Below are 40,646 nucleotides of genomic sequence, written 5' to 3'. Positions count from 1 at the left end.
CCCCTTGACCGGCGGGGCGGCCTGTGCTAGGGTAACGTCCAAAGAAAAAGCATAGGCGGTATGTGGGGCCACGGCGCCCTCCTGGCGGAGGGCGCCGTCTGTGTTTGTGGGTCCGTGGGCGGAGGAGGCGGCCGATGCGGCGGCTGGTGGCGGTGGCAGTGTGGGTGATGGTGGCGGCGGGTTCCGCGTGGGCCGGCGACCCGACAGGTCGGGCCACCCTGGCGTCCGACCCGGCGGCCGCGGTCAACTTCGCCTGGACGCTGGTGGCCGCCTTCCTGGTGTTCTTCATGCAGGCCGGGTTCGCGCTGCTGGGTGCGGGGCTGATCCGGTCCAAGAACACCGTCAACTACCTGACCAAGAGCTTCATGGACTTCTGCATGGCGTCCCTGGCCTTCTGGGCGTTCGGCTTTGCCTTCATGTTCGGCGGGAGCGCGATCGCCCCGGGCCTGGAGGCCGGCAACGCCCTGATCGGGTACTCGGGGTTCTTCCTCACCGGCCAGAGCTATGATGTGACCACCATCCTGTACTGGTTCTTCCAGATCGTCTTCGCCGCTACCGCGGCCACCATCGTGGCCGGCGCCGTGGCCGAGCGCACCAAGATCACCGCCTACCTGGCGTACAGTTTCCTGGTCTCCGCCCTCATCTACCCCATCTACGGCCACTGGGTATGGGGCGGCGGCTGGCTGGGCCGGCTGTCCGAGTACCTGCCGTTTCTGGGCGAGGGGGTGGGGGCGCGGGACTTCGCCGGCTCGGGGGTGGTGCACGCGGTAGGCGGGCTGGTGGCGCTGGCCGGGGCGGCCATGGTCGGGCCGCGCATCGGCAAGTACAACCCCGATGGCACCCCCAACGTGATCCCGGGCCACAACATGGCCTATGTGGTGACCGGGACGTTCATCCTGTTCTTCGGGTGGTTCGGGTTCAACCCCGGATCCACCCTGGCGGCCACCGACCTGCGGATCTCGGTGATTGCGGTCAACACCTTCCTGGCCGGAACCACGGGGGCCGTGGTGGCGCTGTACCTCTCCCTCCTGCGCACGGGCAAGGCGGACGTCACCCTGGCCTGCAACGGGTCGCTGGCCGGGCTGGTGGCCATCACCGCGCCGTGCGCCTACGTGGCCCCCTGGGCGGCGGTGATCATCGGGGCGGTGGGGGCGCTGGTGATGCTGTGGAGCCTGGGGTTTGTCGAGCGCACGCTGCGGGTGGACGACGCGGTGGGTGCGGTGTCGGTGCACGCGGCGGGCGGGCTATGGGGCCTGCTGGCCGTGGGAGTGTTCGCCGACGGCACCTACGGGGGCGTGCGGGGGCTGGTGGCCGGGTCGTGGGCGCAGCTCCTGGCTCAGGCCGTCAGCGTGGTGACGGTGACGGCGTGGTCCCTGGCCACCGGGTTCGCCCTGTTCGGGCTGCTGCGGGCCACCATGGGCCTGCGGGCATCCCGGGAGGAGGAGCTGGGAGGGCTGGACGTGCCCGAACACGGCGTGGAGTGCTACCCCGAGGTTCTGGTCCCCATCCTGGGAGCCGCCGGGGAGTCGGGAGGACAGCCATGACGCAGGTGCTGCTGGGGCTGGTGGCGTTCGGCGTGCTGCTGGCGCTGTGGGTGATCATCCCCCACCGGGTCGTCCATCGGCGGCGGGCCGGGGAGGGGGCGGCGTCGGGCGCAGCAGCTGCGGGCGCGACCCGCGCGATTGCAACTGCGCCCATGCGCCGGCGCCGCCGACCCGAGATCCCCCGGGTGGTGGACATGCGCCTGCAGAGATGTGCCCGGACCGGGGCGGCCGGTCCGGCGTACGAGCTCGTGGTGGACCTGGCCGGAGTAGGCGCTCCCACCACCGGCCGGATTCCGGTCTACCGGGACCTGGTGCGGTCCGAGCGCGTCCTGCTGAAGGAGCGCTACCGGACCGAGATCGCGGGCCTTCCCCTGGTGGCCGGCAACCTGGCAGCCCTGGAGCGGGCGGCGCGCGAGGTCCTGGTCTGGGTGCTGGAGGGCTACCGGCTGCCCCGCTTTGTGTTTCGGGTGCGCGGCGGGCCGGCGGTGCCGGTGACGGCCCGGGACGGGCGGCTGTGCGGCCGCGTCCCCGGCGGCCCGCTGCTGGAGGCGGCCACCCTGGCGACCCTGCGCGAGCGGCTGGCGGGCTACCTGGGGCGGGCAGACCTGGAGGTCCGCGCGCTCTCCTGGCGGGACCTCCGCTACCATCCGGCGTGCGCCGTGGTGGAGGGCGAGGGGCTGTGGGCGCCCCTGTTCTGGGAGGACGGCCATCTCGCCACCCCGGACCTGCCGGTGCGCGTGCCGGGGCTGGCGGCCGCCCTGCGGGCGCTGCGGGAGGTGCACCAGGGAGCCGGGCCGCTGGTCCTCACCTGCCCGGACCCCCGGGCGCGGGCCGAGCTGGCGGCGGCTGCCCGGCGATGCGGGTACGTCCTCTCGGTGCCCGACGGCCGGGCGCGGACGACCGTGGAGGTCTGGCAGGTGGACGGGGTTGTGGGGTGCGCGCCTCCCGACACGGCGTCCTCCGGGACCCGGATGCTGATGGCCGCGGACGTCTGGACGCTGGCGGACCTGGTGGGGCGGGAGCTGGAGCGCGCCGGCCGGGCGCGGGCGGAAGAGATCCGCGTGCACCGCGCCGGCGAGGCCGCGGGAGCGTAGGATCCCGGGTGAGGAGGGAGCAGGGATGATCGTTCTGTGGAGTGTCCTGGCGCTGGCGGTGGCGGGCGGGGTGGCCCTGTGGGCCGCGCGGTACACCAAGGTCGGTCCCAACGAGGTGCTGATCATCTCCGGCCGTCGGCGGCGGGTGCGGGGCCCCGACGGCTCCGTGCGGACCGTGGGGTACCGCCTGGTCCTGGGCGGCGGCACCTTCGTGTGGCCCGTCCGGGAGAAGGTGCAGCGGCTGTCCCTGGAGCTGATGACCCTGGAGGTGCGCGCCGCGGAGGTGTACACCGCCCACGCCATCCCCGTCACCGTGGACGGGGTGGCGCAGGTGCGGGTCCGCAGCGACGAGGCCGGCATCGCCACCGCCGCGCAGCAGTTCCTCTCCCGGTCCCGGGAGGATGTGATGCGGACGGTCCAGCAGACCCTGGAGGGCCACCTGCGGGCCGCCATCGGCACCATGACCGTGGAGGAGATCTACCGCGGCCGGGACGCGCTGGCGCGCACGGCCCGGGAGGCGGCCGCCGAGGACCTGGCCAAGATGGGGCTGGAGATCGTCTCCCTCACCATCCGCACCATCACCGACAGCCAGGGATACCTGGAGGCCCTGGCCCGGCCCCGGATCGCCCAGGTCAAGCGGGACGCGGTCAAGGCGGAGGCCGAGGCCGAACGGGAGGCCCAGCAGACCCGCCTGGCGGCCGAGGCGGAGGTGGAGCAGGCGCGCCGGGACCTGGCGGTGCGCAAGGCGGCCTACGAGGCCGAGGTGGCCGCCCAGCGGGCGCAGGCGGACCTGGCCTACGAACTGCACCGCCACCGCGTCAGCCAGCAGGTGAAGGCCGAGCAGATGCAGGTGAGCATCGTGGAGAAGGACAAGGCCATCGAGCTGGAGGCCCGGGAGATCCTGCGCCGGGAGAAGGAGCTGGTGGCCCAGGTCCTCAAGCCGGCCCAGGCTGAGCGGGAGCGCATCCAGATGCTGGCGGAAGCCGAGCGGCACCGCTTGGCCGCGGAGGCCGCCGGGCGCGCGGAGGGCATCCGGGCCACCGGGGCCGCCGAGGCCGAGGCGCTGCGGTTGAAGGGGATCGCCGAGGCCGAGGCGATGGAGCAGAAAGCCCGGTCCTGGTCCCAGTACACCGAGGCGGCCCTGACCGACCTGGTGATCCGCATCCTGCCCGATCTGGCGCGGGCCGTGGCCGAGCCGCTGGCCCGGACCGACAAGATCATCCTCATCGGCAACGGCGACGGCGCGGGCGCCTCCCGGGTGACCGGTGAGGTCACGCGGGTCCTGGCCCAGCTGCCGGCGGTGGTGGAGGCCCTGACGGGCATGAAGCTGGACGCGATCCTGCGGCGGCTGCCCGGCGCGGAGGCCCCGGCGGCGGACCGGCGTCCGGTGCCGGAGGCGGTGGAGCGGTGATGATGGCCGAGCGAGACACGTCTTCTTGGAGGATCCCATGACCGATCAGATACGCACGCACCTGTCGGACCACGCGCTGATTAACCCGTCCCGGGTGATTGACCTGTGCCGCCGCCAGGGCGTGCGGATGGTGGACTTCCGGTTCACCGACCTGGTGGGAGGGTGGCAACACTTCTCCATTCCCGCCGACGAGCTGGACGAGAGCATGTTCGTGGAGGGGGTGGGGTTTGACGGCAGCAGCATCCGGGGGTTTCAGGCCATCGACGAATCCGACATGCTGCTGCTCCCCGATTCCCGGACCGCGCGCGTGGACCCGCTGCTCCGGGTGCCCACCCTCATGCTCATCTGCGATGTCTACGATCCGGTGACCCGCGAGCGGTACACCCGCGACCCCCGCTACGTGGCCCAGAAGGCGGAGCACTACCTGGCGAGCACCGGCATCGCCACCGCCAGCTACTGGGGGCCCGAGGCGGAGTTCTTCGTGTTCGACGACGTGCGTTACGACCTGCAGGCCCACAGTGCCTCCTATCTGGTGGACTCGGCGGAAGGCCCCTGGAACACCGGGCGCGACGAAAGGCCCAACCTGGGCTACAAGCCCCGACACAAGGAGGGCTACTTCCCGGTCCCGCCGGCGGACAGCCTCCAGGACTTCCGCAGCGAGCTGGTCCTGAAGATGCGCGAGGCCGGGCTGGAGGTGGAGGTCCACCACCACGAGGTGGCGTCGGCGGGCCAGTGCGAGATCGACCTGCGCTTTGCCACCCTCACCGAGATGGCCGACCGGCTGATGCTGTACAAGTACCTGGTCAAGATGTTCGCCCGCGCCCACTTCAAGACCGCCACCTTCATGCCCAAGCCCATCTTCGGGGACAACGGGTCGGGGATGCACTGCCACCAGAGCCTGTGGAGGGAAGAGGTCAACCTGTTTTTCGACCCCGATGGCTACGCCCAGCTCAGCGAGCTGGCCATGTACTACATCGGCGGCCTGCTGCACCACTCGCCGGCCCTGCTGGCGTTCTGCGCCCCCACCACTAACTCGTACCGTCGGCTGGTCCCCGGGTACGAGGCGCCGGTGAACCTGGTGTACTCCCAGCGCAACCGCAGCGCCGCGGTGCGCATCCCCGTGTACTCCGCCAGCCCGCGGGCCAAGCGCATCGAGTACCGGCCCCCGGATCCCTCCGCCAACCCCTACCTGGCGTTTGCGGCCATGCTCCTGGCGGGCCTGGACGGGATCCGGCGCCGCCTCGACCCGGGCGACCCGATGGACGTGGACCTGTACGAGCTGCCGGCGGAGGAGGCCCGGAAGATCCGCCAGGTCCCCGGGTCGCTGGAAGGCGCGCTGGCCGCGCTGGAGGAGGACCACGCCTTCCTGCTGGAGGGAGGGGTGTTCACTCCCGACGTGATCGAGACCTGGCTGGATCTCAAACGCCGCCGGGAGGTGGACTTCGTGCGCCTGCGGCCGCACCCGGCGGAGTTTCACCTCTACTACGACGTGTGAGGCGGTCGTGAACCTGGTGGTGACGGGGTGGGTTCTGGGGCTGGCGTTCTGCGCGGCTCCGGGGGCGGTCACCGCCGAGGCGGTCCGCCGGGGGGCAGCCCGGGGCTGGACGGCAGCGCTGGCCCTGGGGGTGGGCTCGCTGCTGGGCGACGCCCTGTGGGCGGCGGCCGGCCTGGCGGGCGCGGCCACGCTGACGCGCACCGGCCTGGGGCGGACGCTGGGCGCGGCGGGCGTCGTCCTGCTGCTGTGGCTGGCTTGGCGGGCGCTGCGCGACGCGCGGAGCCCGACCCCGCGTCCCTCGCGGGTCCGTCCCGGGGCGGACTTCGCCGCCGGCGCCGCCCTGTCGCTGACCAACCCGCTGGCGATGGGATTCTGGCTGACCGCTGGCGCGGCCGTGGCCGCCCAGGCGCCCGCCGGCTCACCGGTCTTTGCCCCGGTCTTCGCCGGCGTGATGGCGGCGGCGATCGCCTGGTGCGCGGTCCTCGCGGCCGCCGTCGGCTGGGCGCGGCGGTGGATGACCGGTCCCGCCCTGCGGGTGCTGTCCGCCGTGTGCGGGCTGCTGCTGCTCGGGGCGGGCGTGCGCCTGGCCCTCGGGCTGCCGGGCTAGTCCGCCCGTCCCCGGCCGCCCGGGGCGTGTCCGTACACGATCCGGCAGCCGATCACCGGCGTCTCCGCCAGCGGCGGGGTCCGGCCGGCCAGCAGGGCGTCCAGCGCCTGCCGGAGGTACGGGTGGCGGACGGCGGCGGGATCTTCGCTGTTGTCGTCCACCCCCCCGTGGTAGCGCAGGATCCCGGCGGAGTCAAACAGGAACACCTCGGGGGTCCGCGTCGCCCCATACCGCCGCGCCACCTCCTGGGCGGGGTCGGCCAGGAAGGGGAACGGATACCCGCGCTCCTGCGCCCGGCGGCGCATGCTCTCCTCGCCGTCCTCGGGGTGCCGGCGGGGGTCTGTGGGGTTGACCAGCAGCAGCTGGACGCCCCGGCCGGCGTAGTCCCGCTGGATCCGGATCAGCCGGTCTTCCCACGCCAGGGCATACGGGCAGTGGAGGCACGTGAAGACCACGCCCAGGACCCTGGCGGAGCGGTAGTCGTCGGTCCCGACCCGGTGGCCGGCGGCGTCCCGCAGGGTGAAGGGGATGAGCGGCGAGCCCACCTCCAGCGCCAGGAGCGTGTGGCCCCCGCCCGCGTCGCCCCCGTCGGCGGGCTCCCCGGAGGCGGCCCGCGGGGGACGGTCCAGGGCGGAGCGCAGGGCATCTTCCAGCATCGCCACCGTGGGGATCGGTGTCACCCGCCCGTCGGGGGTCAGGAAGACCCGGCAGGTCAGCCGGTAGGCCTCGCCGGGAGCGGGGAACAGGTCCACGCCGTTGACGCGGATGGTGGGCGAGCCGGCAAAGCGCAGTGCCCGCGCCTGTTCGTCGGTGTCCACCCGGATGACGCGCACCGACGCGCGCACCCCGAGGGCCTCCACCACCTGCCGCAGACGCTTCAGGGCCGGCTCATGGGAGGGGCAGTCCTCCCAGTACAGGAACTCGATCTGGAACATTCCGGCCTCCGATGATGTCACACCTCACCCGCCGGGTCAACGTGTGCCGCGGGGCGGGGCATTCCCTCCCCGTTGAGGAGGCCGGCGCCGTGGGCTACAGTGGGGGTGTCGATGCGGCTGTCCCGGCGGCGGTTCCGGCGCCTGGTCCTGCAGGCGCTCCAGTCCCTTCCCGAGGAGATCCGCGCGCGGCTGGACAACGTGGCGGTGGTGGTGGAGGACTGGCCGTCGGCGGAACAGCTGGCCGCCGCCGGCGTGGGGCCCGAGGACACCCTGTTCGGCCTGTACGAAGGCGTCCCCCTGATTTCCCGGGGGATCACCGCCGACTCGTTGCTGCCCGACAAGATCACGATCTTCCAGGGCCCGCTGGAGGAGGCGTGCGCCAGCGAGGAGGAGATGGCGGAGGAGATCCGGCGGACCGTCGTCCACGAGATCGCCCACCACCTCGGCATCGACGACGAGCGCCTGGCCGAGCTGGGGTATGACTGAGCCGCGTCCCCGCCCGCGCTCCGGCGCGCCCGGCTCTGCGGTCCGCCCCGTGAGAGGAGGTTCGCCATGGGCCTGCTGACCGTTCTGCGGGACGCGCTGGGTGCGGCCGCGCGGGCGGTCCGCAACGGCCTGGTGCGCCTGCTACCCGCTCCCGAGGTCGTGCTCCTCACGGTGTCGGGTTCCCTGCCCGAGCGCCGCACCCCGCCGCCCGGAGTCCTCCGCCGCTGGCTGGCCCGGGGGTGGGGGGCGGAGCCGGACGTGAGCCTGGAGGAGTGGCGGGAGAGGCTGCGGATGCTGGCCACCGATTCCCGGGTGCGCGGGGTGGTGGTGAGGATAGGGGCGGTGCGGGCGGGGCTGCCCGCCCTGCGGGTCCTGCGCGATGGCCTGCGGGACCTGGGCCAGGCCGGCGTCCGCGTGGTGGCCTTCCTGCCCGCGGCAGACCTGGCGGGATACTACCTGGCCAGCGGGGCGCAGGAGGTGATCGTCCCCGACAGCGCCGAGCTCCTGCTGGCCGGTCTGCGGGTGGAGGCGACATTCCTGCGGGCGGCGCTGGACCGGCTGGGGATCCGCGCCCGGTACCACCACATCGCCGAATACAAGACCGCCGCCCACCGGTTCCTGTACCCGAGAATGACCGAACCCCACCGGGAGATGCTGGAGGCGATCCTGGAGACCTGGCAGGGGGAGATCACCTCCGCCATCGCGTCTTCCCGGGGCATCGCGCCCGCCGAGGTGGCCGCCGCCATCGACCGGGGCCTGCTCACCGCCGCCGACGCGCTGAGCCTGCGCCTGGTGGACCGGGTGGCCTACGAAGACGAGCTGCCGTCGGTGCTGGGCGCCGCCGGACGCCCGGCGCGGATCGTCCCCTGGCCTCAGGCGGTCCGCCGGCTGCGCGCGCCCCGGCGGCGGTGGCGGCGCCCGGTGGTGGCGGTGGTGCAGGTCCTGGGAACCATCGTCCCCGGAGAGAGCCGGCAGTTTCCCGTTCCCCTGCCCCTGGTGGGCAGCCGGCTGGCCGGGTCCGACACCGTGGCGCGGGCGTTGCGGGCGGCGGAGCGGACGCCCGGGGTGCGGGCCGTGATCCTCCACGTGGAGTCGGGTGGCGGATCGGCCGTGGCGTCGGACCTGATCTGGCGGGAGGTGGTCCGGGTGCAGCAGCGCGTGCCGGTGGTGGCCTTCCTGGGCGCGGTGGCCGGATCGGGCGGCTACTACGTGGCGTGCGGGGCGCGGCGGATCGTGTGCAGCCCGCTGACCCTCACCGGCTCCATCGGCGTGATCGCCGGAAAGATCTCCCTGCGGGGCCTTCTGGCCCGCACCGGGGTGGAGCGGGAGATTCTGACCCGGGGGGAGTCGGCCACCCTGCCATCCCCCTTCGCTGACTACACCGACGCCCAGGACGCCGCCGTCCGCCACTGGGCCGAGGACATCTACCGGCGGTTCATCGCCCGCGTGGCCTCGGGGCGGGGCCTGCGCACCGACCAGGTGGAGGCGGTGGCGCGCGGGCGGGTGTGGACCGGACAGGACGCCGTCTCCCGCGGGCTGGTGGACGAGCTGGGCGACTTTGAGGCGGCGGTCCAGGCGGCGCGGGAACTGGCCGGCCTGCCGCGCGACGCCGACGTGGCCGTGGTCACGGTCCGCCCGCCCCGGTACGTCCCCATCCCGGACTCGGCGGCTGCCTGGGGACACGCCCTGCGGCAGGTGGCCGACCTGCTGGCCGAGCCGGCGCTGCTGGTGATGCCCGGGCCGGAAGTGGTCGCATGACGCCGTGGGCGCGCGGGCTGATGGCCGGTGCCGTCCTGGGCCTGGCGGCGGGCGGCCTGTCGGGCTCGGCCCGGGTGGACGCCATCGTGTGGCCGGAGGCGGGCGGTCCGGTGGTGGACCTGCGGGTGGATGAGCCGTTCGTGGGGCGGCTCACCCGGCCGGCCGTGGGGACTCTGGGAGAGGTGCGCATCCGTCGCCGGTCCTGGGTGGTGGCGTCCGTGTACGACGTCTCCCTGCGCACCGCCCCGGCGGCCGCCGACGCCCTGGGCGGCGTCCGCCTGTCTGTCAGCCTGCCGGGTCGCGTCACGGCGCCGGGGGCCCGCGTGGCGGGCGGGACGGCGACGTGGGAGGGCCTGGAGGGACCCCTGCGGGCGCGGGCGCGGGCCGTCCACGGGGTGCGCCTGGCCGTCGTTGCCGCGGCGGGCGTGGCGCTGTGGGTGTGGGGCCGCCCGCCCCGGAGGAGTTAGAGGACGCGGGCGGAAAGGACCCTGGGCGCAGGCCCGGGGTGCGGAGGGACGATGTTGCGCGTGCGGGTGATCCGCAGCGGCAGCGGCGGCAACGCGGTCTACGTGCAGGGAGGGGCCACGCGCCTGCTCGTCGATGTGGGACTCCCGGCCGAACTGGTGGCGCAGGAACTGGTCGCCATGCCCGACGCCTGGCCGCCGGCGGCCATTCTGCTCACCCACGAGCACGAGGACCACGCCCGGGGGGCCTGGGCGCTCGCCCGCCAGGCCGGCGTGCCGGTCCTGGCCACCGAGGGAACCCTCCGCGCGGCGGCCGAATCTGCGCAGGGAGTGTCCGCCGAGCGCGTCGTCCCCGGCGTCCCCGTCCGGGTGGGGGAGGTGCAGGTGGAGGCGCTTGTGGTGTCCCACGACGCCGCGCAGCCGGTGGGCTACGTGATCTCCCGGGGCCCGCGCGCGGTGCTGGTGGCGACCGACCTGGGCGCGGTGGACGAGGCGCTGGTGGAACGGTCGCGGACCGTGGACGCGCTGGTGGTGGAGGCCAACTACGACCTGCGCCTGCTGGCGGTCAGCCCCTACCCGTGGTTTCTCAAGAACCGGATCCTCAGCCCCACCGGCCACCTCAGCAACGACGCCGCCGCCGGGCTGGTGGTGGCGGCGGCGGCCGGGGGGAGGCTGCGGATGGCCTGCCTGGTGCATCTGAGCGACATCAACAACCTGACGCCGCTGGCGAGGGACACCGCCCTGTGGGCGTTGGAGCGGGAGGGCATCACCGGCGTCCGGGTGGAGGCGGTGCGCCCCAACGGGAGCAGTTCCCTGTGGGACGTCGGCTGACGGCGGGACGCCGGATCTCCCCCGGACACCGGTCGGTGCCGGCGTCGGGATCTGGCGGTGTTTGACCCGGCCGCAGTCGCCGGGAAGCCCGCGGCCACGCTGCGGCGGGCGGCGGTGTCCATCCTGGGTGCGGCCATCCGGGCGGTCGACCCGGAGGTCGCGGTGTCCCGTACCGTGACCCGCCGCGGCCCGATTCTCCGGGTGGGCCGGCGCCGCTACGACCTGCGCCGGGTGCGGCACGTGTTCGTGGTGGGGGCGGGCAAGGCCTGCGCGCCCATGGCGGCCGCCTGCGAGCGGGTGCTGGGCGACCGGCTGACCGCCGGGCTCGTCGTGGTCAAGTACGGGTACGGGATGCCCCTGCGGCGCGTCGAGGTCATCGAGGCTGGCCACCCGCTGCCGGACCAGGCCGGCGCCCGCGGGGCCGGCCGCATCCTCGACCTGGTGTCGGGGGCGGAGGAGCCCGATCTGGTCCTGTGCCTGATCTCGGGGGGAGGCTCGGCGCTGCTGCCGGCGCCGGCGGACGGGATCACCCTGGAGGAGAAGATGGCGGTCACCGACCTGCTGCTGCGCAGCGGCGCGACCATCCGCGAGATCAACGCCGTCCGCAAGCACCTCTCCCGCATCAAGGGCGGGCGGCTGGCGCGGGCCGCCGCGCCCGCCCGGGTGGTGGGGGTGGTGCTGTCGGACGTGCCCGGAGATCCCCTGGACGCCATCGCGTCCGGTCCCATCACCCCCGACCCCACCACCTTCCATGACGCGCTGGCAGTTCTGCAACGCTACGGTCTGCTGGACCGGGTGCCGCCATCCGTCCGGCTGCACCTGGAGCGGGGCGCCGCCGGGCAGGAGCCGGACACGCCCAAGCCGGGGGACCCGCTGTTTGCACGGGTGCAGGTCGAGGTGGTGGGCAACATCGATCGGGCGGTGGATGCCGCGGCAGCCCGGGCGGCCCGCCTGGGATTCCGGCCGCTGGTCCTCACCACGCGCCTGGAGGGCGAGGCGCGGGAGGCCGCCCGGGTGGTCTGCAGCATCGTCCGCACCGTGCGGGAGCGCTCGCGCCCGATCCGCCCCCCGGCCTGCCTGCTGGCAGGGGGGGAGACGACGGTGACGGTCCGGGGAGCGGGGCGGGGCGGCCGCTGCCAGGAGTTCGCCCTGGCGGCCGCGCTGGCCATCGAGGGGTGGGATGGCGTGGTGGTGGCGGCCTGCGGCACCGACGGCACCGACGGCCCCACCGATGCCGCCGGCGCGGTAGCCGACGGCGCGACCGCGGCCCGGGCCCGGGCGGCGGGGCGCGACCCTGCGCGGGCGCTGGCCGACAACGATGCGTATCACGTCTTTCAGGCGCTGGGCGACCTGCTGGTCAGCGGTCCCACGCGGACCAACGTCACGGACCTGTACGTGGCGCTCGTTAGAGGGAAGAGGGAAGAGGGAAAAGGGAACAGGGGAAACCAAAGACGGTCTACCCTTTCGCACACCGGGTAAATCTGCGGGTCAGTGGTCGCACCCAAGGCCGGCGTCAGGGACCTGTTAGTGCCACGGGTAACAGGGAAGAGGGAAGAGAGGCGGACGACGGTCCGCGCGGCGGGACGGGAGGTCGGGGTGAAGGTCCTGTTCTGCATCTCGGAGGCGGTGCCGCTGGCCAAGACCGGAGGGCTGGCTGACGTGGGCGGCGCGCTGCCGGCGGCCCTGCGGGCGCTGGGGTGCGAGGTGCGCGTCGTCCTGCCCCGCTACCGCGGCATCGAGGTCGCGGGGTGGTGGCGGGCTGGATCGGTGCGGGTTCCCCTGGGGGAGCGGACGGTGGAGGCGGTGATCTGGGACGGCGCCATGCCCGACACCGGCGTGCCCGTGTGGCTGGTGGACCAGCCGCAGCTCTTCGACCGCCCTGGCCTGTACGGGGACGGAGGGTCCGACTACCCCGACAACCTGGCCCGCTTCGCCTGCCTGTGCCGGGCGGCCCTGGCCTGGCTCCCCCGCCAGCAGTGGCGGCCCGACCTGGTCCACTGCCACGACTGGCAGACCGCCCTCATCCCGCCCCTGGTGGCGAGCGGTCAGGCGCCACCGCTGCCGACCCTGCTGACCATCCACAACCTGGCCTACCAGGGGATCTTTCCGGCCGACCAGTTTCCCCTCACCGGACTACCTCCCCGGATGTTCTCGGTGCGGGGCCTGGAGTTCTGGGGGAAGGTGAACGTGCTCAAAGGCGGGTTGATCTACGCCGACATGCTGAGCACCGTCAGCCCCACCTACGCGCGGGAGATCCAGACACCCGAGTTCGGCGCCGGCCTGGACGGCGTGCTGCGCGAGCGCGGCGCCGACCTGGTGGGCATCCTCAACGGTGTGGACTACCGCATCTGGGACCCCGCCCACGACCCCCACCTGCCGGCGCCCTACACCCGGGAGGACCTGTCGGGCAAGCGGGTCTGCAAGGAGTACCTGCAGCGGGAGGTCGGCCTGGACGTGCGGCCCGACGCGCCGCTGGTGGGCATGGTGGGCCGGCTGGTGGAGCAGAAGGGGATCGATCTGGTGGTGGCCGCCGCCCCCGAGATTCTGGCCCGGGGCGCGCAGCTGGTCGTCCTCGGCACCGGCGAGCCCCGGTACGAGCAGATGCTGCAAGACCTCGCCCGGCGGGAGTCCGGCAGGGTGGCCGTCCGCATCGGCTTCGACGACGCCCTGGCGCACCGCATCGAGGCCGGCGCGGACCTGTTCGTCATGCCGTCCCGCTACGAGCCGTCCGGGCTGAACCAGCTGTACAGCCTCCGCTACGGGACCGTGCCCGTGGTCCGCCGCACCGGAGGGCTGGCCGACTCGATCGTGGACGCCACCCCGGACGCGCTGGAGGCCGGCACCGCCACCGGCTTTGTGTTTGATGCGTACAGTCCCGAGGCGCTGGCGACGGCGGTGGCGCGGGCCCTGGAGGTCTACCGCACGCCGGCGCTGTGGAAGAGGCTGCAGCGCGCGGGCATGTCCGCCGACTTCTCCTGGCAGGCCGCTGCCCGCCGGTACCTGGACCTGTACGAGCGGACCCTCGCCGCCGCCCGGCGGCGCCGATGACGGCCGTGGACACGCGGAGGTGACGCGGTGCCCGAGCTGCGCAAGGATCCCATCTCCCGGCGCTGGGTGATCATCGCCACCGAGCGCTCCGCCCGGCCCACCGACTTCCACCCCGAGCCGGTGGAGGCCGCCGACAGCGATGCCTGTCCGTTCTGCGAGGGGCGGGAGGACCACACCCCGCCCGAGATCTACGCCGTGCGCGCCCCGGGCACCGCGCCCAACACGCCGGGGTGGACGGTGCGGGTGGTGAGCAACAAGTTCCCCGCCCTGCGCATCGAGGGGAGCACCGAGCGCACCCGGCCGGGGATCTTCACCCGGATGGACGGGGTGGGCGCCCACGAGGTCATCATCGAGACCCCCGACCACGCCACCCACCTGGGCGCGCTGCCGGCCGGGCATGTGGCCGAGGTGATCGGGGCGTACCTGCACCGCTACCGCGACCTGCGGGGGGACGCGCGCTTCCAGTACGCCCTGCTGTTCCGCAACCACGGCCGGACCGCGGGGGCGTCGCTGTCCCACCCCCACTCGCAGCTGATCGCCCTGCCGGTGGTGCCCAAGCGGGTGGCCGAGGAGCTGGAGGCGGCGGAGAGGTTTTTCGCCCGCCGCGGCGCGTGCATCTACTGCGCCCTGCTGGAGCAGGAACGGGCCAGCGGGGAGCGGATCATCTGGGAAAGCGACGCCTGCGTGGTCCTGGCGCCGTACGCCTCCCGCTTCCCCTTTGAGACCTGGATCCTGCCGCGGGCGCACATGGCCGACTTCGGCACCCTGACCCCCGAGCTGGTGGAGCCGGTGGCCCGGGCGCTGCGGGAGACCCTGGCCCGGCTGGCCGCCTGCCTGGCCAACCCGCCGTACAACTTCATCGTCCACACGCTGCCCTACCACAGCCCCCTGGGCCATCTGTACCACTGGCACATCGAGATCATGCCGCGGCTGACCCAGGTGGCGGGCTTTGAGTGGGGGTCGGGATTCTACATCAACCCGGTGGTCCCCGAAGACGCCGCGCGCGTCCTGCGGGAAGGGTCTGCCGTGCCGGCCGGGGCTCCGGCTTCGCCCGAGCGGATTCACGGGGAAGTGGGCAACTGAGGGGGGTCGCGCGCGATGAGGGATGCCTCCGGCCGGCCGGGGCGGGTCGCCCTGTGGGTGACGTGCCTGGTGGACCAGCTGTTCCCCCAGGTGGGCGAGGCCGCGGTGGCCGTCCTGCGCCGCGCGGGGGTGGAGGTGGACGTCCCGCTGGCCCAGACCTGCTGCGGGCAGGTGGCCTTCAACGACGGGTTCTGGCCGGAGGCGGCGCGGCTGGCCCGCAAGTTCCTGAACGACTTCGGGGGCGCCGAGGCGGTGGTGACTCCCAGCGCCTCGTGCGCCACCATGGTGCGGGAGTTCTATCCCCTGCTGCTGCGCGACGACCCGCCGGCCGCCGTCCGGGCGCGCGATCTGGCCGCCCGGACGTACGAGCTCACCGAGTTCCTGGTGGACGTGCTGGACGCCGGGGACCTGGGGGCGCGCTTTCCCCACCGGGTCACCTGCCACGCGTCCTGCCACAGCCTGCGGGGACTGCGCCTGCGCGACCAGCCGCTGCGCCTGCTGCGGGCGGTGCGCGGGCTGGAGCTGCGCGAGCTGCCGGGCCTGGAGGAGTGCTGCGGGTTTGGAGGGATGTTTGCGGTCACGTTCGCCGCGCTGTCGGGGTCGATGCTCCACGCCAAGATGGCCGCCGTGGAGGCCTCGGGCGCGGAGGTGGTGACGTCCACCGACTGCAGCTGCCTGATGCACATCGCCGGCGGCCTGTCCCGCCGCGGCAGCGCCGTGCGGGCGGTCCACATCGCCGAGATCCTGGCGGCGCGCTGACACCCGGATGACGGTGACCGGTCCATGAGGTCTGTGCCCATCGACTTCGTGCGCGCGTCGGAGGCCGCCCTGGCCGACCCCGTCCTGCACGCGTCGGTCCGGCGGGCCATGGTGCGCTTTCGGGACCTGCAGCGGGCGGTCATCGAGGAAGTTCCGGACTGGCAGGCGCTGCGGGAGCACGCCCACCGGGTGAAGATGCACACCCTGGCCCACCTGGACCGCTACCTGGAGCAGCTGGACGAGCGCGTCACCGCCGCCGGCGGGCGGGTGCACTGGGCCCGGGACGCCGGCGAGGCGCAGCGCATCATCGCCGACCTCGTCCGCGCCCGGGGCGGCCGCGCGGTGGTCAAGAGCAAGTCCATGACCTCCGAGGAGATCGAGCTGAACACCGCCCTGCAGGCCGCCGGCTGCCAGGTGGTGGAGACCGACCTGGGCGAGTACCTGGTGCAGCTGGCCGGAGACCGCCCGGCCCACCTGATCGCCCCGGCCATCCACCGGTCCACGGAGGAGATCGCGCGCCTGCTGGCCGACCGGCTGGGGGTCCCCGTCCACGACGACCCGGCGGAACTCACCCGCACCGTGCGCCGGGTGCTGCGGCGCACCTTCCTGTCCGCCGACGTCGGCATCACCGGGGTCAACTTCGCCGTGGCCGAGACCGGCACCCTGGTCATCGTGGAAAACGAGGGCAACGCCCGCCTGACCACCACCCTGCCGCGGATGCACATCGCCCTGATGGGCGTGGAGAAAGTCATCCCGCGGCTGGCGGACCTGGCGGTGTTCCTCACGCTGCTGCCGCGGGCCGCCACGGGGCAGAGGCTGAGCAGCTACGTGTCGTGGATCACCGGGCCCCGCCGTCCGGGGGAGGGCGACGGTCCCGAGGAGCTGCACCTGGTGATCCTGGACAACGGGCGATCGGGGATCGCCGCCGATCCGGTCATGGCCGAGGCCCTGGCCTGCATCCGGTGCGGCGCGTGCCTGGACGTCTGCCCGGTATTCGAGCGGACAGCCGGGCATGCCTACGGCTCCGTGTATTCCGGCCCCATCGGCGCCGTGATCACGCCCCTGCTCCGGGGGCTGGACGCGGCGGCACAACTGCCGTTTGCGTCGTCGCTGTGCGGGGCGTGCGGGGAGATCTGCCCGGTCCGCATCGACCTGCCGCGCCTGCTGCTGGAGCTGCGGGCGCGGGTGATGAGCCGGGGATGGTCGGGCCCGATGGAGCGGATGTTCGTCCGCGGGTGGACGGCGGTGATGGCCCGCGCGTCGCGCCTGCGGGTGGCGGGGCGGATGGCCCGATGGGCTCTGCGGGCGCTGCAGGGGCGGCGCGTTCTGCCCTACCCCCTGTCGGCGTGGGTCCGCTACCGGGACCTGCCCGCACCGCCCGCCGATGCCTTCCGGGATCGGTGGCAGAAGATCCGTTCCTCCGGAGGGGCACAGCCGTGACCGCCCGGGAACACATCCTGGCCAGACTGCGCGGCCGCTCGCCCTCCGACATCTCCCTGCCGGACGTCTACCGGACCGCCGGGCGCCCCGCCGACGCGCTGGACCTGTTCGCGCGTCGCGCCCGGGAGGCCGCCGCCGAGGTGGTGGTCGCGCCTGCCCACGGGTGGGCCCGGCAGCTCGCGGCGCAGATGCGGGACAGAGGGGTGCGGACGGTGGCGGTCTGGGAGGACCCGCTGCTGGCTCCCGCGGTCGAGGCCCTGAGGGAGGCCGGCATGGCGATCGTGGGTCCCGGCGAGCACACCCCACAGCGTCTGGATGCCTGCGACGCCGGCCTGACGACGGCCGAGGCCGCCGTGGCCACCAGCGGCACCCTGGTGCTGGCCTGCGGTCCCGGGCGCCCGCGGACGACGTCGCTGCTGCCGCCCCTGCACGTGGCGGTGCTGCCGGCCGGGCGGGTCGTGGCCACCCTGGAGGATCTGCTGGCCGGCCTGCCGCGACCGCTGCCGTCGGCGCTCACCCTGATCAGCGGCCCCAGCCGCACCGCCGACATCGAGCTGGTGCCGGTCCGCGGGGTCCACGGGCCCACCGACGTCGTGGTGTATGTGCTGGGGTAGGGAAGAGGGAAAAGGGAAGAGGGAAGAAGGGAAAAGAGAGCCGGGCGTCTGGGGTGTCCGGCGGGGACACATCGGTGGACAGGGACAGGCTGGTGCGCCGCCTGCGCGGGATCGTCGGTGAGCCCTACGTGCTCACCGACCCCGCCGACGTGGTCGTCTACGAGCACGACGCCCTGCCCCTGACGGGGCATCTCCCCGACGCGGTCGTCCTGCCGGGGTCCACCGCCGAGGTGGCGGAGGTCGTCCGCGCTGCTTCAGAGTGCGGCGTGCCGGTGATCCCGCGCGGCGCCGGCACCGGCCTGGCCGGGGGCGCGGTGCCGGAGGGCGGCGGTGTGGTGGTGGCCCTCACCCGCATGAACCGGATCCTCTCCCTGGACCCCCGCCACCGTCTGGCGGAGGTGGAGGCGGGGGTGGTGAACGCCGACCTCAACGCCGCCGCACGGCCGTACGGCCTGGCCTTTGCCCCGGATCCGGGCAGCCAGACCGCGTCCACCATCGGGGGCAACATCGCCACCAACGCCGGGGGTGCCCACTGCCTGGCCTACGGGGTCACCACCCACCACGTCCTGGCCGCGGAGGTCGTCCTGGCCGACGGGCGGGTGGTGTGGGCGGGCAGCGCCGCCGCGGACGCCCCGGGCTATGACCTCCGCGGCCTCCTGGCGGGTTCCGAAGGCACCCTGGGCATCGTCACCCGCGCCGTGGTCCGCCTGGTGCGCCTGCCCGAAGGGGTGCGCACCCTGCTGGCCGTCTTCGGCGGCGTGGAGAGCGCCAGCCAGGCCGTCTCCGACATCATCGCCAGCGGCATCGTGCCCGCCGCCCTGGAGATGCTGGACGCCCTGACCCTGCGCATCGTCGAGGAATTCGCCCACGCCGGATACCCCACCGACGCGGGGGCCGTCCTGCTGGTCGAGGTGGACGGTCTCGCCGACGTCCTCGACCGCCTGGCGGACCAGGTGCGCTCCCTGTGCCTCCGCCACGGCGCCCGGCAGGTCCGCACCGCCGCCTCCGAGGAGGAACGGGCCCTGCTGTGGAAGGGCCGCAAGGAGGCGTTCGGGGCCCTGGGGCGCGTCCGCCGCGGGGTGTACCTGGCGGATGTGACCGTCCCCCGACACCGGCTGCCGGAGATGATGCGGCGGGTGGGGGAGATCGCGGCCCGTACCGGCGTGCCCATCGCCAACTTCTTTCACGCTGGCGACGGCAACCTTCATCCCAACCTGCTGTATGACCCCCGCGACCCCCGCGCGGCGGCCGCGGTGGCCCGGGCGGCAGAGGAGATCATCCGGGCCGGCCTGGAGCTGGGGGGCACCATCACCGGTGAGCACGGAGTGGGGCTGGACAAGCGGGCCCACATGCGCTGGATGTACGCCGCACCCGACCTGGAGGCGATGCGGCGGGTCCGGCGGGCGTGGGATCCCCGGGGACTGCTGAATCCGGGCAAGGTGGTGCCCGAGTGAGGCGCGAGAACCCGCGCACACAACACGCGCCGGACGCGGCGGCCGGCGCCGACCGGCGGGCGCTGGTGGCCCGGCTGCGGGAGATCGTGGGCGACCGCCACGTGCTGGTGGATCCCGCCGACGTGGTGGTCTACGAGCAGGACGGCTCCATCCTCCAGGTCCTCCCCGAGGTGGTGGTCCTGCCCGCCTCGACGGCCGAGGTCGCGGCCGTGGTGCGGGCGGCCCGGGAGGCCGACGTCCCCATCGTGCCGCGGGGGTCGGGGACGGGCCTGGCCGGCGGCGCCGTGCCGGCCGAGGGCGGCGTGGTCGTCTCGCTGGCCCGGATGACCCGGGTCCGGGAGGTCAACCTGCGGCACCGGATCGTGGTCGCCGAGGCCGGTGTCATCAACCTGGACGTCACCCGGGCGGTGGCCTCCGGCGGCTACTTCTACGCCCCCGACCCCAGCAGCCAGGCGGCGTGCTCCATCGGGGGCAACGTGGCCAACAACTCCGGGGGCCCCCACACCCTGGCCTATGGCGTGACCACCAACCACGTCCTGGGGCTGGAGGTGGTGCTGGGGGACGGGACGATCACGTGGCTGGGGGGCCGGGCGGTGGACGTGCCCGGCTACGACCTGACCGGCGTGTTCGTGGGATCGGAGGGCACCCTGGGCATCGTCACCGCGGCCGCGCTGCGCCTGATGCGGACCCGGGAGGCGGTGCGCACGCTGCTGGCGGTCTTCGACCGCATGGACGACGCCACCGACGTCGTGGTCCGGATCACCGGCGCCGGCATCGTTCCCGCGGCCCTGGAGATGATGGACCGCACCACCATCGAGGCGGTGGAGACCGGCGCGCCGGTCGGCTATCCCCGGGACGCCGAGGCTGTGCTGCTGGTGGAGGTGGAGGGCGTGCGGGAGTATGCCGAGCGGGCGGCCGAGCTGGCCCGGCAGATCTGCACCCGCGGGGGGGCCCGGGAGGTGCGGGTGGCCCGGGACGAGGCGGAGCGCCAGCGCCTGTGGAAGGGCCGCAAGGGAGCGTTCGGCGCGCTGGGCGCGCTGGCGCCCAACTACTACGTGCAGGACGGGGTGGTGCCGCGCAGCCGGCTGCCCCAGATCATGCGGGAGATCGGCGAGATCGGCCGCCGGTACGGCCTGCGCATCGCCAACGTGTTTCACGCCGGCGACGGCAACCTGCACCCCAACCTCCTCTTCGACATGCGGGTCCCGGGCCAGCTGGACCGGGTGATCGCCGCGGGAGCCGACATCCTGCGGGCGTGCGTCGCCGCGGGCGGCAGCATCACCGGCGAGCACGGCATCGGGCTGGAAAAGAAGGCCTACATGGACCTGCTGTTCTCCCCGGCGGACCTGGACGCCATGGCGCGGGTGCGGCGGGCGTTCGATCCCGACGGCCGGTTCAATCCGGCCAAGGTGTTTCCCACCCCCATCACCTGCGCCGAGATGCGCCGCGCCCCGGCGACCCTGCCGGCGGGGCTGTGGATCTGACGGAGTTGCCGATGCGGAACGGATACGCGGGATCGGAGGAAGGCCTGAGGCGGGATCCCGTCCCCGGGTCGCACGTTCCCGGTGGGCCGGCCCCGGGCGCGGCGTCCGGGCCCGCGGTGGCCGCGCTGGCCGTGCCGGAGCTGGACCAGTGCGTGCACTGCGGGCTGTGCCTGAACCACTGTCCCACCTACCGGGTCACGCGCCTGGAGGCGGAGTCGCCCCGGGGACGCATCCACCTGGTGCGGGCGGCCGCCGATGGCCGCGTGGCCCTCAGCCAGCGGTGGGCCGAGCACCTGTACCTGTGCCTGATGTGCCGCGCCTGCGAGACGGCGTGCCCGTCGGGCGTTCAGTACGGACGCATCGCCGCCTCCGCCCGCGCCGTCCTGGGCCCGCCAGGGTCTCCGGTGGCGCGGGGGATCGCCCGCGCCGTCTTCACCCACGTGCTGCCCTCTCCCGCGCGGGTCCGCCTGGCCGTGCGAACCCTGGGGTGGGCCCGGCGGCTGGGGCTGGTCGCCCTGGCGCGGGCGCTGCCGGGCCGCCTGGGGGAGATGGCGGCTCTGCTGCCCGCGGTCCCCCGGCACTTCTTCACTCCCGCCAGCGACGTCTTCCCCGCCCTGGGGCCGGTGCGGGCGCGGGTGGGGCTGCTGACCGGGTGCGTGATGAGCACGGTGTTCGCCGACGTGGACGCCGCCACGGTGCGGGTGCTGCAGCGCAACGGTTGCGAGGTGGTGGTGCCCCGCTCCCAGACCTGCTGTGGAGCCCTCAACGTCCACAACGGGGACCCTGCTGGCGCGCGGCGGATGGCCCGGGCCAACGTGGCCGCGTTCCTGGGGGCGAAGGTGGACGCGGTGGTGGTCAACGCCGCCGGCTGCGGGGCGGCGATGAAGGAGTACGGGCACCTGCTGGCCGACGACCCGGAGTGGGCGGAGCCGGCGCGGCGCCTGGCCGGCGCGGTCGCCGACGTCAGCGAGTTCCTGGTCCGGCTGGGGCCAGTGCCTCCCGGTGGCCGCGTGGATCTCACCGTGACCTATCAGGATCCCTGCCACCTGGCCCACGGCCAGAAGGTGCGGACGCAGCCCCGGCAACTGCTGGGCCTGATCCCGGGGCTGCGCCTGGTGGAGATGGACGGGGCCGACCGGTGCTGCGGCAGCGCCGGCATCTACAACATCACCCACCCCCACATGTCCCAGGTCCTCCTGCGGGAGAAGATGCACGCCATCCGGGCCACCTCCGCCGAGGCGGTGGTCTCTCCCAACCCCGGCTGCATGCTGCAGCTGCGCTACGGCGCCCGCCGCTACGGACCCGCCCTGCCGGTCTACCACCTGGTGGACCTGCTGGACCGCGCGTACCGGAGCGGGGGCGCGGACGAGGCCGCGCCGCCGGCGGGAGGGCCTCCCCGCGGGGCGGGGTCGGGCGGGATCTGAGTGGAGCGGGCGGCCGTGGATCTGGACGTTCTGGTGGGGCGGCTGGAGGGTGAGCTGGGAACGGCCGCCGTGCGCGTGGCGCCGGGCGGCCTGGCTGACCACGCCGTGGACGGCATGGCCCCCTCCGTCCGCTGCGCGCCGGCCGACGCCGCGCAGGTGGCGGCGGTGTTGCGGCTGTGCGGGGAGGCGGGGGCGGCGGTCATCCCCCGCGGGGGCGGCACGGCCCTGCACTGGGGGAACCCGCCCCGGCGGGCCGACGTGGTTCTCAGCCTGGAGCGCCTGGATCGCCTGGTGGAGCACGACGACGCCAACCTGACGGCCACCGTGCAGGCGGGGATGCCGGTGACCACCTGCCAGCAGGTCCTGGCGCGGGCCGGCCAGTTCCTGCCGGTAGACCCGCCGCACCCGTCGCGGGCCACCGTGGGCGGGGTGGTGGCGGTGGGCGGGGGTGGACCGCGGCGGATGCTGTACGGAGGGGTGCGGGACCTGGTCACCGGCATGGGTGTGGTCCTGGCCGACGGGCAGCAGATCCGGGCCGGGGGCAAGGTGGTCAAGAACGTGGCCGGCTACGACATGTGCAAGCTGTTCACCGGCTCGCTGGGCACGCTGGGCGTGATCACGGACGTCACCTTCCGGCTGGCCCCCGTGCCGGAGGCTGAGGCCACCGCGGTGGCGTGGGGAGATCTGCCGGCGCTGCTGGCACTGGTGGACGACCTGTTCGCCTCCGTCCTGCAGCCCGCGGCGGTGGCGGTGGTGGGCCCGCACGTCGCCGTGCGGGCCGGGCTGGCCGCTGGTCCGGCGGTGGCCGTGCGGGCGGAGGGTTTCGCGGAGGCGGTGGCGCGCCACACGGCCGACGTCCGCCGGATGGCCGCCTCCCGCGACCTGCGGGCCGACGAGGTCTCCGCGGAGGACCACCGGCGCCTGTGGGCGACTCTCGCCGACGCGTCGGGCGGGCCCACGCCGGAGGCGCTGTTCAGGGTCGCCGTGCCGCTGGGAGCGGTGGGGGACGTGGTGCCCGCCGTGCACGCGGCCGGCGCGGCGCAGTGGATCGCCCACGCCGGCAGCGGCGCGGTGTGGGTGGAGGTGCCCGCGCCGGAGGCCGCCGCCTGGTGGGACCGCCTGAGCGGGCTGGCGGCGCAGCACGGCGGGCACTGCGTGCTGGCCGCGGCGCCGCCGGAGGCCAAGGCGGGCCGCGATGTGTGGGGGCCGCCGCCGCCGACGCTGGGCATCATGCGCGAGCTGAAGCGCCACTTCGACCCCCGCGGCATGCTCAACCCCGGCCGCTTCCTCGGCGGCCTGTGAAGCCCCGGCGGCAGGGGCGAATCCCGGCGCCGGCGAAAGTACTGATCGTACCCGTCCCTGGGACCTGCAGGTCCGGCCTGATCTCTCGCATCCTGCCATCGTTCCTCCGCCGGTCGCACCGGCCGGCGTCATCCGGCGCTCTCCGCCGCGCGGACGGGCGCCACCAGCGAAAGGGAGGGGTGGACATGTCCAGAGGTCGGGGTTCGGCCGGGCTCAGCGCCATCGCCTGGGCGGTGATCGTGGCTCTGGTGGTGGTGGCCGTCGCGGCCGCGTACTACGCCACCCGGCGGCCGGCGGCGGTGGCTCCCCAGCGGCTGGGGGGGACGGTATCGGTCCTGGGCGTGTGGGGAGGATCGGAGCTGGAGAGCTTTCTCGCCATGGTCAGGCCGTTTGAGGAGCGCACCGGGGTGAAGGTGGAGTTCGAGGGGACCCGGGACCTCAACGCCGTCCTGACCACCCGCATTCAGGGCGGGAACCCGCCTGACGTGGCGGGGCTGCCGGGTCCGGGCCAGATGGCCGAGCTCGCCCGCGCCGGGCACCTGGTTCCCCTGGAGAACGTGGTGGACATGGCGGCGCTGCGGGAGCAGTACGCGCAGAGCTGGCTGGATCTGGGAACGGTGGAGGGCAGGCTCTACGGGATCTTCATCAAGGCGGCGCTGAAGGGCCTGATCTGGTACAACCCCAAGGCGTTCGCCGCCGCGGGCTACACGGTGCCCACCACCTGGGAGGAGCTGCTGGCCCTCACCGACCGCATCGCCCGGGACGGCAAGACTCCCTGGTGCATCGGGCTGGAGAGCGGCGCGGCCAGCGGGTGGCCGGCCACCGACTGGATCGAGGACATCCTCCTGCGCACCGCCGGCCCGGATGTCTACGACCGGTGGTACCGGCATGAGATCTCGTGGACCGATCCCGCCGTGCGGCGGGCGTGGGAGCTGTTCGGGCGGATCGCCGCCACCCCCCGCTACGTCTACGGCGGCCGTCAGGGCGTCCTGGCCACCAACTTCGGGGAGTCGCCGTTCCCGCTGTTCACCGACCCGCCGGGCTGCTACCTGCACCACCAGGCAACATTCATCCAGGACTTCATCCAGAAGCAGTACCCGAACCTGCAGCCCGGCGAGGACGTCAACTTCTTCGCCTTCCCGCCCATCGATCCCGGCGTGCCGGCGGCGGTGGAGATGGCGGGCGACCTGTTCGGGATGTTCCGGGACACGCCCCAGGCGCGGGCGCTGATCGCCTACCTGACCACACCCGAGGCCCAGGCCATCTGGGTGCGGCGGGGCGGGGCGCTGTCGCCCAACCGCAAGGTCAGCTTGGACGAATACCCCGACCCGCTGAGCCGGCGGGCGGCGGAGATCCTCACCTCGGCGGAGGTGGCGCGGTTTGACGCCAGCGACCTGATGCCCGAGGCGGTGAACGCCGCGTTCTGGAAGGGCACCCTGGACTACGTCCAAAACCCGGCGCGGCTGGACGCGATCCTGCAGAACCTGGAGCGCATCGCTCAGGAGGCCTACCGGCGCTAGGCGGGTGTCCGGAAAGTGAAGGCCTGCCGGGGGGCCCGTTTGACGCGGCGCCCCAAATGGAGTGAAATGAGGGGAGACAGCGTGCGGGTTGCCGCCGGCTGTCCTGAGGACGCGGAGGAGGGAGAGGCATGCCGTATCCGTTCCGGTTGCCTGATCTCGGGTATCCGTACAACGCTCTGGAGCCCCACATCGACACCCTCACCATGGAGATCCACCACACCCGGCACCACCAGGCGTATGTGAACAATCTCAACGCCGCCCTGGAAAAGCACCCGCGGTTCCATTCCCTGGGAGTGGAAGACCTGCTGCGCACCCTCTCGGACCTGCCCGCCGAGATCCAGATCCCCGTGCGGAACAACGGGGGCGGCCACCTCAACCACACCCTGTTCTGGCAGTGGATGACGCCGGGCGGCCGCCACGAGCCCGGAGGAGCTCTCCGGGATGCGCTGGTGGCGGCCTTCGGATCGGTGGACGCCTTCCGGGAGCAGTTCACCCAGGCCGCCCTGGGGCGGTTCGGATCCGGGTGGGCCTGGCTGGTGGTGGACCGGACCGGAGCGCTGAAGGTGTACTCCACCGCCAACCAGGACTCGCCGGTGATGGACGGCGACACCCCCATCCTGGGCGTCGACGTGTGGGAGCACGCCTACTACCTCAAGTACCAGAACCGGCGGGCGGACTACGTCAAGGCGTGGTGGAACGTGGTCAACTGGGACGTGGTGGAGCAGTTCTACAGCAGGGCCCGCGCCAGGTAGGCGCGGCAGGCGGCTCCTCCGGCGGCAGGGAATTCCCCTGCCGCCGGATGTTTTACAGGAACATCTTCAGCCCGTGCTCCCGGCCGCGGTGGCGCAGCTTGCGCAGGGCCCGCGCCTCGATCTGGCGCACCCGCTCCCGGGTCACCCCCAGTTCCCGGCCCACCTGCTCCAGGGTCTGGGGCCCCTCGCCGGACAGCCCGAACCGCCGGCGCAGGACCAGCCGCTCCCGCGGCGTCAGGGTGTCCAGGACCTCCTCCAGCTGCTGGCGCAGGGACGCCCGGGCGGCGATCTCCTCCGGGTCCAGGCTGTCCGGATCCGCCACGAAGTCCTGCAGGTGGCTGTCTCCCTCGTCGTCGGTGGGCGCATCCAGGGACGCCAGCTCCTGGCCGGCCCGCAGGATCTCCTCCACCCGGGCCGCGGGGATGCGCACCGCCTGGGCCAGCTCCGCCGGGGTCGGCTCGTGGCCCAGGCGCTGGGCCAGGGCGCGGGCGGCCCGCAGAATCCGGTTGCGGGTCTCGATGACGTGGACGGGCAGCCGGATGGTCCGGGACTGGTCGGCCAGGGCCCGGGTGATCGCCTGGCGGATCCACCAGGTGGCATAGGTGCTGAACTTGTAGCCCCGCCGCCAGTCAAACTTCTCCACCGCCCGCATCAGGCCGCGGTTGCCCTCCTGGACCAGGTCCATCAGGTCCATGCCGCGCCCCGCGTACTTCTTGGCCACCGAGACGACCAGGCGCAGGTTGGCCTCGATGAGCCGCCGCCGGGCCTCCGGGTCCCCGGCGGCCGCACGGCGGGCCAGAGCCACCTCCTCCTCCCGGGTCAGGAGGGGGACCCGCCCGATCTCGGACAGGTACAGCCGGACCGGGTCGTCGGCGGTGTCCGGCGTCGGGGTATCGTACGTCCGCTCTTCAGGCATCGTCTGCTCACCACCCCGCGACCGCCGGGCGGTCGCGGGCCGTTCAACTAGACAAAAACGCGGTGCGCCGCGCGGCCATTCCCGCGCGTCGCACCGATCATTTATATTAGCACAACCCCTGCGGCCTCACAACCGGCCCGGCGGGCCGCCGCCCGCATCCCCGCCGGGGGCCGCGCCCCCGTCCGCTGGCTGCGCGGGGGGGGGCGCAGGGGCGGGCTAGCCCTTGACGGCTCCCGCCAGGATGCCCCGGACGATGTACTGCTGCAGGGCCACGAAGACCAGCAGGGGCAGGGCCATGGACACGAATGCCGCGGCGGTCAGCAGCTGCCAGTTCTGGCCCAGGGAGTTCACCAGGTTGCTGACCGTCACCGTCATGGGCGCCACCGCCGGCCGACCCCCGACGAAGATCAGCGCCACCAGCAGGTCATTCCACACCCACAGGAACTGGAAGATGACCAGGGACGCCAGGGCGGGGACGGTCAGGGGCAGGATCAGCCGGAAGAAGACCATCAGGGGGCTGGCCCCGTCGAGGGAGGCGGACTCGATCAGGTCCCGGGGCAGGGCGCCGATGAAGGTGCGCAGCAGGTAGACGGCCAGGGGCAGCCCGTACCCGGTATGGGCCAGCCACACGGCCGGGAACGTTCCCACCAGCCCCAGGGCGGTGAGCAGGCGCAGGACCGGGATCAGGGTCATCTGCAGCGGCACCACCAGGGAGCCGACCACGAGGGTGAACAGCAGGTCCCGCCCGGGGAAGCGCATCCAGGCGAAGGCGTACGCCGCGTACGCCGCCACCATCACCGGGATGATGGTGGAGGGGATGGCGATCGCCAGGCTGTTGACGAAGCTGCGCCCCATGTTGTAGGCGCCCAGGACCTCCCGGTAGTTGTCCAGGGTGAACTGGTGGGGCGGCAGCAGGGCCGTCCACCACCCGGTGGTGGCCACCAGGCGCGGCGGGCGGAAGGAGCTCACCAGCAGCCCCAGGGTGGGCAGCAGCCACAGCAGGCACAGGCCGATCACCGCGGCGTGGAGGGCCAGCCGGCCGGCCCACCGCGCCGGGGCCGCCCGGGGCCGGGCGCGGGCCGCCTCCGCCCTCACCGGATCCCCTCCTGCTGGCGGAACCGCCGGACGTTGGCGGCCATCACCGGCACCGTGGCCAGGAAGAGGACGACGGCGATGGCGCTGGCCCGTCCGAAGTCCCGGACGTTGAACATCTCCTTGTACATGCGGTTGGCGATGACCTCGGTGTTGAAGTTGCCATTGGTCATCACGTAGACGATGTCGAACGCCTTGAGGGCGAAGATCACCATGGTGGTGGCCACCACCGCCACGGTGGGTCCCAGCACAGGGAGCGTGATCCTCCAGAAGACCTGCCACTCGGTGGCGCCGTCCACCCGGGCCGCCTCCAGCAGCTCCTCGGGAATGCCCTTCAGGGCGGCCGACAGGACCACCAGGCAGAACCCCACCCACACCCACACCGCCACCAGGATCAGGGCCACGGTGTTGGTGGTCAGGTTGACCAGCCAGGCCACCGGCTGGAATCCGGGGATCAGGCGGGTCAGAACCGCATTCAGCAGGCCGATCTGGGGCGCCCCGGCCGGTCGGAACTCGTAGACGAACTTCCAGATGACGCTGGCCGCCACGAAGGAGATGGCCATGGGCATGAAGATGACCGCCTGGGCCACGGCCTCGTAGCGGACGCGGTCGGTGAGGACGGCCAGCAGCAGGCCCAGGGAGATGGTGGCGGAGGTGAAAAGCACCAGCCACAGCAGGTTGTTGCGGAAGGCGACGAGCATCTCCGGGGTGGTGAACACGGCGACGTAGTTGCGCAGCCCCACGAACGCCCGGCCGCGGGCGTCCAGGGTGCTGAGGACCAGGGTGTGCAGGGCCGGGTAGACCAGGAAGGCGGCCAGGAACGCGAGCGCCGGGGCCAGCCACAGCCAGGGGCGGAGGCGGGTCTGCGCCCGGTGGGGCAACACTCCCAGAGCGGCCTCGGCGGCCAGCGCGTAGCCGACCTGGAGGGCCGGAACGGCCACGACGGCGGCCAGGATCACGCCCAGGACGTCCACGGCCTCAGCGCACCCGCCAGAAGGCGGCCACGGCCATCAGGACGGCCATGAGGGGAAGCAGGGGCCGTCGGATCAGCAGGACGAGCAGGTCGCCGGCCCCCAGGGACGTGCCCCATCCGGCCAGGGCCGCAGCCTGCGGGCCGACCACAACCACGCCTGCGGCGCAGGCCGCCGCCACGGCCGCCGCCATGGCGCGCCCGCGCCTGCGGGCCGCGCGCCACGCGGCGTCTCCGACGAGGCCTCCCAGGGCCGGGCCGGCGAGCAGCACCAGCCACCCCACCGCCTGCGCCGCCCACCATGCCGCGAGCCCGGCTGCCCCGCCCAGCAGCGCCGCCACCACGATGCCGGTGGCCAGGGCGCCCGGACTGGCCCGGTACAGGGGCGGCGGGGGAGCCAGCCCGCAGTCGCGGCACTTCATCCCCACCGGGGTCTGCACCAGGCAGTCCGGACAGATGGGCCGCCCGCAGCTGGCGCAGGTCAGTTCCGTCTCCACGCCGGGGTGGGCCGCGCAGCGCATCGTCCTAGTGGACCCGGCGGTCGGGATCGTCGGCCTCCAGGGATCTCACCACGCGGAGGAACCTCCGCCGCAGCCTCCACCGCTGCCAGGCGCGGACGGGGTTGAGGGTTCCCATGGCGGGCAGGCGCCGGACGAATCGTGCGGGGCGCAGTCCGTACCGGCCGGCCCGCACGTACCAGACGGCCGCCGCGCACCCCGTCAGGGCGAACACTCCCAGCGGGAAGGGAAACGAGAACACCACCAGGATGGCCGCGATCGCGCCCAGCCACTGTCCGGGCACGGGAATGGCGAAGTAGGCCAGCACCCGCTCGCGGGGATTGATGGCGCTCCAGGCCACCACCACCGCCGCCAGAGGCAGGCCCAGGCCGGCCAGGATCACCGCGCGGCCCAGCGCGGCGGCAGCCCCGGCCAGGGCCAGGGCGGGAACCGCCGTCACCAGGGCCAGGAACACCGCGTAGTCGTGGCTGCCCCAGGCACGCTCCAGACTCCCGCCGAACACCCACAGGACGTACGCGCTGACCAGCACCCACAGGACGTGCCCGCCGGCCACCAGGGGGTAGGTCAGCGCCGACCACGGGCGGGCCAGGAGGGACCCGGGGACGAAGAGCAGTCCGGAGACGACCGCGCCGGCGCCGACGAAGGACAGCAGGAAGGTGACGGCAGTGCCCGCAATCACCGCCCAGGTCACCGGGCAGTCACCGGGCACCGCGCGCAGGAGCGCCGATCCGGGCAGGCGACTCATTCGATGCGGGCGGGAGCCGAAGCGCGGGTCGCCGATCTGCCCCGGGCTCCCGACGACACGGTTTCAGCCTACCAACGCCGCCGCGGGAGGGCAAGCCCGGTTGCCCTCGCCAGACCCATTGGGCTACACTGGACACAGTCCATCGCCACCCGGTTGTCACCGTGCGCGACCTGCCGCGTGCCTGCGGTGCGGCGTCGCGGGAGTGCCCGCGTCCGCGCCGACCGACCCGGGCCGTCCGGAACGGATCGTGGCCTTCCCGCTGATCCTGCCGGCCGCGAAGGAGGTGGTCTCCCTGCCTGTGTGGGACGCGTCGCTGTCCGGGACCACCGTGGGCGAGTGGGCTGTCGCGCTGGCCGTGGCCGCTGCGGTCGCGGGAGCCGCCCGTCTCCTCCAGGCGGCCGTCCGCCGCCGGCTGCGGGTGTGCGCGCGCCGGGCCCCGGGTGAGGTGGACGACCTGCTGCTGATCCAGTCCGCCTGCCCCCCGCACACCATCTACGTGCACGGCGGGCCCGTCCGGCCGCTGCCCGGAGTGGCCGGACCGTGAGGGGGTGGCTGCGGGCGCTGGTGCGGGCCCTGGCCGAGGACGACCTGACGGTGTACGCGGCGTCCATCGCCTACGCCGGGGTCCTGTCGGTGTTCCCGCTCCTGGTGGGAGTGATCGCCCTGCTGAGCCTGGTGGTGGACCAGTCCCGGGCGCAGGACGCGGCGCTGCGGGCCCTGCAGCCCTACCTGCCGCACCCCGCGCTGGAGGCGGTGCAGAGCGCCATCGCGTCCGTGGTCCGGACCCGGAGCGCGGCCGGGTCGCTGGCGGTGGTGGGCGTGCTGTGGGCCACCACGGCGGCCGCCGGAGCCCTGCGCCACGCCCTCAGCAAGATCCTGCGGGTGGGGCGGCACCGGGTGTTCTGGCGCCGCAAGCTGGTGGAGATGGCCCTGGTAGCCCTGGCGGGGACGTTCCTGGGGCTGTCGGCGCTGCTGCCCGCGGCGGTGGCGGCCCTCCGCAGCCTTCCCGGCCTGGGCCCGGCCGCAGCGGAGGTCGGTCGGTCCCCTGCGGTCCGGGAGCTGGCGACCCTGGCGCCGTGGGTCCTGGCCGCCGGGGCGTTCTTCGTCGTCTACAGGTTCCTGCCGCCTGTCCGTCCCAGGCGGCGGGGCCTGCTGGCCGGGACGGCCACGGCGGCGGTTCTGTTCGAGCTGACCCGGCGGGCGTTCTTCTGGTACGTGAGTACGCTCGCCTCCTACCCCCTGGTCTACGGCCCCCTGGCGGGCGTGGTGGTGTTCATGGTGTGGGCGTACCTGGTGGCCCTGCTGACGCTGGTGGGGGCGGAGGTCATGCGCGTGGCGGAGGGGAAGGCGTGACCGGCGTCCCGGACAGCCTGCGGCAGATCCTGGGCGACAGGCCCCTGGTGGTGGTGAGCAACCGCGAGCCCTACGAACACCGCCACAGCGCTCGCGGGGTCATGGTGCACCGGCCGGCCGGCGGGCTGGTGGCCGCCCTGGACCCGGTGCTGCGGGCGGTGGGAGGGACCTGGGTGGCGTGGGGGTCGGGGGATGCCGACTTCGACGTGGCCGACACCTCTGGCTGCGTGGCCGTTCCGCCCGACGCCCCCCGGTACACCCTGCGCCGGGTCGCCCTGGACCCGGCCGACGTCCGCGCCTTCTACTACGGCTACGCCAACCAGGCCCTGTGGCCGCTGTGCCACATGGCCCTCGGGCAGGCCCGCTTCAGCCGGTCGCACTGGGAGGCCTACCGGCGTGTCAACCGCCGCTTCGCGGAGGCGGCGGCCGAGGCGGCGCCCCCCGGTGCGCTGGTGTGGGTACACGACTACCACCTGGCCCTGTGCCCGCAGATGATCCGCGAGATCCGTCCGGACGCGTGCGTGATGACTTTCTGGCACATCCCGTGGCCGGCGTGGGACGTCTTCCGGGCCTGTCCCCAGCGGGTCGAGCTTCTGGAGGGGCTGCTGGGAGCCGACCTGGTGGGAGTGCAGCACCCGCGGCACGTCAGCCACTTTCTGGAGTGCGCCGAGCGGGAGCTGGGCGCCTCACCCGACCGGGAGGCGGGCGCGGTAGTCTACCGGAGGCGGCGGACGGCGGTGCGGGCGTTTCCCATCAGCGTGGACTTTGCGGCTCTGGACCGGATCGCGCGCTCGCCGGCGTGCGAGCAGTGGATGGGGCGGCTGCAGCAGCGCTACGGCCTGGCCGGCCGCCTGGTGGCGCTGGGGGTGGACCGGCTGGACTACACCAAGGGCATCCCCGAACGGCTGCGGGCGCTGCGGCAGCTGCTGGCCCGCCGCCCCCACTACCGCGGCCGCCTGGTGTTCGTGCAGAAGTCGGCTCCCAGCCGGACGGCGATCCCGGCCTACCGGGACCTCCAGCAGCAGGTGGAGGCCGAGATCGCCCGCATCAACGACCGCTACGGCACCGCCCAGTGGCGGCCGGTCCTGTACCTGCCCGAGCCGCTTCCTCTGGAGGGGATGGCCGCTCTGTACCGGATGGCCGACGTCTGCGTGGTCAGCTCCCTCGCCGACGGCATGAACCTGGTGGCCAAGGAGTTCGTGGCCTGCCAGGTGGACCGCCGCGGCGTGCTGGTCTGCAGCGAGCTGGCCGGCGCCCACGACGAGCTTCCCTGGGCGGTGTCCATCAACCCCTACGACACCGAAGGCACCGCCGACGCCCTGGAACGGGCCCTGGAGATGGATCCCGAGGAGCGCCTGGTGCGCATGACCCACCTGCGCGCGGCCGTCCGCGACCGCGACGTGTACGCCTGGGTCGGCGACCACCTGCGGGCCGGGCTGCGGGTGATGGCCACCCGGGCCGCCACCTGGAGGCTGCGGGACCACCGAAAGGACGTCGCCGCCGCCCTGGCGGGCCGGCCGCTGGCCGTGCTGCTGGACTTTGACGGGACCCTGGCGCCCCTGGCCGAGTCCCCCGCCCTGGCCGCGCTGCCCGAGCAGGTGCGCGGAACGCTGGCGCGCCTGTCCGCGGGGCGGGCCGCCCTGGTGGCGGTGATCAGCGGGCGGGCCCTGGACGACGTGCGGGAGCGGGTGGGCCTGCCGGGCCTGGTCTACGCCGGCAACCACGGACTGGAGATCTCCGCAGACGACCGCTGGGTGCACCCGGACGCCCACGCCGTCCGCCCGGCGGTGGCCGCCTGCGCCCGGCGGCTGCGGGAACGCCTGGCCGACGTCCCCGGGGTGCTGGTGGAGGACAAAGGCCTGTCGGCCACCGTCCACTACCGGAGCGCGCCGCACCCGCTGGTGGAGCGCGTGCGGACCGCGGTCTTCGAGGAGGCGGTCCGGGCCTCCGGGGCCCTGACGGTCCGCCCCGCCCACCGGGCGCTGGAGATCCGGCCCCAGGTGGAGTGGGACAAAGGGTCCGCCGCCCGCCAGATCCTCCGCCGCCTCTTCGGAGAGCGGTGGGAAGAGCGGGTGGCGGTGGTCTGCGTCGGCGACGACCAGACCGACGAAGACCTGTTTGCGGCGATGCCGCCGGGGGCGGTGACGGTGCGGGTAGGGGCGGATCCCGCCGCCACCACGGCCCGCTTTGTGGCCCGGGACGCAGACGAGGTCCGGGAGTTTTTGGCCTGGCTGGTGGAAGAGGCTAGCCGAGCAGGGTGACCATCAGGGCCAGGTGCTCGGCCAGGTCCCGGGTGATCAGGAACCGCTCCCGGACGTACTCCCTGCCGGCGCGGCCCATCTGCGCGGCCAGCTCGGGGTTGTGGAGCAGGTGGCGGATGCGGAACGCGCATCCCTCCACGGAATTCACCGTGTAGCCGGTGACGCCCCAGATGATCTGCACGGTGATGCCGCCGGCAAACCCCCCGATCACCGGCTTGCCCTTCCACATCCCCTCGGCCACCGTCAGCCCGAACCCCTCCCGGGTGGACTTCTGGATGATGATGGTGGCCGCCCGCTGCAACGCGTTGATCTCGTGGTGCGCGGTGGGCGGCAGGACCAGCACGTGGATGTCGGGGTCGTCGCTACTGGCCTGCATCACCTCGGCCAGGACCTGGGCTCCTTCCGGGTCGTCGTCGGCCGGGCCGCCGGCGAGGACCAGCCGGCAGTCGTCGTACTTCTTGACCAGCCGGTAGGCGTTGATGACCCCGATGGGGTCCTTGAAACGGTCAAACCGCGACACCTGCAACAGGAGGGGCTTGTCCTGAGGGACGTTCAGGCGGTGCAGGACCGCGTCCACCTCCGCGGGGCTGAGGTCCCGGTTCTTTTCCGACAGCGGGTCGATGCTGGGGTAGATGAGGTACTGGGGGATGGGCAGGCGCTGGGCGAACCGCGGTAGCGAGAAGATGGCGCCGTCGTACCGGGTGACGAACAGGCGCAGGAACGCCCAGGCCCGGCGCTGGGGGCGCGAGACGTCGATGTGGCAGCGCCACACCCACCGTCCCCGGCGGGGCGCATAGGCCACCAGGGCCGCGGGCTGCGGGTCGTGGATGAGGACCAGGTCGGCGTCCAGGTCCAGCCGCGCCGCGTTGTCCCGGTTGGTCTCCAGGTAAGTCTGCAGCATGGCGTCGGTGAACACCTGCTCCTGGCCCTGCAGGGCGTTGTGCAGGGCCTTGGTGACGCGGAAGAACTCCTCCGATCCGGTGATGACCTCCCACCGGGCCGGCACGCCCAGCTCTTCCAGCAACGGCACGTGGCGGTGCAGCATCTCCGCCACCCCGCCGCCGACCCGGGTGGAGTTGACGTGCACCAGCGAGCGCCCCCGGACCCGGTCGGCCAGGCGGCGCAGCATATCCAGGGTGCCGGGCGGCACCACGTCCCGGTAGTCGTCCAGGCGCACGGGGTCAGCCACCGGCCGCCTCCAGGGCCGCGTCACAGATGGCCAGGACCTGGGCGCGCACGCCGTCCAGGCTGCTCATGTACCGGTTGAGCCGCCGCAGCCGCGCGGCCACCTCCGCCAGGCCCAGCTCCCCCTCCAGCCACGCCAGGGGATCGGCGTCGGGCCGCCGCCGCACCGTCTCGTAGAAGTGGTAGTAGATGGCGCTGGCGTCCACCCGGGCCACCAGATCCCGGAACTCCCGCAGGGTCTGCGCCCGCATGCCGGTCGGGATCTCCACGAGGGTCGACCGCATGAAGTAGAAGGGCTCACCGTAGTCCGCCCGGGGCACCGCCTGCAGCCCCGCCAGGTGGGCGTCCACGATGGTCACCAGCTCCGCTCGCAGCTGCTCCACATCGGCGTAGTCGAAGGGGTCCACCACCGCCAGCCGCTCGCCCAGGACCCGGTCGCGCACCTGGATGGCCGCCCAGGTGGCGAAGTCGTTGGGGTAGGGGGCGGCCAGGTAGCGGCTGCGCAGGAAGTAGCTGTGGGTGTGGTAGACGATGGAGTCGGCCGGCACCTCCTCGATGCCCGCCAGCAGCTCGCGCTCGTCCCACGCGGCGCGGCCCAGCATTTCCCGCAGCTCCAGGCACTCGACGAACTCCAACGGGCGCGCCATCAGGTCCCGGGGTGACGCCGGGAGGGAGAGGGGCGGCGCAGGGCGCGGGGCGTCATGAGGTCAGCTCGGTGAGGGCGTCCGGGTTGATGTGCATGCGCTCGGCGAGCTCCCTCAGCAGAGGGGCGCAGTCGGCGGGGACGGCCCGCGCGAGCCGCACCAGGCGGTTCTGAGATTCCCACAGGTTCAGGGTCAGACCCGCCAGGTCGGCCAGGTCCAGGACCTCCCGGGCGCGCTCCAGCCTCTGCCGCGGAGGCAGCGGTCCGGCCAGGACGGCCTCCAGGCGCCGGCGCAGCACGGGCTCGAAGCGATCCGCGCGGACGTCCCGTCCCCACGACCGCAGCTCGGCCACCAGGGCCGCCGCCCGCTCCGGCAGGGGCTGGGTGGGAGGGACGGCCAGGGCATCCTCCAGGTCCCGGGTGAGCACCACGACGGCGGCCATGACCATGGGTGGAGGGAGAGGCGCCTGCGCATCTCGCAGATACGCCATCAGGCCCCGGGTCTCCTGGTAGACCCGACGGTAGGTCTCCTCCAGCGCCTGCAGGGCGCGGACGGTGAGGGCGGCCAGGACCCGCCGCCGGTGGTCCAGCGGCAGGTCCTGCAGGGTGAAGGCCGCCGGCCCCAGGGCCGCGTCCGCCGTCCGCAGCACGTCGGTGAGCGCGCCGGCCTCGAACGTCCGGTGAAGGTCCGCCACGATGGCGTCGGAGGTCTCCGCGGCCAAGTCGGTGCGCACGGCGCAGTGCACCTCGTGACCCCCCAGGTGCACCAGAGCGTAGGTGGCGTCGTCACGGTCCTCGGTCAGGGTCCACTCCACCCGCACCCGCCCCGCCACCAGCGTACGCCCCCCGGAGGTGCTGCGGGAGGTGCTGATCGGGGCGACGGTCAGGGCGGGGGTGTTCACCCGCGGCGTGTCCTCCACCAGCGAGACGGTGGCGTACACCGCTGCGGCCCGCGCGCTGGACACCGCCTGGGGGCGCACCAGCGCCCGGTACACCGCCTCTCCGTGCGGACAGTCGGCGGCGTTGGACGGAGCCGCCGCCAGCCGGCGCGCGAACTCCTCCTCCAGCGTCGGGTCCCACGCTTGTGCCAGGTCGATGGCTCTGGCGGCGTGGGCGAGGATCTGCACGGCTTCCGGCCCGGCGATGTCGTCGAAGAACCACCCGTCGCTGCTCTGCATCAGCAGGCTCTGTCGCTGCATCTCCAGCAGGCGGCGTGCCTGGCGGCGGGATAAGGCATCGTCCGGGCGGAGCCCGTGGCGGGCGAAGAAGGCGTCCGCGGCGCCGGGTTCGGGGTCCACCAGGGTGACGGCGTCATCCCGGGCCTCCCAGGGATCGCGCAGGACGCGGCCCCCGTGCTCCTCGTACAGGCGCTCCAGCCGCTGTGCCAGCCAGGCCACCGCCTCCCGCAGCGGACCGCGCCACCGCTGGTGAGTGTCCGGGCGGGCCCGGCACCCGCAGTCTGACCTCCACCGCTCCAGGCCGTGGGGACAGCTCCACGACGTCCCCTCCCGGATCTCCACCTCCTGGGCGGGCGGGTGCGCGGCCAGGTAGGCGGCCAGATTGGTCAGCCGCGCCTCGCCGCCGGCGGCCAGACGCTCCAGCGCGTAGGCCAGGGCCATCTCCCCGAAGGGGTGGTGGTGGCCGTAGGTCTCGCCGTCGGTGGCCACCACCCGCAGGCGCCGTCCGTCGGCGGGATGCAGGGGCGCGGCCAAGCGCCGCAGGAGGGCCTCGCCGTCGTGGAGCAGTCCCTCAAACGCCACCGCCCGGGAGGTGCCCGGGTCGTAGAAGAAGATCACGAGGGACCGGCCCCCCGGAAGCCGGCACCGGTAGGGCACCGTCCAGTCCACCTCTCCGTCCTCCAGATACCGCCACGGGCTGTCGGGGCCGGAGCGGACTCTCCAGGCCTGGTGAGGGGCCAGGAGGGTAAAGGCGATGCGGTGCTCGGCCAGCGCCTCCAGGGTGGGGAGGTCCACGGCCGTCTCCGGCAGCCACAGGCCCTCGGGCCGGCGCCGGAACCGGCGCTCGAAGTCCGCCAGGCCCCAACGGATTGCGGTGCGCCTGTCCCGGTCCGACGCCAGGGGGAGGATGAGGTGGACGTAGGGCTGGGCCAGCGCGTTGCCGTGGCCAAAGTGCTGCTGCCGGCTGATCCTGTCGGCCTCCAGGATGGCCCCGTAGACCTCCGGAGCGTGCCGCGCCAGCCACAGCAGGAGGGTGGGGCCGACGTTGAAGCTGATGCGGGCGTAGGTGTTGACGATGCGGACGATGCGGTTGCGGCCGTCCAGGATCCGGGCGGCGGCGTTGCGGGCATAGCACTCGGCGGTCACCCGCTCGTTCCAGTCGTGGTACGGCGCGGCCGCATCCTGCACCGGGACCTCCTCCAGCCACGGGTTCTCCCGGGGGGGCTGGTAGAAGTGGCCGTGCACGACGAGCCAGGGGACGGTCATACCGGCGCCCGGGTGCGGCCCCGGGGCAGGACACTCAGGCCGCCGTCCTCCCGGGCGAGAACGGCCCCGGGCGGGATCTCGTTGAACCGGTCGGCGACGACCCGCCGCAGCCGCGCTCCCGCCCCCACCACGGTGTGGTCCATGACCACCGACTCCTCCACCACCGCGCCGGGCAGGACGCGCACTCCCCGCCCCAGGACCGAGCGGCGCACGGTCGCCCCGTCCACGCAGCACCCCTCCCCCAGGAGGCTGTCCTCGACAGTCCCCTCCAGGATGCGGGCCGAGGGGCCCAAAAAGGGGGCGGTGTGGATCGGCCAGTGGGGATTGGCCAGATCCAGCCGGGGAGACCGGCCCAGCAGGTCCATGTGCGCCTCCCAGTACGCCTCCAGGGTGCCCACGTCGCGCCAGTACCCTGCTTCCTCATAGGGTTGCATGCCCGGAATGGTGTTCTCCAGGAAGTTGTAGGCGACGACCCGGGCGTGGGCGACCAGTTCCGGGAGGATGGTGCGGCCGAAGTCGTGGTCGGTGCTGCGCCGGGCATCTTCCACCAGCGCATCCACCAGCACGCTGGCGGTGAACAGGTAGTTGCCCATGGAGGCCAGGGCGCGGGTGGGATCCCCGGGCAGGGGGGTGGGGGCGGCCGGCTTTTCCACGAAGCCGGTGACGCGGCCGTCGGCGGAGGCGGTGATGATGCCGAACTCCCGACTGCGCTCCACGGGCACCGGCAGGGCCGCCACCGTGAGGTCGGCTTCCCTCTCCCGGTGGAAGGCCACCATCTGGCCCACGTCCATCCGGTAGATGTGGTCGGCGCCGAACACCGCCACCAGGTCGGGCGCGAAGTCCAGCAGCAGGTTGAGGTTCTGGTAAACTGCGTCGGCGGTCCCCTGGTACCAGGTCTCGCCCCAGCGCATCTGGGGCGGGACGACCATCACGAAGTGGTCCGGCATCCCGCCCAGCCGCCAGGCGATCCGCAGGTGCTCGATGAGGGACTGGGCCTTGTACTGGACCAGCACGTACAGGCTGTAGATCCCCGAGTTGACGAAATTGGAGAGGACGAAGTCCACGATCCGGTATTTGCCGCCGAAGGGCACCGCCGGTTTGCCCCGCTCCCGGGTCAGCGGGTACAGCCTCTCCCCCCGCCCGCCGGCGAGGATGAAGGCCAGGATCCGGGGTCGCGCCATCCCCTCCACCCTCCGGCTACGCCGCCGTGGCGCACGCCCGGTCCACCTGCTCTAGGACGTCCGGGAACAGGGCGTTGAGAGTTTCCCGGGCCGTCAGGAACTCCTCATCGCGCCTCGACAGCTCCGCCCCGCCCAGCAGGGTCTGCAGGGTACCGCTCAGGCGGGAGAAGGCGGCGGCGTGGTCGGCGACCCGGGCCTCGGCGTAGTCCCGCGCCGCCCAGGTCGTGATCAAAAACGGCCAGTCGGAGGCCTGCAGCAGCAGCAGCTCCCGCGCCAGCTGGGCCAGGACCCGCCGGGCGGTGGACGCGCCGGGGGGCACCCGGCGGGCCAGGGTCCAGAACGTCTCCTCGGCGGCATACACCCGTTCCCACACCCACGCGGTGTTCTGGTTGAGCCACACCCGGTGATCTCCTCCCTCCCCCCACGATCCTTCCAGCAGGGAGACGACCTGCTCTGGCGGATGCGCGCGCAGGTACTCGTCGGCCCGCACCGGCACCACGCCGGAGGGGCCCAGGCGCCGGAAGACCGCCTCCACCCAGGCGGGGCCTTCGAACCACCAGTGTCCAAACAGCTCGGTGTCAAACGGACTGGCCACCACCGCCGCGTCACCCTCGATCTGCCGCGCCGCATCCAGGACCGTCCTCAGCAGACCCACGAAGTGGTCGGCGTGCTCGGCGACCCGCTGGGCGGCCCGGTCGGGCTCGTAGACCTCCTTGGACTCCAGTCCGACGCCGGCCCCCGTGACCCGCCAGTACCGCAGGCCCCCGGGGTGCTTTTTGTGGAACTCCAGGTACCACCCGTCCCCCGGATAGCCGCGGTCGCGGCTCCACACCTGCAGAGAGGTGTCCGGATCCCGGACCAGGGCGGCCGCCTCCCCGCGCCCCCCGCGGGACGCCACCCGGTACGCCCGGTACGGCGACCGGTCCGGGCGGGACAGGGAAGGGACGGCGGCGGGAAGCGCCTGCAGGGCCGGATAGTAGTCCCGGTAGGGGGACAGGGAGCTGCCGCCCCGGATCAGGTGGATGTCGGTGACGAAGTGGTGCAGGCCGAACTCGGCCAGGAACTCCTCCAGCCCGCGCCGCTGCATGCGCACCCGGCCCCGCTGCGGCCCCACCGGCGGCGTCCACTCGTAGCGGGGCCGGTAGGCGCATTCGGGCAGCCAGACGCCCTCCGGATGCCTGCGGAAGTGGCGCGCGTGGGTCGAGACGGCCACGCCCAGCTGCAGGGCCACCGACTCGTCCCGTCCCAGCAGGGGCAGGTAGCCGTGGGTGGCCGCGCAGGTCATCAGCTCGGCCACCTCCCGGTCGGCGAGGCGCCGGAACAGCCCCACCACGTCGCCGCCGGCGTCCTCGAACTGCCGCAGCCGCTCCCGGTACCACTGTTCCCAGCGCCGGGCCAGGGCGGCGAGCCGGGCGTCGCCTGAGGCGTCGAAATGGCGGACGTTGTCCTGAGCCCAGTGCAGCCGGGTGCGGATGAACTCCTCGAACTCGCGCCGGAATGCCGCGGACGCCATCTGCTCGGCCAGCACGGGCGAGACGTCCGCCGTGATTCGCACGCGGACCCCGGCGGCATCCGCCTCCGCCAGCGCCTGCAGCAGGGGGAGATAGCTTCCCGCCACCACCTCGTGCAGCCAGTCGCTGCCGTGGGGCCACCGCCCGTGCCCCAGGACGAAGGGCAGGTGGGTGTGCAGGATCAGGGCAAACTGCCCGGCGGAGTCGGCAGGCGCCGCGGTCACGGCGGACCTCCGGTCCGGCCCGACGAAAGACCGGCCCCGGGAAGAGTTTCGGCGCACGGCGGGGGGCTGGCCTGCCTGCGGGGGAATGGCCGGAGCGT

35 protein-coding genes are annotated in these 40,646 nt (G+C 73.5%); 24 read left to right on the top strand and 11 right to left on the bottom strand.

All coding sequences use genetic code 11. The features are described from left to right. Window positions 1-134: 134 nt before the first annotated feature. Genes RB150_08720 through RB150_08700 form a run of 5 tightly spaced genes read left to right on the top strand, consistent with a single transcriptional unit; the run spans window position 135 to window position 6,151 of the window. The gene (locus RB150_08720) at window positions 135-1,544 is read left to right on the top strand and encodes an ammonium transporter (protein ID MDQ7820618.1); all 1,410 of its coding nucleotides are present in this window, start codon (window positions 135-137) and stop codon (window positions 1,542-1,544) included. Continuing rightward, window positions 1,541-2,638 (top strand): hypothetical protein, encoded by a 1,098-nt coding sequence (locus tag RB150_08715; GenBank protein ID MDQ7820617.1) that lies wholly within the window; start codon window positions 1,541-1,543, stop codon window positions 2,636-2,638. Before RB150_08720 ends, RB150_08715 begins: the two co-directional genes overlap by 4 nt. Before the next feature lie 25 nt (window positions 2,639-2,663). Next, window positions 2,664-4,049 (top strand): SPFH domain-containing protein, encoded by a 1,386-nt coding sequence (locus tag RB150_08710; protein ID MDQ7820616.1) that lies wholly within the window; start codon window positions 2,664-2,666, stop codon window positions 4,047-4,049. 37 nt (window positions 4,050-4,086) lie between these two features. Then, window positions 4,087-5,544 carry a type I glutamate--ammonia ligase gene (glnA, locus tag RB150_08705; protein MDQ7820615.1) on the top strand — a complete coding sequence of 486 codons (1,458 nt, stop codon included), beginning with the start codon at window positions 4,087-4,089 and terminating at the stop codon, window positions 5,542-5,544. Window positions 5,545-5,551: 7 nt separating this feature from the next. Next, window positions 5,552-6,151, top strand: a complete 600-nt coding sequence (locus RB150_08700; protein ID MDQ7820614.1) for a LysE family transporter — start codon at window positions 5,552-5,554, stop codon at window positions 6,149-6,151. On the opposite strand, the gene RB150_08695 is transcribed toward RB150_08700, so the two are convergent. Then, window positions 6,148-7,086 (bottom strand): redoxin domain-containing protein, encoded by a 939-nt coding sequence (locus tag RB150_08695; protein ID MDQ7820613.1) that lies wholly within the window; start codon window positions 7,084-7,086, stop codon window positions 6,148-6,150. The two genes, RB150_08700 and RB150_08695, sit on opposite strands and share 4 nt — an antisense overlap. Before the next feature lie 111 nt (window positions 7,087-7,197). On the opposite strand from RB150_08695, the gene RB150_08690 reads away from it, so the two are divergent. The 16 genes from RB150_08690 (at window position 7,198) to RB150_08615 (ending at window position 25,505) form a co-directional block, all read left to right on the top strand. Continuing rightward, complete coding sequence (locus RB150_08690; protein MDQ7820612.1) at window positions 7,198-7,572, top strand: metallopeptidase family protein; 375 nt, start codon at window positions 7,198-7,200, stop codon at window positions 7,570-7,572. 66 nt (window positions 7,573-7,638) lie between these two features. Further along, complete coding sequence (gene sppA / locus RB150_08685; protein ID MDQ7820611.1) at window positions 7,639-9,330, top strand: signal peptide peptidase SppA; 1,692 nt, start codon at window positions 7,639-7,641, stop codon at window positions 9,328-9,330. Beyond that, entirely contained in the window at window positions 9,327-9,797 is a 471-nt protein-coding gene (locus tag RB150_08680; GenBank protein MDQ7820610.1) for a hypothetical protein, read from the top strand. Before sppA ends, RB150_08680 begins: the two co-directional genes overlap by 4 nt. Before the next feature lie 51 nt (window positions 9,798-9,848). Beyond that, window positions 9,849-10,625: an MBL fold metallo-hydrolase gene (locus RB150_08675; protein ID MDQ7820609.1), complete on the top strand. Its 777-nt coding sequence runs from the start codon at window positions 9,849-9,851 to the stop codon at window positions 10,623-10,625. A 57-nt stretch (window positions 10,626-10,682) separates the two neighbouring features. Beyond that, a complete protein-coding gene (locus RB150_08670; protein ID MDQ7820608.1) occupies window positions 10,683-12,104 on the top strand; it encodes a glycerate kinase in 1,422 nt (473 codons plus the stop codon). Between the two features lie 117 nt (window positions 12,105-12,221). Beyond that, window positions 12,222-13,673, top strand: a complete 1,452-nt coding sequence (glgA, locus tag RB150_08665) for a glycogen synthase GlgA (GenBank protein MDQ7820607.1) — start codon at window positions 12,222-12,224, stop codon at window positions 13,671-13,673. A gap of 27 nt (window positions 13,674-13,700) precedes the next feature. Next, window positions 13,701-14,756 carry a DUF4931 domain-containing protein gene (locus RB150_08660; GenBank protein MDQ7820606.1) on the top strand — a complete coding sequence of 352 codons (1,056 nt, stop codon included), beginning with the start codon at window positions 13,701-13,703 and terminating at the stop codon, window positions 14,754-14,756. Between the two features lie 15 nt (window positions 14,757-14,771). Next, window positions 14,772-15,515, top strand: coding sequence for a (Fe-S)-binding protein (locus RB150_08655; GenBank protein MDQ7820605.1), 744 nt, complete (start codon window positions 14,772-14,774; stop codon window positions 15,513-15,515). A 24-nt stretch (window positions 15,516-15,539) separates the two neighbouring features. After that, window positions 15,540-16,955: a LutB/LldF family L-lactate oxidation iron-sulfur protein gene (locus tag RB150_08650; GenBank protein ID MDQ7820604.1), complete on the top strand. Its 1,416-nt coding sequence runs from the start codon at window positions 15,540-15,542 to the stop codon at window positions 16,953-16,955. Then, the gene (locus tag RB150_08645; GenBank protein ID MDQ7820603.1) at window positions 16,952-17,569 is read left to right on the top strand and encodes an LUD domain-containing protein; all 618 of its coding nucleotides are present in this window, start codon (window positions 16,952-16,954) and stop codon (window positions 17,567-17,569) included. Before RB150_08650 ends, RB150_08645 begins: the two co-directional genes overlap by 4 nt. Window positions 17,570-17,643: 74 nt before the next feature. Then, entirely contained in the window at window positions 17,644-19,023 is a 1,380-nt protein-coding gene (locus RB150_08640; protein MDQ7820602.1) for an FAD-linked oxidase C-terminal domain-containing protein, read from the top strand. Further along, a complete protein-coding gene (locus RB150_08635) occupies window positions 19,020-20,507 on the top strand; it encodes an FAD-linked oxidase C-terminal domain-containing protein (protein ID MDQ7820601.1) in 1,488 nt (495 codons plus the stop codon). Before RB150_08640 ends, RB150_08635 begins: the two co-directional genes overlap by 4 nt. 116 nt (window positions 20,508-20,623) lie before the next feature. After that, complete coding sequence (locus tag RB150_08630) at window positions 20,624-21,931, top strand: (Fe-S)-binding protein (GenBank protein ID MDQ7820600.1); 1,308 nt, start codon at window positions 20,624-20,626, stop codon at window positions 21,929-21,931. Between the two features lie 15 nt (window positions 21,932-21,946). Further along, window positions 21,947-23,233, top strand: a complete 1,287-nt coding sequence (locus RB150_08625) for an FAD-binding oxidoreductase (GenBank protein ID MDQ7820599.1) — start codon at window positions 21,947-21,949, stop codon at window positions 23,231-23,233. Window positions 23,234-23,418: 185 nt separating this feature from the next. After that, window positions 23,419-24,753 carry an ABC transporter substrate-binding protein gene (locus RB150_08620; protein MDQ7820598.1) on the top strand — a complete coding sequence of 445 codons (1,335 nt, stop codon included), beginning with the start codon at window positions 23,419-23,421 and terminating at the stop codon, window positions 24,751-24,753. Between the two features lie 128 nt (window positions 24,754-24,881). Beyond that, window positions 24,882-25,505, top strand: coding sequence for a superoxide dismutase (locus tag RB150_08615; GenBank protein MDQ7820597.1), 624 nt, complete (start codon window positions 24,882-24,884; stop codon window positions 25,503-25,505). Window positions 25,506-25,557: 52 nt separating this feature from the next. Here the strand turns inward: RB150_08615 and RB150_08610 are convergent, their stop codons facing one another. The 5 genes from RB150_08610 to RB150_08590 all read right to left on the bottom strand — a co-directional run bounded on the left by RB150_08610 (window position 25,558) and on the right by RB150_08590 (window position 29,692). Beyond that, the gene (locus RB150_08610; GenBank protein ID MDQ7820596.1) at window positions 25,558-26,421 is read right to left on the bottom strand and encodes a sigma-70 family RNA polymerase sigma factor; all 864 of its coding nucleotides are present in this window, start codon (window positions 26,419-26,421) and stop codon (window positions 25,558-25,560) included. Window positions 26,422-26,637: 216 nt separating this feature from the next. After that, the gene (locus RB150_08605; GenBank protein MDQ7820595.1) at window positions 26,638-27,516 is read right to left on the bottom strand and encodes a carbohydrate ABC transporter permease; all 879 of its coding nucleotides are present in this window, start codon (window positions 27,514-27,516) and stop codon (window positions 26,638-26,640) included. Beyond that, complete coding sequence (locus RB150_08600; protein ID MDQ7820594.1) at window positions 27,513-28,487, bottom strand: sugar ABC transporter permease; 975 nt, start codon at window positions 28,485-28,487, stop codon at window positions 27,513-27,515. Before RB150_08600 ends, RB150_08605 begins: the two co-directional genes overlap by 4 nt. A 4-nt stretch (window positions 28,488-28,491) precedes the next feature. Then, window positions 28,492-29,004, bottom strand: a complete 513-nt coding sequence (locus RB150_08595) for a B-box zinc finger protein (GenBank protein ID MDQ7820593.1) — start codon at window positions 29,002-29,004, stop codon at window positions 28,492-28,494. A 4-nt stretch (window positions 29,005-29,008) separates the two neighbouring features. Continuing rightward, entirely contained in the window at window positions 29,009-29,692 is a 684-nt protein-coding gene (locus RB150_08590) for a rhomboid family intramembrane serine protease (GenBank protein ID MDQ7820592.1), read from the bottom strand. A 301-nt stretch (window positions 29,693-29,993) separates the two neighbouring features. Here RB150_08590 and RB150_08585 point away from each other — a divergent pair, with 301 nt between their 5' ends. Genes RB150_08585 through RB150_08575 form a run of 3 tightly spaced genes read left to right on the top strand, consistent with a single transcriptional unit; the run spans window position 29,994 to window position 33,360 of the window. After that, a complete protein-coding gene (locus RB150_08585; GenBank protein ID MDQ7820591.1) occupies window positions 29,994-30,290 on the top strand; it encodes a hypothetical protein in 297 nt (98 codons plus the stop codon). Then, on the top strand, window positions 30,287-31,099 hold the full coding sequence (locus tag RB150_08580) for a YihY/virulence factor BrkB family protein (protein MDQ7820590.1): 813 nt from the start codon (window positions 30,287-30,289) through the stop codon (window positions 31,097-31,099). Before RB150_08585 ends, RB150_08580 begins: the two co-directional genes overlap by 4 nt. Next, window positions 31,096-33,360, top strand: coding sequence for a bifunctional alpha,alpha-trehalose-phosphate synthase (UDP-forming)/trehalose-phosphatase (locus tag RB150_08575; protein MDQ7820589.1), 2,265 nt, complete (start codon window positions 31,096-31,098; stop codon window positions 33,358-33,360). The genes RB150_08580 and RB150_08575 overlap by 4 nt, the downstream gene beginning before the upstream one ends. Here RB150_08575 and RB150_08570 read toward each other — a convergent pair. Genes RB150_08570 through RB150_08550 form a run of 5 tightly spaced genes read right to left on the bottom strand, consistent with a single transcriptional unit; the run spans window position 33,344 to window position 40,548 of the window. Continuing rightward, window positions 33,344-34,489, bottom strand: a complete 1,146-nt coding sequence (locus RB150_08570) for a glycosyltransferase (GenBank protein ID MDQ7820588.1) — start codon at window positions 34,487-34,489, stop codon at window positions 33,344-33,346. The genes RB150_08575 and RB150_08570 overlap by 17 nt on opposite strands. A 52-nt stretch (window positions 34,490-34,541) precedes the next feature. Next, window positions 34,542-35,192 (bottom strand): DUF5752 family protein, encoded by a 651-nt coding sequence (locus tag RB150_08565; protein MDQ7820587.1) that lies wholly within the window; start codon window positions 35,190-35,192, stop codon window positions 34,542-34,544. 52 nt (window positions 35,193-35,244) lie between these two features. After that, complete coding sequence (locus RB150_08560; protein MDQ7820586.1) at window positions 35,245-37,632, bottom strand: DUF3536 domain-containing protein; 2,388 nt, start codon at window positions 37,630-37,632, stop codon at window positions 35,245-35,247. Then, a complete protein-coding gene (glgC, locus tag RB150_08555) occupies window positions 37,629-38,813 on the bottom strand; it encodes a glucose-1-phosphate adenylyltransferase (GenBank protein ID MDQ7820585.1) in 1,185 nt (394 codons plus the stop codon). The genes RB150_08560 and glgC overlap by 4 nt, the downstream gene beginning before the upstream one ends. Before the next feature lie 16 nt (window positions 38,814-38,829). Continuing rightward, window positions 38,830-40,548 (bottom strand): DUF1957 domain-containing protein, encoded by a 1,719-nt coding sequence (locus tag RB150_08550; GenBank protein ID MDQ7820584.1) that lies wholly within the window; start codon window positions 40,546-40,548, stop codon window positions 38,830-38,832. Window positions 40,549-40,646: the final 98 nt, after the last annotated feature.

The organism is Armatimonadota bacterium, from assembly GCA_031081675.1.
Classification (GTDB): domain Bacteria; phylum Sysuimicrobiota; class Sysuimicrobiia; order Sysuimicrobiales; family Kaftiobacteriaceae; genus Calidihabitans; species Calidihabitans tengchongensis.
This window is presented reverse-complemented; position numbering and strand designations above follow the sequence as displayed.

What these genes read in the sequence shown, in the direction of transcription:
- RB150_08720 (MDQ7820618.1), top strand. Translation starts at nt 135, where the DNA reads ATGCGGCGGCTGGTGGCGGTGGCAGTGTGGGTGATGGTGGCGGCGGGT.
- RB150_08715 (MDQ7820617.1), top strand. Translation starts at nt 1,541, where the DNA reads ATGACGCAGGTGCTGCTGGGGCTGGTGGCGTTCGGCGTGCTGCTGGCG.
- RB150_08710 (MDQ7820616.1), top strand. Translation starts at nt 2,664, where the DNA reads ATGATCGTTCTGTGGAGTGTCCTGGCGCTGGCGGTGGCGGGCGGGGTG.
- glnA (MDQ7820615.1), top strand. Translation starts at nt 4,087, where the DNA reads ATGACCGATCAGATACGCACGCACCTGTCGGACCACGCGCTGATTAAC.
- RB150_08695 (MDQ7820613.1), bottom strand. Translation starts at nt 7,086, where the DNA reads ATGTTCCAGATCGAGTTCCTGTACTGGGAGGACTGCCCCTCCCATGAG.
- RB150_08690 (MDQ7820612.1), top strand. Translation starts at nt 7,198, where the DNA reads ATGCGGCTGTCCCGGCGGCGGTTCCGGCGCCTGGTCCTGCAGGCGCTC.
- sppA (MDQ7820611.1), top strand. Translation starts at nt 7,639, where the DNA reads ATGGGCCTGCTGACCGTTCTGCGGGACGCGCTGGGTGCGGCCGCGCGG.
- RB150_08680 (MDQ7820610.1), top strand. Translation starts at nt 9,327, where the DNA reads ATGACGCCGTGGGCGCGCGGGCTGATGGCCGGTGCCGTCCTGGGCCTG.
- RB150_08675 (MDQ7820609.1), top strand. Translation starts at nt 9,849, where the DNA reads ATGTTGCGCGTGCGGGTGATCCGCAGCGGCAGCGGCGGCAACGCGGTC.
- RB150_08655 (MDQ7820605.1), top strand. Translation starts at nt 14,772, where the DNA reads ATGAGGGATGCCTCCGGCCGGCCGGGGCGGGTCGCCCTGTGGGTGACG.
- RB150_08650 (MDQ7820604.1), top strand. Translation starts at nt 15,540, where the DNA reads ATGAGGTCTGTGCCCATCGACTTCGTGCGCGCGTCGGAGGCCGCCCTG.
- RB150_08620 (MDQ7820598.1), top strand. Translation starts at nt 23,419, where the DNA reads ATGTCCAGAGGTCGGGGTTCGGCCGGGCTCAGCGCCATCGCCTGGGCG.
- RB150_08615 (MDQ7820597.1), top strand. Translation starts at nt 24,882, where the DNA reads ATGCCGTATCCGTTCCGGTTGCCTGATCTCGGGTATCCGTACAACGCT.
- RB150_08610 (MDQ7820596.1), bottom strand. Translation starts at nt 26,421, where the DNA reads ATGCCTGAAGAGCGGACGTACGATACCCCGACGCCGGACACCGCCGAC.
- RB150_08595 (MDQ7820593.1), bottom strand. Translation starts at nt 29,004, where the DNA reads ATGCGCTGCGCGGCCCACCCCGGCGTGGAGACGGAACTGACCTGCGCC.
- RB150_08570 (MDQ7820588.1), bottom strand. Translation starts at nt 34,489, where the DNA reads ATGCTGCGCCGCCTGGCCGACCGGGTCCGGGGGCGCTCGCTGGTGCAC.
- RB150_08565 (MDQ7820587.1), bottom strand. Translation starts at nt 35,192, where the DNA reads ATGGCGCGCCCGTTGGAGTTCGTCGAGTGCCTGGAGCTGCGGGAAATG.
- RB150_08560 (MDQ7820586.1), bottom strand. Translation starts at nt 37,632, where the DNA reads ATGACCGTCCCCTGGCTCGTCGTGCACGGCCACTTCTACCAGCCCCCC.
- glgC (MDQ7820585.1), bottom strand. Translation starts at nt 38,813, where the DNA reads ATGGCGCGACCCCGGATCCTGGCCTTCATCCTCGCCGGCGGGCGGGGG.